Below are 47,170 nucleotides of genomic sequence, written 5' to 3'. Positions count from 1 at the left end.
ATTTTTCGTTATATTAAGTATTTGCAGATAAATCTATAACACGTTGAAATTGACCAAGTGAAACAAGGTGTGAATATATCGCCTCTAGCATCCCTTGTTTTTGCAAAGATAATAAAGACTCATCATCTAGAGATTTTAATAAATCCCTATCAACAGAATAAAGGCCTGAAATTTGCTTTTTTTGACCATCACCTAAATCAAATTTAAAAGAACATTCAGTGAGTAGCCCAAGTTCTACCAGTCGACTAGTGAACTGTGTTGATAACTCCTCTTGTCGAGCAAGTTCTTTTAGTTCAACTTGCTTATAAATCAAATAGTCAGAAGGTTCTCCTACATTGTCAAATAGTGCTTCACCATTCTTTTCTGTATTTAATGCAGCGGTTTCAACAGCAAGAAAAACTTGACCTTCAGGCGTTTTAGCTAGCGTGAATGGGTGTTTTTTAACATGTTGAGGCACGTACATTGCATTGAAATGACCATCGTTGTAAAAAACATTTCGACCCGATTCAAGCCCTAAAATAGCAACCATTTTAAATGGGTTCTCATCGCTTGATTTCATAAAGCATACAGGAAAATTGAGTGCTACTTTTGCAATTTCAATAGGGGTGATAGGAACAACATGCTGATCCTTTATATGTGAAAAATTAGCATCAACTTTTACATACTGCCCTTTGTGTTTTTCCACGTTAAAAACTTCAAATTTATCTGACATTAAACACCTATTAATATATTATTATTTACTTAAAAATAGCACGTATAAGAGGTAATTTAAAGTATGCAAATAGATAGATTAAGTATTAATAACATAAAAAATATACAAGAATTTTTGTGCAATTTAAATGAGCCAATTATAATAACAGATTTATTTTCTAATTGGCCAAGTGTTACACTTGCAAAACAATCACCTTTAGCACTTCTTAGAAGCCTTGTTACTCAAGCATCTACTGAATTAGTGGATACTTTAATTATTGACAAGAAGTATAAAGGCCTAATTGGTTATACTGATAATAAATTTAAAAATTACACTTTCGAAAAACACAATGCACCACTTATTTCTGTACTTAAAAAATTAATAATTAATTTTAATAATCAAGATTCAGATACTATTGCAGTGCAAAGTGCACTAATAAATGAATGTTTACCTGATTTTTGTATTAAGAACTCTGCACCTAAATTTTTAGCTAACGTTCCTCCTCGTATCTGGCTAGGCAATGCTGCTACGGTTCCTGGACATTATGACACTGAACATAATATAGCCCTAAACCTCTGTGGTAAAAGAACTTTTTATTTGTTACCCGCAAATGAAATAAAAAATCTTTACGTAGCACCCATTGATAGAACTGTGGCTGGCCCTGCAATCAGCTTAGTGGATTTTGAAAACCCTGATTTTGAAAAGTATCCAAAGTTTAAAGCCACAAAGGAGAAAGTGTTAACTGCAAGTTTAGAGATCGGTGAAGCTCTCTATATACCTCCACTTTGGTGGCATAATGTAAAAGCCATTGATCCTGTTAATATACTAGTAAATTATTGGTGGGATCCGACATCTACAAAATCGGATTTAGGATTAGAGGCAACAGATAGTTTATTACATAGTATATTAACACTTCGTAATTTGCCTGAATCACAGAGACTTGCTTGGCAAGCTATTTTTTCTCATTATGTATTTGAGAAAACAGATGAATTTAAAAATAAAAGTAATGAATATCACGGTATTCTTTCAAACTCTCATGAAAGTCTAAAGTCAGTTGCAAGTGCATTAAAAGAAAGAATGAAATAGTAAAAATAAAAATGCCGCTATACAGCGGCATTTTTTTACACTCTGTTCAATTAGAATCGGAAGTTTGCACCTAGTACGAATCTACGACCATTTTGGTAGATAGATAGTACACGATCTTCACTAGTGTTGAACTCAACAACTTTTTCATCAGTTAAGTTTATAGCTTCTAATACAACCGAAATATTTTCAGTTACATTATAAGTAGTACTAAAATCTAACTGACCGTAGTCATCATTCCACAATTCTGTACCTGATGAATGAAGTCCTTTGTACCATTTAGTACGATAGTTATACATTGCACGAACAGAAAACATATCATTTTCATAAAATGCAGAAGCGTTTAACATATTTTCTGATGCGCCCATAACTAAACCTGAACCAGGATTTGCTACATCACGTTCGCCATCATTATTTGCATCTGTGTATGTATAGTTAGCAGACACACCAAAACCATTACCTAAATCATACTGAAGTGATGCTTCTAAACCTGTTGTAGTACCACCTTCACCATTTGCAGGACGAGAAACTGTTGCTGTAACCCAGCTAGAAGTTTGCTGATCATAAAAATCTTGTGAAGATGTAGCTGTAGTTTGATAACTTTCAATATCTTTATAGAATAACGTTACAGCGAATAATGACGCATCATCAAAATAGAACTCCCAAGCGGCATCAAACTGATTTGCTATTTGTGGAGCTAGATTAGGATTACCGGCTTGTGCTGTAGGGTTGGTTTCACCTAAATCACCAGGCGCTGTAATTGGTGATATATCAAAGAAGTTAGGACGAGCCATTGTTCTAGCAGCAGAAAGGCGGACAATTTGGTCTTCGGCTAAGTCATATGACAAGTTAAAGTTAGGTAAAATCTCTGTATAGCTGCGAGATTCAGTAACCCATTCTAGTGTCGCAGGTGCTAAATCTGCATTTTCACCTGGATTTTTAACTGTTAATAGACTAAAAGAGTCTGAAGAGTATAAGTAACCTGAAGAGTCTTGATCTGTTCTCGCTACACGAATACCGATATTACCGCGGTAATCATCGCCAGAAAAATCACCTTGTACATAATAAGATGTTTTCTTTTCAACTACCTCAAAGATCTCGCCTAAATTTTTATGTACAGCATAAGATGCATTTGGACCTAAGCCAAGTTCTATCATTTGAGCGCTGTTATGGGTTAATTGTTGAGTGATATCACCGTTAACAACATCGGCACCAACGCTATCAGTACCTACCGCAAGATCACATTTAGCTAAGGTATCACATTGCGAAGACAAAATCTGGGCCATGTAATTAGGGCTTGTACCATCAGTTGCAACACCCCAATGCCAGCTATATGCATTTCTGTCTTGTGTACGTTTTTGATCGCGATATTTCACACCAAATTTAACAGCTGTGAATGCACCTAACTCTACAGGAACATCAAAGTCTACTTGTCCATATGACTCATCATCAGTTGTTGGTTTATTTCCACCCCAAATCCAACCACCATTAAATTTAGAAGGATCAGTACCATCAACCCCAGCATTTACTGTAGGTGTAGAGCCTGTTAGATCGAAGTTATAGTCACCTTGTCCACCATATTCCCATGATGTTTCATTTAAAGTACCACCTTCAGCTGCAGTAGTACCTAACTCAACATTCATAGAGAAAGAATCAGTTGCAAAGTCAACATCTAGGTGAATTGAGTTTGTATCTGTTTTTGAAATACGGTTGATGTGGTTCCAGCGAACATCGGTACCACCAGTGCCTTTTACTGCATTACTGCCTACGTATGTTAAGTCAGCCCCTGCGCCAGGATTCATAAGTAAGAAATTAGAGTTAGTGTTATTAACATCCATTTTCGAATCTAAGATGTTTAATGTTGCGCTAAAATCATCAGAAGGTGCAAACTGAATTGAACTGAAGAAAGTTGTTCTTTCACGATCTTGACGGAAAACAGGAACGCCCATAGTACGTGGAGTATAAGTACCGTCTGCTGAATTTGCATCCCAACCTAGTACTTCAAAACCTTCACGACGAACTGTACGGTCAGATTTTGAACCTGAGATCAAAATACCAAACTTTTCGTCTTCGTTTTTCCAAGAATAAAAGCCTTCAACTAATGGATCATGTTCTTCTGATGATTCTGAGTACTGGCTCTGTAACGTGATATGAGTAGTGCCAGAATCTAAATCGAGTGGTTTACGAGTTCTTAAAATAACAGTACCACCAATTGAACCTTCATCTAAGCGGGCTTCTGGTGATTTGTATACTTCAAGGCTACTTACAAGTGAAGAAGGTAGCATAGTGAAGTTGAAACTACGAGATGGGTTATCAAGTATAAACCAATCTGCTGTACCTACGTTTTGACCATTTAATAAAGTACGGTTTTTAGTCGGATCTGAACCACGAACAGTAATTTTTTCACCTTCACCAAACTCACGGCTAACACCAACACCTGTAATACGTGAAAGTGATTCAGCAACGTTTTTATCTGGGAATTTACCAATATCTTCTGCAGTAATGGAGTCGACAACAGCATTTGCAAAACGCTTATTGTTAATATCAGCTTTAGCTGAAGCGCGAATACCACGTACCTCAATGACTTCTACGTCTTCTTGAACTTTTACTTCATCAGCTGCGAATGCAGCACCAGTGAATCCGGCACTCATTACAAGACCGATATTTACTGCTAATAAGCTTTTTTTAAAATTTTTAGCTAACACAGGATTCCCCTTGAATCATTTTGTTGGTTTTATTTATCACTTCTGCCCAGTGATGATGACAGCGTTGTCATCTAGTAACAAACCATACACTCTAAATTACATTTGTGCTACATCTTTTTAGCCGTTTTGTGCAAAAAAATAGCTATAAAAATACTAACCAATTGAATATTAATAGATTAAAAAAATAGAGTTTATAAATTGTTACAGTTTTACGGCGGGAATATAGCATGGTTAAGTTCAAAAAGAGAAAACCAAATGCACTGTTTTAGGTAATTTTATGATTTTAGATAAGTCTTAGTGTAAAAAAAACGTTCCACTTCAACTATACAGAAATGACATTTCGCTTATTTGCTGATAAAGATATAACTTTAGCTGGATGAACAAAAACACATCTTTTCACATTAATATTGCAGAAAAATTAGGGCAAATAATTTATCAAGGGGAATTTATTAATAGTTATCAATATCAATGACAGCGTTGTCATTTTGTATTTTAAAGAGTTACGCTATTAATGTCTACCTTTATTTTCCCCCATAGCCTACCCTTTTCATTGAAAATTTTAGAGAGCTATAGGAACCGTGAAAATTACTCATATAATTGTTCTATATGGATAATTTTTAATGTAGTTAGTGAAGTTTTTTAAACCACTAAGATGCTCATGTTTTTAATAAAGTAGGCATAAGTAGCCACATTTCAACAAACAACTAGTTAACTCACACTATTTGTGAGGCTTGTTATTTAGTGAAGATAAGTCACTTACAGATAGATCACATTACGCTCCAAACTTAATAATTTCCGGGCGTTATATAATAACAATCGACTTAAATATTTAACCATTCTAGCGAAGCTATAAATGGTCAGTAACTTAACACGATTGTATAACTGTTGTTTTCGATAAAAATAAATAAGCGAAAATAATAAAGATCTTGCAAGTGCGATACAGATAAATTTAGAAGAGAAAAAAAAATGCAGGCTTTATAGCCTGCATTTTAAAGTTTGGGTCGATTGGGGTCGTTACGGAGCCCAATAAACTTCAATATTTATTGTTGGGTGATTTAAAACTGCACGTAGTGGCATGTCGTTTTCATCTCCACCGGCTTTTGCTGCTTTATATACAGCAAGCTTTTCTTCTCCACTGATCAGTAACTTAACCACTTTAGACTGCGCAATCGCTGCTAAAGTTAACGTCATACGTTCGGTAATATTCCCTGTTACTTCACTTTCAATAGCATTAATTGCACATACCAATTGTGATGTTTCAAGCCCTTGCTGTAAACCGCCCGCATGTGGAAATAATGAAGCGGTATGACCATCCGGTCCCATGCCTAATATAGTAACATCAAATGGACGTTTCAGTTGTTGGTACGCAGCTTCACATTCTGCACTACCCTGTTGCGCAGTCTCGGCATTATTTTTCATAGTAATGAAGTTAGCTGCCGCGCCATGATTTTGTAATAACGTGCTCTTAATAAACGCTTCATTACTTTTTTCATGTGCTACATCAACCCAACGTTCATCAACCATAGCAACATCTATCTTTGCCCAATCTAATGCTAGATTAGATAAGTGCTTATAAGCGGGTGCAGGTGATGAACCACCTGATACCATCAGTACGGCACGGCCATCAGCTTCAATACCGCTGACTAAACTTTGTTCAAGTGTTGTAGATAACTCAGCGGTTAATGCATCTTTTGAATCAAAAAATTTCTCTACGATGGTTGCCATTGTTATGCCTTATCGCCAGTGTTAAACCAAACATGGTTATTTTCAGCTAATAGTTCATCAGCATCATCAGGCCCCCAGCTACCAGCACGGTATAAAGCAGGCTTACCTTTTTCTTGCCAGCGCTCGATAATTGGGTCAATCCATTTCCAAGCTTGACGTACTTCATCACGGTGAATAAACAGGGATGGATTATTTGCAGCCGCATCTAACATCAAGCGCTTGTAAGCATCTGAATGGAAACCATTGCTATAAGCTTGCGATAGTTCAATGTTCATGGTTACCGGCTCTAATTGCATCTCTAAATTATCAAGACGCTTTGACATCAAGGTTAATTGAATTGTCTCTTCAGGCTGAAGGCGGATAACCAAACGGTTTGGTTCAATATTGCCAACATTATCACCGTAAACATTGTGTGATACTTTTTTGTATTCAACGACAATTTCGGCACAACGTTTTGCCATACGTTTACCTGTACGAAGGTAAAATGGCACGCCCGCCCAACGCCAGTTATCAATATGAGCACGAATAGCAACAAATGTTTCTGTTTTACTTGAACCTTCATTTAACTCTTCTAAGTAACCTGGGACAATTTTGCCATCCAAATCACCGGGTACATATTGACCACGAATGATGTTGTCATCTACATCCGTTGCAACAAGTGGGCGCAATGATTCTAATACTTTCAGCTTTTCGGTGCGAATGCTGTTTGCATTAAGTTTATTTGGTGATTCCATCGCGACTAAACATAACAATTGTAATAAATGGTTTTGCACCATGTCACGTAAAGCGCCGGCTTTATCATAAAAACCAGCACGGCTTTCAAGGCCAACAGTTTCAGATAAACTGATTTGAATATTATCGATTGATTTAGCATCCCACATATTTTCAAATAATGAATTTGAAAAACGCAGTGCCATTAAGTTTTGTACCGTTTCTTTACCTAAGTAATGATCAATACGGAAGATTTGCTCTTCGCTAAAATATTCAGCAATTTTTGCATTGATCTCTTCTGCTGAATTACCGCAATAACCAATTGGTTTTTCAACAACGACACGTGATGTAGCAGTGATCAGACCTTTGCTAGACAGTATTTCACAGCAGCTACCATATACCGCAGGTGGAAGTGATAAATAGAACACCCGAGATTTGTCTGCATCATGCTCATCTAGTATTGTTTTTAATTTATCCCAATCATCGTCTGCTTCGGTTACATTCGTGACTACTGGCACCAAGCACGCTGAAAAAGCTTTCCAATCTTTGGCATTAAACTCACCTTTACCTAAAAATTCTTTTAGTGCTTGATGAGCTGTTTCTATGTATTCCGCACGTTTACTTTCTTCACGAACCGTCGGTAAAATACGCGAACCTTGTGGAAGGTTGCCTTCTTGATATGCGCGATACATTGCAGGTAATAATTTGCGTAATGCAAGATCACCACCGCCCCCAAAAATTACAATATCAAAAGGATTTAGCATAATTTACTCTCTACGTTTGCTATGCCCCGTTGTCGACTATCCACTATTGATAGTGCGGGCATACATTCTTGTTGTTTAGTTGATGTCAGCTTTTTGGCATCGTACTCGAGAAAAAGCCTGTTGAATTCGCTTGTTTTATCGCTGAATATTGATTCAGCTGTATTCATTTCAAACTGGTAATTAAATGAGTCTTAGGGGCTCTGTATATCCTCTCACAAATATACAGGCCCTAAGAACTCCAGCGCTACCCGTTCAAAGGTATTTGGTTGCACAGCAGATGTGTATCTGCTGTACGAATTTTTTATTGCGCTCGACTTTGTTTATAATAGCTCATTAAGCCATTTGTCGAACTATCATGTGGATGGTTTATATTATCATCCAGTAACTCAGCTTCAATTTTTGAGGCTAAGCCTTTACCGAGCTCAACACCCCATTGATCGAAAGAACAGATCTCTAAAATGATGCCTTGGCAGAAAATTTTATGCTCATATAAGGCAATTAAGCGACCAACCGTTTTTGCATCAACCGTATCTAACAGCATTGATGTTGTAGGACGGTTACCACGGTGGATTTTATGATCAATTAGCGCGGCTATTTCAGCCTCTGATTTACCTTTTGCGGTTAAATCAGCGCGAACTTGCTCTGCATCAACCCCCATCATCATCGCTTCTGTTTGTGCAAAAAAGTTCGATAATAAAATATCGTGATGCTGACCAATATTAACCTGAGGTTTAATAGAGGCAATAAAATCAGCCGGTACAATCACATTGCCTTGGTGCAAACACTGATAAAAAGCATGTTGACCATTAATTCCGGTCATACCCCAAATAATTGGCACTGTAGTATACGGTACGGTATTACCCGCAAAATTAACGTGCTTACCATTACTTTCCATTTCACCTTGCTGCAAATAAGCTGGCAACATGTGTAATGCTTGATCGTAAGGTAAAATAACCTGTGAGTCGAAACCTAAAAAGCTGGTATTCCATACGCTCAACAAAGCCATTAACAATGGTACATTTTCTGCAAATTCGGCCGTTTTAAAGTGTTCATCAACTTCAAAAGCGCCTTCAAGAATCGCTTCAAATGCATCAAAACCTAAATACAATGCAATTGGTAAGCCTATCGCACTCCATAATGAAAAGCGACCACCTACCCAATCCCACATTGTGAATACGTTTTCATCAGCAATACCAAACGCTGCCGTTTTTTCTAAATTAGTGCTCACTGCTACAAAGTGCTTAGCAATGGCTTGCTTGTCATCGGCTGACTCTAAAAACCATGCAACGGCGGTTTTTGCATTGGTCATGGTTTCAGATGTAGTAAAGGTTTTTGACGAAATCACAAACAAAGTTGTTTCAGGATCGATGTCTTTCAATACTGACGCAATTTGTACGCCATCAACATTTGAAACGTAATGTACTTTTAATGAGTCATTTGCACAGCTTTTCAGTGCTTCCGTGGCCATTTGTGGGCCTAAGTTTGAACCACCAACACCAATGCTCACAACATCTTTCACGGCTTTACCGGTATAACCTAACCATTGCCCGCTACGTACTTTTTCAACGAACAACTTAATTTTTTGTAATTCAGCGTTAACCACCGAACTTACATTCTCGCCATCTACAACTAATGATGATGCACTACGGTTACGAAGTGCAGTATGAAGCACGGCTCTATCTTCGGTGATATTAATTTTTTCACCGCTGAACATTTTATCTCGCCAATTAGCGATATCGCATTCTTGTGCTAAAGACAGTAACTGTGTCATCACACTGTTATCAATCAATTGTTTTGAATAATCAAATAAAACACCTGGGATCTGAGTCGAAAATTGCTCGAATCGCGTGCTGTTATTGGCAAATAAATCTTTAAGATGAACTTCCTTCATCTTATTTGCACTTACTTGTAATGCTTGCCAACTAGCTAACTGTGAACGACAACTCATTTTTAACATCCCCTTAAACTTGCAACAAACTGATTAATAACTATCTTTAGATTAAAAAAGTGTACTAATAGCGTATTAACTTACAAATAAATTTAACGATAAGTTAGAATGACAACGCTATCAACAAGCTAATTTTATATTTTACAATCGAGATAATAACGTACTTTTACTCATTTGACACCGGTATCATAAAAATTATCTCAATTATTTTACTGCTAATTTTACTGAACATTAGATACACTACCTGGTCTTGATGAAGAAATAATGAATAACACGTTTGTTAAGTCTACTTAGGTGTATTCTTATCAGGACCATGACAACACTAAAACAATAACCTAAAAGTAACTCTATGAAAGTAACTATAAATGATGTAGCGAGGCTCGCCGGGGTTTCGATGAAAACGGTTTCACGGGTAATAAATAAAGAACCATCTGTTCGTAAAAAAACTTACGATACAGTCATGGATGCTGTAAAAGAGCTGAACTATCAGCCAAATCTTGCAGCACGAAACCTAGCTGGCACGTCATCATTTACGGTAGGCTTAGTTTATGACAATCCTAATGCGTATTATGTGATTGATATGCAAAATGGTGTGCTTTCTCGTTGTAAAGACGAAGGCTATGAATTGGTGATCCATCCATGCACTTATACAGATGCAAACATGAAAGATGAATTTATTACCATGATAAAGCGCTCTCGCTTAGCTGGGCTTGTGCTTACACCGCCATTGTCAGAGCAAAGTAGTATCACCAATTTACTCGATGAGTTAAATATTCATTACGTTAGGGTGTTATCTGGGCGACCATCTGATGATGATCAAGACACCTGTATTTATGTTAACGATTATAAAGCCGCGTATGAGATCACCACTCATCTCTTAACTCATGGCCATGAAAATATTGGCTTTATTTGTGGTGATAAAGAACATAAATCAACGTCTGAACGCCTTGAAGGTTATAAAGCAGCGCTGGCAGATCATCATAAAGAATTTGATAAACGCTTTGTTTACGATGGTAAATATTCGTTTGAATCGGGTGTTGAAGGTGCAAAGCACTTGTTAGCCGAGAATAACACCTTGGCTATAACCGCTATATTAGGTGGCAACGATGAAATGGCCGCTGGCGCCCTATTTGCATCACGCTTAATGGGTATTGCTATTCCTGAACAGTTATCTATTACTGGCTTTGAGGATTCTCCTTTCTCTCGCCAGACATGGCCAAAGTTAACTACCGCTCATCAAGCAAACGATGTTATCTCTCAACATGCAGCACGGTTATTATTTACCAAAACTCGCGGTGCTCGTAACCAAGATAAAGACATCATCACATCATTTACACCGTCAATTGTGATCCGTGAAAGTTCAGGTCCTAAACAGTAGCTACAGCCTTCACAGATAATAAATAAGGCGCTATAAGCGCCTTATTTATTATCTGTCAATTGCCAGTCTTCTGCCCTGTTATTATAACAGCGCCATTCCACCGCTGAGATTATACACGTCAGTAAAGCCAAGCTGAGATAAGTTAGTTGCCGCTTGTTTTGAACGATTACCACTGCGACAAAGTAAAATATATTTACCCTGTGGGTTCAATTGCCTGTCCACTAATGCATTTGCCATTCTACTTAGCGGAATATTCATCACTCGCGCAGGGCTAACTGCAAATAACTGAGGAATATTGTTTGCCCCATGTTCATATGGTTCACGGGTATCAATTAAATATACATCGCTTGCAGTTAACATATCTTTTGCTTGCACGGCGTTCAGTTCGTAAGCTCTACTGTATTTTAAACTGTCAGCATAACCACACAAAGTTGCAAATTTACATAAATTGTCTTCATCGCTGCGCTGCTTGTTGTTAGCAAATTCAGTATCACTTAGTTCATTGTTCAATAATGAATGCAATAACGGCGTTTGCTGCTGTTGAACTTGCCAATTAATAGCAAAACATTGCTGGTAGTCATGACCAGAACAAATAACTGTCGACTCTGCTAAGCATGTTGATAGTTGACGTAATGAGTGTGCCATAGCTAACGCATCCCCACCGTCAATTGCAGTATTACCAAGCCCAGCAGGCAGCAGCAAATCACCGCAAAAGCAAAATAGCACTTGTTGAGAGTTGTTACACCGCAATAAATAACTAACACTATCTTGGCTGTGCCCGGGTGTTGCTAAGCGCTCAATGGTGCATTCAGGTAATGCAATACTCGTTTGCTGCACTGGCCACCCCAATTCATGCTCGTCTTGCAAACTGAATTTTAAGGCCTGAGCCAACAATGTAGTCGCACAGCATCGCTCTTGATGGGCATGTGTGTCTAAAATGGCTGCTACCGTTAAATTTTGTGTGTGTACTATTTTTTCAAGCCGCGGGATAAGCTCAATAATTGGGTCAATGATCACTGCTTGTTTATCTTGACTGACATACAACCAACAACACGCACCTTGATGTCTAAATTGTGTTAACCCTAATGCACACGCTTCTTGCTGTGGTGATGACGAATCTGAAACCACCAAACAATTAGCTTGTAATATTGGTTTAAGTGAACGAATACGCGCACAGGCAGTGGTTATTTCAGCCTGTGTTGTCGCCGGTCCAAATGATAAACGTATTGCATTTTCACTACGCCAATCACTCACGCCCATGGCATCTAACACAAAACTACGATTTGCGCCTGAGCTACAGGCTGAGCCACCACTGATACGAATACCTGCCGCATCGAACAAATCCATCACTTCTTTACTACTGAGTTCATCAACAGCAAAATTTAACGTTGTTGGTACTGACAATGCAAAAGTATGATTAAAGGTTATATTACCAAAGGTATCTACTAAAGCCTGATGTAATTGTTCACGATAGCCGTTTAACACATCGATTGATTTAAACGTATCGTTTGTTTTATCCAGCAATAAACAAAACAGTTTGTTAAGACCTGCTATACCTGGCAGGTTTTCAGTACCGGAGCGCATGCCACTTTCTTGACCACCACCGGCAATAAATGGCGTATAAGCACTGCCTTGACGAATATACAACACGCCTATACCTTTCGGCGCGTAAAGTTTATGGCCTGAAAATGGCGCGTAGTCAATCGTTGTATCACTAAGGGCCAATGCGGTTTTCCCTAGCGCTTGTACGCAATCCACCATCCACGCAACTTCCGTGTTATGTGCTCGTATTACCTTTTCAATCGCTTTTAAATCTTGATAAACACCGGTTTCATTGTTAACCGACATGGTACAAATCATCAGTGCATCACCAGCGTGTTGAGCAATAAAATCTAAATCTAAAAGGCCATCACTCGATACCGGGATCGCAAGCACGGTTGCGTTTATACCCAATACGGCATTCCAATGTATTAATGTATTAGGTACTGCTTTATGTTCAGTCGCGCCATACAGTAATACTGGATTTGGTTTAGCATGATCTTTAGCTGCTATGAGCGTAGACACGACAGCTGTTTGAATTCCTTCGGTAGCCCCAGAAGTGAATAAAATATCCCCCTGCTGTGCACCTATCACATCACGTGCTTTTTGACGTGTTTGCTCTAATAAGTGTTTAGCTTGAATACCGGTAATGTGTGAAGAAGAAGGGTTACCAAAGCAGATTTGCATAGTATGCGAAACAACCTCTGCAATACAAGGTAGCACCGGTGTTGTTGCGTTTGCATCAAGGTAAATTTGTGACGATGAGTCAGTAGGTAATATTAAATCAGACATTAAAAAACGCACCATATTACTAAAAGATATATCTTATAACCCATTCTACATAAAATTAATGGGCCGCGTAAGAATCAATTAGTCTCTCAGGTGCGTTTTCTATACCATTTGATACTATACCCAAAATACCTAAATCTTCAGGTGATTTAGGTATAAAGCTAATTAACCAAAGTTCGTGTTAGCTATGCTCAATCAGTTGTTCTTCTTGTTTCGTTGACCAAGCATTGAGTAAGGCTTTTACCAATGACGCTAGTGGAATTGCAAAAAACACGCCCCAAAAACCCCATAAGCCACCAAAAAACAGTACCGCAACAATAATAAATACCGGGTTCAGATCAACCGCTTCAGAAAATAGTAACGGCACCAGCACATTACCATCTAATGCTTGAATAATGCCGTAGATGATCAGTATGGTCCAAAACTGGGTTTCTAAACCAAATTGAAATAATGCCACGGCCGCAACAGGTATGGTAACAAGTGCCGCACCCACAAAAGGGATCAATACTGATAAACCCACTAATACGCCCAATAGCGCTGCATAGCGTAAATCAAAAATAGTGAACGCGATAAACGATACTGAGCCTACAATCAAAATTTCAAACACCTTACCACGAATATAATTCATGATTTGTTGGTTCATTTCGTGCCATACCTGCAGGATTAAGCGTCTTTGTTTTGGAACGAGTTTTTCTGCACTTCTGATCAACTCCAGCTTATCTTTGAGCATAAAGAACACCAGTAATGGTACTAAAATAAGATAGATCAACCACGCCACTACATCTTTTAATGATGTCAACGAGACCGACAATAGTACTTGGCCAAACTCAATTGCTTTGGCTTCAACGCTGCTGACCACTGATTGTACTTGCTCTGCATTAATCAAACTGGGGTATTGCTCAGGCAAGTGCAGTAGAAAAGATTTTCCCTGTTCTATCATGTGCGGGCTTTCTTGCACTAAATTACTTGCTTGCTGCCACAGTATTGGACCCATGCCGATCACTAAGGTCAGCATCAACCCTGAAAAAATTAACATCACAATAATAGTGGCAGTAAAGCGGTGTAAGCCAAAACGCTCTAAATGCGCAACTGGCCAATCAAGCAGATAAGCAATCACTAAAGCAATCAAAACAGGTACAATAAGTGCACCAAAGAAATAAAACATCGCCATTAAAGCGAGTAATAAAAACAATAGAGTTACTGAATGTGGATCTGAAAACTTCCTTTCGTACCAAATTTTTACATATTCAAACACGATTTAGCTCCACGATTAACAACCCACGTTGTTGATCTAATTTGTACGGATAATGATTTTTTAGCAAAAAGCGCTCCATATCTTGAGTTGGTTGATCCACTAATAATGTAAACTTTATCGGTTGCGCAGTTGCTAACGCTTGGCGTAAAGTCAACTTAAACTGGATAAATTGCTGCGGACATTTGAATCCGCGCAAGTCTTGCTCTAGCATAACCAATTATCTGCCCTATAAAAATGAATAATAATACGGTCTTTGTCAGCGTTGTTAATAACAAATGTAACTTTTTCTTAAAACACGCATCGCAATAGTTTATCCTTATAGCATAGTTAGTAGTAAGGATAAGTTAATGTCTGGCACGCATAATAAAGCGCAACTACCGAGTAATCCAACTCTTAAAGAAATTAACTGGTATAAAAAACAAATAAACTGGGGCGAACTTCCGCCCTTCTATCACCTTGTCGCCTCATCAGTGAGCGAGTCAGAGGGGATATTAGAACATGGTTTTGATAATGCCGTAAAAAAAATAATTGATAGGCGCAATTGGAACCTCGATTTACTCGGAGGTCATGAAGACGCTCTTGGAGAGATATATTGTGAAAACAAGCCAAGAATTGCGCTGCACCAAGTATTTACCGACCGGGGCTTTGAATTATGGGCACTGCCTTATGCAAAAGACGTTACAATAGATAAATACGTAAAAGATAACCGCTTTATAGAGTTTAACGAGTGGGATCCAGTGTCAATGAAAAGTTTGATTCGGATTAATCAATTACATAAGTTTATTGGCTTTTACTTTGAGCGTGGTGACAAAGCAGATAAAGCACTTATTCTTCATGCGCACAAAGTAGTACATAAAATCATTAGTTTTTTACAACGAGAATTGAACGTTGTAAAGCTAGATGGGGTCACAATCAAAGAATTGTATCAATTGTGCGAACGAGATAGCAGAGCATGCAGTGATGAAATTGACATTGCTAAACTCATGCTAGGTGAAGATCATAACAAGGAATAAAATGCAGCTTAAATCAGCCTTTATTACATTACTCACTACACTTTTAACTTTTAGTGTGCTGGTAAGTGAGCCATTAAAGGCACAAACTAATTTTACATTACCCGATCTTGGTACTTCAGCATTGCAAGCTTTGCCTCTAGAAAAAGAGCAAGCAATCGGGAAAGTAATGATGATGCAAATTCGTGGCTCATCACCGGTTGTTAATGATCCTGTGCTTGATGAGTATTTAACAACGATCGGCCACAAGCTGGTTGCTAATGCAAATGATGTTCGCTTTCCGTTTTCATTTTTTTGGATCAACAATCCGGAAATAAACGCATTTGCTTTTTATGGTGGCCATGTTGGGGTACACACCGGTTTAATTGCACAGTCCGATAACGAAAGTCAGTTTGCCTCAGTACTTGGTCACGAAATTGCCCACGTTACCCAGCGCCATCTTGCACGTCGCATGCAACAACAACAAGATAACAGCGCCCTCACTATTGCCGGTATGATTGCCGGTATTTTAGCATCAGTTGTGTCACCAGATGCCGGTATCGCGATTATCTCAGCTAGTCAAACACAAAGCGCATTTAGTCAACTCACTCACAGCCGTTCAGCTGAGCAAGAAGCCGACCGAATTGGTATGCAAACACTCAATAATGCAGGATTTGACCCATACGCATCCAGTGAATTCTTAACCAAACTTGCTGCGCAAATTCGTTATAAATACAAGCCACCGGCCTTTTTACTTACTCACCCATTACCTGAGAGCCGCGTGTCTGATGTGCGCTTGCGTGCACAGCAATTTGAAAAACGCCAACTTCCGGATAGCTTAGAATTTAATCTTGCCAAAAGCCGCGTGATTGCTCGCTACCACCAAACACCAGAAGCAGCTGAAAATTTCTTTAGAAAGCTCATACGTGAAAACAGTTTTTATAACAAAACAGCGCTTAATTATGGCTTGGGTATTAGTTTATTGGATCAAAAAAAGCTCGATGAAGCGGCGCCTATTTTAGACGAACTTTTAAAGTCTGATCCTAAAAATTTATTCTACATTGATACGCATACTGATCTACTGATAGCACAAAAAAAAGCCGCCGAGGCAGTAAAATTTTTAGCCGCATTGCATGAAAATCGTCCTAACAATCAAGTTATTACCTTAAACCTTGCCAATGCAGCACTTGAAGCTGAGCAATACGATGTTGCAGTGCAAATATTAAAATCATTTTTACTCGAAAAACCTGAACATAATTTAGGCATGCAACTTCTTGCAGATGCCTATAAAAAGCAAGATAACTTAGCCGCTTATCATGAAGCAAATGCCGACGTTCTTGCACAATACGGCGCCTACTTAAAAGCCGCTGACGAAGTACAAAAAGCACTCAACTTTGTAGAACCGCAAGAGCTAATTAAACAACAACGTCTCAAAGCATTGTTAACGCAATACCGACAAATGCAAAAAGAGCTCGCAAGGCTTTAAGTCTGGTGCTGCTTGCCCTAAAATAGCCTTACTTTATCTAATTGGATTGTTACTATGTCTGTTACTATTTTTCATAATCCACGTTGTTCAAAATCGCGTGAAACATTAGCTCTACTTGAACAAAAATCGATTCAGCCAGAGATAATCGAATACTTAAAAACTCCACTGAATCATGAGCAAATCAGCATTTTAGTTAAACAGTTAGGGTTTTCTTCAGTTCGTGAACTAATGCGCACTAAAGAAGATATTTACAAAGACCTAGACCTTAAAAATGAGCATGATGAAAACGTACTCATTGCAGCCATGGTTAGCAATCCAAAATTAATTGAGCGCCCTATTGTGGTAAATGACAATAAAGCCGCTCTGGGTCGCCCACCAGAAAACGTACTAAGCGTACTTTAATGAGCGTCACTATTGTTGTGTTGTATCATTCAAGTCACGGCTCTGTTGCAGCCATGGCACATGAGATTGCAGAGTCGATTGAATGCCAAGGCGGTACTGCACTGCTAAGAACCTTTGTAGCAAGAGAACCTCACGATATTGTGATCAGCAAAGATGACTTAATCCAGTGTGATGGGTTAGCATTTGGCACACCTACTCGCTTTGGTATGATGGCCTCACAAGCCAAAGCTTTTTGGGAAACCACCAGCGACTTATGGTTAAAAGGGCAATTAATAGATAAACCAGCCTGTGTATTCTCATCATCAAGTAGCATGCATGGTGGCAATGAAGCAACGTTGCTTAATTTGTCACTGCCGTTATTACACCACGGTATGCTGTTAATGGGTGTGCCGTATGAAGTACCTGAGTTACTTGCCACACAAACCGGTGGCACTCCCTATGGTGCAAGCCATGTTGCTGGTGCACAAAATAGCGCGCAATTAAGTAAAGACGAAATTAAAATTTGCCAAAGCGTTGGCCAACGCTTAGTTAAAATTACGAGAAAATTACAATGACATCGCACAGCGATTTAAACCCACAACTGACGCCGAAAAAGGCTATCACTATCCGTTTTCAACGTATTGCAATAATTGGTTATATTGGCTTGTTACTGCTGATGCCACTTTGGTTGTTTTTATTAGAGCCTAGAGAAGGTCATAGCAATGGATTTATTTTTGTTGTGTATATTCTGCCGCTTTTACTGCCGCTAAAAGGCATCATTCAAGATAAACCTTATACGTATGCGTGGGCAAACTTTATCGTTATGTTTTATTTTATTCACGGTTTTACCCTACTGTGGGTCGCACAAGAACAACTAATATGGGTCGTTTTAGAGCTGCTGTTCGCCAGTATGATGTTTATTGGTTGTACTTATTATGCACGTCACCGCGGTCAAGAGCTGGGACTAAAAATTCAAAAACTAAAAGATGAGTTAGCAACAGAAAAAGCGGCTCATGAATTTAATAAAAAAGACTAAAGTTAATACCAAACGACTTAAATATTTAACCATTCTAGCGAGCTAAATGGTCAGTAACTTAACACGATTGGTATAACAACTAAAAAACGCGCTTAATTAGCGCGTTTTTGTCTACGGTGCATGCAAGAAGCTTAAACAACTTCACTTAACGTTGCCAATGCCACAATACTTGCTAAGCCTAGCTGCCCAACTAAACTGATCAATGAGCAACAACGCAGTACAAATAACCCCCATGGGTGTTTAATATGCGGGTATAAAGCGCAGCGCTTCAAACTCATTGCAAAAAAGAAGCAAACTATAGCTAATATAGTCAAGCAAAGCGTCAACTCACTTTTAATCGCAAGTGTATCATCAAAAAAGAAAAACAACTGTAGCGGCAACAATAAAGTCACGATGGCATGTAAGGCGTGAACTTTTTTGATCCGCGAAAATTGTCCATCCGGCGATAATTCTTTAATACCAAAATCACGCTCTAAGCATTTCACTAACTGACTGGCTTTAACACTCACTGCTAAACGATAACAACTTAAGCCATCACAGTTACGAACACGAAAGTCATAGCCAGACTTCAATAATAGCACCATCAAAGGTTCATTTTTTGCTAGTACCGCATAATGTAAAGCACTGTTACCAAGGGCATCACGTTGTTTTTTATCTTGTTTATCTAATAAGGTTTGTACTAAATTAACAAACCCTTTTTCAACTGCCCACATAAAGGCCGTTTTACCATTTTCATCCGCCAACGTGCCTGTTGCACCTTGCTCTATAAAACGCATCGCCATCGTTTGTTTAGCTGTGTCAAAACGCAAATGCGCCAACAGTGCTTGTTCTAATAGCACCACTGAGTCAACATCTGGTGATACTTGGGTCAATAAGGTGAAATAATCCTTTCCACCAGCAACTTTTTTCGCCGCTAATTCACTTAACGCATTAACGTCATCGATTGAGTCAGGTATAAAGGTGCTAAAACGTTCACGAAAATCAACTTCTTTCCACAGTGCCAAAGCATCTTCAGCACTCATTTTACTGCCCGCATTGAGCGCATACTCGATGATTGTAAAATAGCGTTTTGAGAATAACTGAGATAATAACGTAACGGGTGTTTCTATCGTTGTTTGTGACGCTACAGCTGCATATTTTTCAAGGCGTTGGCAAAGTAATAGCACTAAACTCTCTGGGCTATACTCGTTATCAAAATAGTAATCTTTAGCTGCCGAAATATACTGTTGAGCGGCTTCATCATATTCACAGATATGTTGGAAAAAACACTCTTCAAATGGCTCAAGGGGAGTTAACCAGGTTAAATAATAGATAGGCGGTAGCACAGTGGTACACACGCCATTGTCTTCTTCAGTCGAGCGACAAGCCGGCCATGCTTCTAAAGCGTCTAAAATAAATGCACCGTTTTGCTCAATAAGTCCTTTGACTAATAACGGGTATTCTTTAGGCCAAATAAGTACATTTTCCATTAAAAAAACACAACTCCAGTGTCTATCTTGCTCGGTACAAAGGTCAGTAAAAGAGTTTAACAACTACAAACTGACACTGCGCTTAATATAATTTTAAGTACCCCAGTAAATTAGTGATACCAGTGGGTATGTAAGCGCTTATTCTAGCATACCCAAAACCACACGCTATAGCCAAACCGTGTGATTTTAAAAGAAAATAACAAAGCACCATGCAGTTAACACTGCATGGTGCTTTAGGTTGGAGACTTACTTGGAAATGATTACTTACTGTTAAGCTCAGCTGTCACTTGGTCAAGGCCAACTTCTGAAATTCGTTGAATAACTTCTTTTTGCTTTGCACTGAGTAACGAAATACCTTCAGCGACAATATCATATACTTTCCAGCTACCATCTTTACCTTGGCGAAGCTTAAAGTGTAAGTCAATCGTTGGCGCATTATCTGCAATAATTTGCGTCTTAACCGTGGCAAACTCACCCTCTGCAGCATCGTTACTCTCTTCGAATTTTATTTCTTGCCCGGTATATTTCATTAATGCACTAGCATAGGTAGTGGTTAAGTAATGCTCCACTGCACTTATAAATGCAGTCGCTTGTTGGCGATCGATACCTTTAATGTGCTTACCTAATAATTTATAGGAAACAAATTTAACATCTATATTAGGCATTAAATACTGATCAACAATGTGTGCCATGTCACTTTTACTCGCTGTGCCTTGGCTGTTTATTTTGCCAATTTCACTAAACAGCTGATCGCCTACCTGAGTTAATAACTGATTAGGTGACTGTTGTGTTTGCGCAAACAAGGAAGCACTAAAAACTAGCGCGATTAATAATAAATAACGATCAAGTGAAATCATTGTTGATAAGTCCTAAGTAAATCTTGTAGCGTAATTTACGCTGTTCATAAGAGATTAAAAAGCCTCAAAATAGCACCTTATTAGTGCCAGCACGGCATCAATTGATTTAATCTTTTTATTTCATATTGTTAGCTAAGCTCATGCAATAACACACAGAGTCTGTGAATTTATGCCACTTGAATTAGCCTCCCCCACGCCCTTATTTTGTAAATAACGTTTTCATCTAAAGAGCTTTACCATGTTATTTAAAACATTAACTGTATTGATTTTATTATCTATTTCCATGTTCAGCAGACTATCTTATGGTGCGCCCTATACACTTTCCCCTCATGGCTATGCCATTGATTACATTCAGGGGGAAGGTGATGTTAAAGGCTTAAAATTGGCATACCAATACCATGCTCCGGCACTACAATCATTAATTGAAAATACCCATATTTACTTAGAATCAAGTATTAATATTTGGGAATACGGCGCAGATAATAGCCATCAGACAAATGTTGTCCTTGCAATGTCCCCGGTATTTCAACATCTGATCAGCTCAGTGCGCGGTATTCCTCTGTATTTCGAAGCCGGCATAGGAATTTCATTAGTCAATGACACTCACTTCGCCGGCAAAAATGTGAGTACCCACTACCAGTTTGAAGACCGACTAGGCTTTATTGCTGATTTTGGAAAAACCAAAGCTGCGGTGCGTTATTTACACTATTCAAATGCAGGGTTTAAAAGACCAAACCCAGGTCTTGATTTTATTTCGCTGTCGTTTTCTAGACGTTTTTAACCCTAGAAATCTTTGCTACACTGAGTACTTATAAATGACTCATTAGAGATCACCATGCAAATTTGGCATATACTCATCATCATCTTAGTGTTGGCAATCATTATCGGTAATATTTTGCTGATCAAACACTCAGCAAAAATGGATTTTAAAAAACCAACCGATGAAGATGAACTAAAATCAGAGCAACAAAAAAAGCCCTAACTAAGTTTTGTTAGGGCTTTACATCGTAGGAGATGTTCTTTACTGCAGCTCCTCACGCAGCTCTTTGGTTGCTTTAACCATATTATCAAGAGCTTGTCGCGTTTCTTCCCAACCACGGGTTTTCAAACCACAGTCCGGGTTTACCCATAAACGCGCAACCGGTATTTTTCGTGCGGCTTTATGGATCAACGTTTTCATCCATGCAATATCCGGTACATTCGGAGTGTGAATATCATATACACCTGGACCAATATCATTTGGATAATCAAAATTCTCAAATGCTTCAAGTAGTTCCATGTTAGAACGTGAGGTTTCAATGGTGATCACATCGGCATCCATATCTGCAATCGCGGCAATAATACCGTTAAATTCGGCGTAACACATGTGAGTATGAATTTGTGTTTCATCTTTCACACCGCTTGCTGAGACCCTAAATGCATACGCTGCCCATTCTAAATATGCTTGCCATTGGCTACATTTAAGCGGCATACCTTCACGAAATGCAGGTTCATCAATTTGAATAATATCAATACCGGCATTTTGTAAATCGACCACTTCATCACGTAACGCAAGTGCAATTTGATTAGCGATGGTGGGTTTGTCTAAATCATCACGAATGAATGACCAAAACAGAATAGTTACAGGACCTGTTAGCATGCCTTTCATTTTCTTACTCGTCAGCGACTGTGCGTATTTTGTCCACTGAACCGTCATCGCTTGTTCACGTGATACATCCCCCCAAATTACAGGTGGTTTCACACATCGCGAGCCGTAGCTTTGCACCCAACCAAACTGGGTAAATGCAAAGCCTTCTAGTAGTTCAGCAAAGTATTCAACCATGTCATTGCGCTCCGCTTCGCCGTGCACTAACACATCTAAATCAAGCGCCTCTTGCTCTTCAACAGCGTAGCGAATTTCTGCTTTCATTTGCCTTTGATAATCATCCGCAGATAATTCACCGGCTTTATAATCACGGCGTGCTTGACGGATTACTTGAGTTTGTGGAAATGATCCTATCGTGGTGGTCGGCAGTAGCGGTAAATTAAGTGCTGCATGTTGTTTTTCAATACGTTGAGAAAATGCATGATTACGCTTACCGTCTTTTGCGGTGAGTGCAGTTACACGCTGTTGTACAGCTGTATTATTTACACGAGTAGAGGTTAAGCGTGCTTTAATAGGTGCTGAATAAGCAACGAGCTCACTGCTATCATTGCTTTCAAGCGCGGCTTTTAATAATGACAACTCTTGGCCTTTTTGTTTTGCAAATGCAAGCCATGAACAAAGCTCATCATCGAGCTTTTCTTCTTGCTCTAAATCAACCGGTGTATGCAGTAAAGAACAAGATGGAGCAAGCCATAGATTATCACCGCGCTTTAGCGCAATGTCTTTTATGCTATTAAATACAACCTCTAAATCAGTACGCCAAATATTACGGCCATTTACTACGCCTAATGATAAAACTTGATCTGTACTTAATAATATATCTAGTTTTGCAACATCAACATTTGTTGCAACACAATCAAAATGTACGCCATCAACGGGGTAACCTGCAATATCATCAAAGTAGGCAGTGACTGAGTCAAAATAACTAGCAAGTAACAACTTCACGCCTTGACCTGCAAGTGCACGAAAGCTTGTTTTTAATGCCTCTTGATAATCTTCTGTCAGCTCTAAACCTAATATAGGCTCATCAACCTGTACCCATTCAATCCCTTGCTGCGCTAATTTAGCGAACACGTGTTGATAAACAGCTAATAGTTTTTCAAGTAAGCTAAGTTTATCAAACTCCTCACCTGCACATTTTGCTAAGTAAAGATAAGTGACTGGGCCGACCAATACTACTTTTGCATTGTGCCCCAATGCTTGTGCTTGAGTAACTTGCTCGAATAACTCAGTCCAGGTTAGTTGAAACTGCTGATCATGAGTTAGCTCTGGAACTATGTAATGATAATTAGTATTAAACCACTTTGTCATTTCGCTTGCTGCACATGAACAACCGCTTGGTGCGCGACCACGCCCAATACGAAATAATGTATCAAGATCAATGCTACCATCCGCTTTTTGATGACGCTTGGGCACTGCGCCAATCAATAAAGAGGTAGATAACACATGGTCATACCAAGCAAAGTCACCTACCGGTAATAAATCAATCCCAGCATCTGCTTGAAGAGCCCAATTTTCTGCGCGGATCGTCTTACCTTGTTCAAGCAACTGCGCTTGGCTGATTTTACCAGCCCAGTATGATTCTACTGCAAATTTTAGTTCACGCTTTCTACCTATGCGAGGAAAACCTAAGTTATGTAATTGTGCCATGTTGAAATTCCCTTCCAGCTGTTTAGATAGCTAAAACCATAAACCTATACCTGACATCAAACAATTGATGCTTCCTCAGTTTCAACTTGAGGTAAATTCATGGAAATATTTTTTTGCAAACTCAAAAAACGCAATGATAACGCTGTCAAATATGATGCTATAGTATGTTTGTAAATTTCACGTAAAAAAATGGGGTTTATAGCCATCTAGACGTTGATGCATCTTAATTTAAGGCGTATTATGGCTGTAATCTGAGTTAAACTCACCTTTACCATGAGAATTATTAAAGATGATTGATGTAAAACACTTAAAGACCATCGCAACCTTGAAAGAAACCGGTTCCTTGGTAAATACTGCACGCGAATTATTTTTGACTCAATCCGCTTTGTCTCATCAAATCAAAGATTTAGAAAACAAACTTGATTGCCAACTATTTGAACGTAAAACTCAACCGGTGCGCTTTACCCCACAAGGTATGCTATTACTTGAACTTGCCAGCGAAGTACTCCCGCGTGTTGAAGCAACCAAATGCCGTTTAAAAGAAAGTCTTAATCAACCAATTTCACAATTACGACTTAGTGTTGAATGCCATGCTTGTTTTCATTGGTTATTACCAACAATTAAAGAATTCAATAACTTTTGGCCTGATATCAAAGTTGATTATGAGCGCGGCTTTAGTTATGACGCTATTCCTGATCTGCTCAGTGATGAATTAGATTTAGTACTCACTTCAGACATTCGTGAACCAGATAAACTTGAATACGCACATTTATTTGATTTTAAACTTAAATTAATTGTTGCTCCTGATCATGAACTAGCGAAAAAAGCCTATGTAACGGCACTTGATTTGAAAAACGAGACGATTATTTCGTACCCTATTCCACGAGAGCGTCAGGATATCTTCAAACATTTTATTCAAAATGCACGTTTTGATGGCACCTTGAAAACCGTAGATCAGGGCTTGCTCATTTTTCAGCTTGTCAGTGCCGGAATGGGGGTTGCAGCATTACCGGATTGGTTAGTAACACCATATGAAAGCCAAGGACTCATTAAGTCGATTCCATTAGGCGCGCTGGGATTAACCCGTCCAATGTATTTAGCCATGAAAAAGAATATGAAAGATAACCCAGTGTATCGCCACTTTTTAAATACCTGTAAGTTAAATAACGGTCGATAAAATAGGTTTAACCCAGTAGCATACAGAAAACCCCTTTATGTGTGCTACTGTGATGTTTGAACTGAAAAAAATCCTCGGTGCAATGCTGATGCCATTGCCTCTGTTTGCTCTACTGTGCTTTGTTTGCTTATTAATCGCACTGCGTACCAAGAAAGTCAGCGTATTTATTGGTTTAATCGCAATCACCAGTTTATTGCTGATTAGTACCCCTTTTATTGGTCAAAAAATAATTGCTCCAAATTCACAGTTAAAGTATATTTTTGATACAAGTAAACAGCCGATACTCGATAAAATAGTGGTACTTGGTTGTGATATAAATCCTAACCCAAAACTTAACGCCAATAGCCAACTTGGTAATTGTGCTAAAAGCCGCCTAATCGAAGGTATGCGCTTAGCATATGTGTACCCACAAGCTCAACTTATTGTTTCAGGTGGCGGTTACAATAAAGTGACCAACAGTAGTTTGATGCAACAAACCGCGATAAGTTTAGGTATTGATGCGCAGCGTATTAAACAAAATCCTACGGCTATGGATACCGCCGATGAAGCACGGCTTTTAGCACCTGCTCTAGTTGATTTTAAAGTTGCACTGGTAACTTCGGCAAGTCACATGGCACGAGCAAAAGATCTATTTAATAGCCAAGGCGTTGATGTTATTCCCGCCGCCACTGATTTTTACGATTTCTCAGCGTGGCCTCATCACAAACAATATATTCCGAGTGTTGAAGTATTAAAGGCAGTCACAAGTTATTGGCATGAAGTAATCGGTAGTACGTGGATAAGTGTGCGCCGCTGGATTGATCCAGAAGCGCTTTAACATCTCACTCACTTAAAGTGAAGTAGCTGGCAACTCAAACTGGGTTGTCTATATCAATAAAGGTTACATCAAAGCCATGTTGCTCAGCCAATAACTCACCGAGCGCTTTTATGCCATAGCGTTCGGTGGCGTGATGGCCTGCGGCAAAAAAATCGATCTTTTGCTCACGAGAACTGTGAATGGTCTGCTCTGAAGCCTCGCCTGTTAAATAGGCATCAATCCCCTGGCTAGCAGCCAAATCAATATAACCTTGACCACCTCCAGTACACCAAGCGATGGTCTCAATTAGCTCATCACGTACTAGGCTAACCAAAGGTTCACGAGCGAGCACTGTTGATATTTTTTGTGCAAATTGCTCACCACTCATTGGGATTTTTAAACGCCCTTTGACTGCGACACTATTTGCTACAGGCTCCAAACCATCGAGTATTTCTAAATCAAGTAGCTGTGCTAATTGCGCGTTATTACCGATTGCTGGATGCACATCAAGAGGTAAATGATAGGCAAATAAATTGATATCATGATTAAGTAACGCAGCTATGCGACGCTTTTTCATACCGGTAATAGGTTGCGCTTCACCTTTCCAGAAGTAACCATGATGAACCAATATTGTATCTGCGCCATGTGCAATTGCAGCATCGATTAATGCTTGACTAGCAGTGACACCTGTAACAATTTTTTTAATCTGTTCACGTCCTTCGACTTGTAGCCCATTTGGGCAAAAGTCTTGAATAGAATCAGGTCTTAAAATGGTATTTAGTAATTGGTTAAATTCTCTGCGCTGCATTTTTTTATTCCAGATTAGCGTTAAATTTTGTGCAAATTTTGGCGTTTATAGGGCTAAAATGGAAGGAAAATCGCAAAAAATTGAAAAGTAAGTCAAAAATAGGTATAAATAAATATTCTCAATCTGTGTTTACAACGTATAGGGCCTCTGATGAGCAAACTAGACAAAACAGAAGTATTAAATGCCTTTGAAGCAGCATACCAAGCAGCCAATGGTAAGAAACCTGAAATCACCAGCAAACCTGGTTGGTACAGCATCGACGGCGGCAAAAACTTGCGCCTTGCAGAAGTTGCTGAATTAACAGAGCAGCTAACTTCAGGCGATACGTCTGCACAACCTGCAGCAACAGCACCTGCTAAGAAAACTAAAACTAAATCAGCAGTGCCAGCTAAAGCAGCTGTTAAAAAACCACCATTTACTATAACAACAGCTAATGAAGAAGGTTACACTGCCGAAGAGTTTTGGATTGTGTACCTAGCTAAAAAAGATCACGATTGCCGCTTACCTCGCGGTGTTGTGTAATAACTTTAGACTCATAGCATAAAAAAACCGCTTTTAAGCGGTTTTTTTATGGCCAACAACGTTGAGTTTTGTATTCAACCACCCTGATATATACCCACAGATAACAATAAACACGGTACCAACAAGAACTGGCATAATCAAAAAGTCCCAACTTTGACCACTGACCATAATCAAAATAGGGTTGGCCCCTGCTGCAGGATGTATGGTGTTAGTCAACATCATTACGGTCACAGCTAATCCAGTCGCAATAGCAATACTGATCGGATCCACGCCTATAAAACTAATAAAAGCCAAACCTATCACGGCAGTGATGAAATGCCCTACAATAACATTTTTTGCTTTTGCTAAAGGGCTGTTTGGTACACCAAACACCAGTACCGCAGTTGCGCCAAATGGTGCCATAAGCCATACACCATAATTCCCTAAACTTTCTAAATATGCTAATACCGAAAGTGTCAGTGCTGAAAAGATACCCGCGATAACGGCTTTGTAAAATACATCATTCATTAATATTACTTCCTCCAAAGGTAGACCGACTTGTCTACATTTAGATGATAGACAAGTCGGTCTACTTATGTCAAGCTTACTTTTTGACTAGGAGCAACCATGGATAAACGTACCCAGATAATTAATACCGCACTCAGTGCGTTCTATCAAAGAGGGATCCATGCGGTAGGCATTAATGAAATACTTAAAGAAGCAGGTGTTGCAAAAAAAACGCTTTATAATCATTTTGTCAGTAAAGATGAGTTGATCTGTGCGTGTTTAGAGCTCAGAGATCAGCGCTTTAATCAGTGGTTGTATGAACAATTAGAAAACTGCAATACCCCCTTCGAAGTGGCTGATGCACTTTTTAGCGCACTCTCCGCTTGGATAGACAATAAAGTCTCTGAGCTTGGACCTTTTAATGGCTGTTTTTTTATTAATACCGCAGCGGAGTTTCCACACAGCGAGCACCCTATCGCGATGCTTTGCAAAGCACACAAAGAATCAGTTTTACAGTTATTGTTCGATAAACTCTCACACACAGAACAACTTAAAGGTCAGTTAGAAAAAACCATACAGTTAGCACAATTATTAATGACCTTAAAAGAAGGTATGATCTGTCAGGCTAGAGTGACGCACTCCAGTAATACACTAATGCAAGACCCAGTATTATTACGCCAACTTATACCAATCGTGTTAAGTTACTGACCATTTATAGCGACAGATAAATACAGTGATAACAAGGCGTAAATTTTGACATGTAGTTGCTCTACTTGAAAAAATTATAACGCAGTTAGCGCTTTATTTAGCTCGCTAGAATGGTTAAATATTTAAGTCGATTGGTATTATAGCAAGTAGCATATAAAAAAAGCGGCTGTTCAGCCGCTTTTGATTGGTTATAACACTAATAATTACTTATCTTCAAAGTACAATTTGTCGCGTGCTTTTTTGCCAACTTCATTCATAGTCGCGGCATCAAATAACCGACCGTTGATCATCGTATAATCAACTTTATCTGTATCACGAATATTAGTCAGTGGATTACCATCGATCACCATTAAGTCAGCCAGTTTACCGACTTCCAATGAGCCGATATTCTGATCAAGGCCGATGTACTTGGCCGGATCAAGCGTCGCCGCACGAATAGCTTCCAGTGGACTCATACCACCTTGAGCAAACATCCAAATCTCCCAGTGCGCTGCAAGGCCTTCGCGCTGACCATGTGCACCTAGATTCACTAAAACACCTAAATCTTGTAGCTCTTTTGCTACCCGTGCATTGTTAAAGTGATTATAGTGGTGATCGGGTGCTTTAACACGGCGCATTGAACGTGGTAGTAATTGGTTTTTTGGCACAAATTTACTTAAGCGCGGGTGATTCCACACATCAGTCTTATCATACCAATAGTTTTCTCCCCAGATGCCGCCATATGCCACACCAAGTGTTGGCGTGTAGCCTACATCACTTTGTGACCAAAGCTGCTTGATATCATCATAAATATTCGCCACGGGAATTGAGTGCTCAATGCCCGTATGACCATCAACCACCATCGTTAAATTATGCTGTAATAATGAACCACCTTCTGGCACCACCATCATTTCAAGCTCTCGGCCAGCTTCAATTACTTGTTGGCGTTGTTCACGTCGTGGTTGGTTGTATGATTTAACACTAAACGCGCCAACTTTCTTTAATCGCTCTAAGTGAAATTTAGCATCATCTAACGAATCAATGTGTGATGTATAACCTGGCATATTGGCACCATATAAAATAGTACCGGTTGAGAAAATACGTGGGCCTACAATAGTCCCCGCTTTTTGCATTTCGCTGGCTGTAAAAATCTCTGTTGTATCGTTTGATGGATCGTGAATTGTCGTGACGCCTAACGATAGGCCCGCTAAGTTTTTCCAATTTTGCTCAGGAATGATCTCATCGCTGCCTTGTGAACCATGCGCATGCGCATCAACAATTCCTGGCATAATTGTTTTGCCAGATACATCAATTACCTGTGCGCCTTTTGGAATGTTAATATCAGCAGCTGTGCCAACGGCTTTAATATGTTTACCATCGGTTAATAGTATACCATTTTCAATGACTTGCTCACCTTTCATGGTAATAATACGTGCGCCCGTTAAAGCTATCATGCCTTTTGGTTCAGCCATTTTGCTACTAAAGCCAATGTTATCGCCACTTTTTACTTTAAAGTCAGCGTCATTCGCTTTATTGATATCAAATAAACCTGCCAAACTTGCATGATAAAGCTCTGGGCCTAGCGTCCAATACAGTTTATCGCTGCTGGCGCTCCAGCTGATATTCTCACCGGCACGAACAGATAACTGCTCAATCGGAAATTGGCTGTCTTTAGGACCAATATTAATGGTTTTACCACTTTGCACTAATGGCGTAACAAACACTTTAAAACGTTCAGCAAAAGCGAGGTACTTGCCATCAGGCGATACTCTAAACTCAGTAGCATGCTCTGACTCATAAAGCTTAGTGATTTTTTTCGAATCAAGTTCAACCACACTTAGCGTTGGCTTAGGCCATGGGCTCATCACAAAAACTCGATCATTAGCTGATGCAAACTGCGGCTGATAACCACTTTTAGAAATTAACTCAGCTTTCCCGCCTTTGCTACTCACAGCATAAATACCCGGATGCAGTGACCAATCAGGGTTTAAGATGCTGCCTCCTGAGGCTTTACGGTACACCACTGTTTTGCCATCAGGGCTGAATGTTGGCTCAACATATTTACCTGGCTCTGTGGTAATATCATCACCGCGACCACTGCGCGCAGAGACAACTCGAACAGCACCCTGTTCGTTATCATCCCAGGTTACATAAACTATTTTTTTACCATCACGGGAAAACTGCGGGAACAACTCAAAGTGGTCATCTTGTTTAGTTAAACGCTTTATTTTTCCTGACTCTAAATCGCGTTTATAAATATGTCCTAGCGCTTCAAAAATTGCTGTTTCACCATCCGGCGAAATCTGTACATTACGCAACATTTTTACAGCAAATTCATCGCTATCAATGTTTTGTGTAAAACGCACTGCTTGTTGAATTTTTTTACTGGTTTTTACTTCAAATGGTACGGTTTCTACATCGCCATCTTGCACATCAAGTTTATGAATAGTACCGCCAGCCCAAAATACCAGTTGGTTATTATCTGGTGTCCATGCAATGGTTGGATACACGCCATGAATAGCCCAAGTCTCTTGCATATCACGTTCAAGCTTGTCATATAGCTTAGTATGCTTACCGCTGGTTAAGTCATATAGGTAGAGGCTAGTTTGAAAATCATCTCGTTTAATATACGCAAGCTTCTTACCGTCTGGCGACGGGGTTGGTCTAATCGCGCCGCCCATACCATCAATAATCGTTTCTATCTCACCCGTTTCGCGATCGTAACGCTTGATTTTATAAATGCCAGCAACCGAATCTTTTGAATAATGAAAGGTTTTACCCGGCGTCGCATCATGTGAAAAATAAACATATCGGCCATCAGGTGAAAACATCGGCTCACCTAAATCTTTTTGATCATTCTCACGTTTAGTGAGTTGTACACCTTTGCCACCCGCTTTATGATAAAGCCATACTTCACCTGCGCCTAATGAACGGCTCGCTGTAAAATGCTTACGAGCAACAATATAGTCGCCGTCGGGACTCCATGCGGGGCTGTTCAATAAGCGAAACGTTTCATCGGTTACCGCGGTTTGATTCTCACCGTTTAAATCCATCAACCAGATATTATCGCCGCCACCTTGATCAGAGGTAAACGCAATATGTTTACCATCAGGACTAAAACGCGGTTGCATTTGCCATGCGATATCAGAGGTCAGTTGAGTGGCAGTGCCACCAGCCATCGGCATAGTGTAAATATCGCCCAGCAAATCAAACACAATGGTTTTGCCATCAGGACTGACATCGATATTCATCCAAGTGCCTTGAGAGACACTAATATTAGCATCAACAAATTGCCCTTGTGGCGCATCCACTTGCCATTTTTTGTCATCATTATCTTGTGCCTGAGCCTGACCATATAGCGCCAGTGACACAGCTACAGCCATTGCTGTATGAAGCATTTTTTTCATCGCCTTCTCGCTTATTTTTATTGCGGTTTTTCATCTTATAAACATGATTGCAACAAAAACGGCAGCAACTTACCAGCGATATCTGATAAAGCGTCGTTATTTGGCGGTTAATGCCATTTTATTGGATCAAACTGATAATAGCCGACCAATAAACTGTATATTTCAGGATCATAATGGCGCAGCTCACTGGGCTTTTCGAGAAAAGTTTCGGTGATCACGGCAAAAAATTCGGCTTCATTTGTTGCACCATAACTATGAATAACATGCGGCATATTATACGCAACATGCGTTTTTAACTGATTATAAGCGCGGCTAAAAACACGCCCCCACTGTTTATAATCTACTTCTTTAGCTAATATAGGCGTGCCTGTGGTTTTACCTGTTTCTTGATCGAGTTGGTGAGCAAATTCATGAAACACTAAATTATGTCCGTCACTGGGTAAGCGGTTCCCTTCAAGCACATCGTGCCAGCTCAGCACTAAAGTCCCTCCAGGCCATGACTCGCCTTGACGAACAGTATTATGATAGCTTACTAATCCGGCACTATCACGAGATGTCTGCGGCGCGTAATAAGCACTTGGGTACAGCAAAATTTCTTTCACATTTTGATAAAGTGGCCATGGTTTATTAAGCACCAACACACACGCATCCGCAGCAATTATTAACTTCATACTCTCGTTAAGAATTAAACCATCACAACCAATAAAGCGTTTTTCATTTAGAAACCAGACAATATGACGCTCTAATTTTTCCCGATCAGCATCCGTCATTTTTTGATAGATAGGCATATACCGTAACAATAATGTTTTTTGCTTTTCATCTAAACGATAATCTTGATACTTTTTTTGCCACAAGCGGTTTTGAATAACCGGCCAACGCCAATAAACAACTACAAACGCAATCAGCGCAAATATTAATAATCCATTTACCATTAAAAGGTCCTATCAACAGGTGTAGCTTATTAATATGTCCTGTGAGGATAAAATTCAATCATCTAGCCTAGCAACAGCTAAAAAAACCGCCCATAACTATGTTATAGGCGGTCAGCTATATTATTTCGTAAAATCAATTATATTAACGATATAAACGGTCCCAAGCACAAGTACGGTAACCATTACGTTCAAAGTAAAAGTTATTACAATTGTCATCGTAGTTGCTATTGCCGACATCAATACGATGACCACTAATATATTGATTATGTAATGACACCTGCTGGCCGTTATACAACAAAGTAAAATGCACGTGAGGACCTGATGATTGTCCCCCTTCACATAGTGCTTGGTAATAATTGTTCGCATAACGACCGAGCCATGCACCTGGCTGCACAAAATCACCGCTACTATACTGCAGATTAGACATATGATAATAGTTGGTTGTATAACCACTCGAATGTGTTACGCGGATATTACATGACGAAAAACGTGTGATAGTACCACCATGCGCCGCTTGAACATATGGTGTATTTGCGCCCCAACCACCAGAGCCATTATTAAAATCAAGCGATGAATATGGATAACCAGAGCCAGTATTAGAGTGAGCCCCACCGCTGTACCAATAATAACCTGATGACCATGGTAAGTTCATTGAAAAACTAGCCGCAGCAAACTGCTGATTGCTACTTTGTAGTGCACTTTTAGAGGATCTTTGTAACTGAGCGCGACTATCAGGGAATAGACGCTCAAACGTCGCTAAAAAGCCGGTCAGATCGCTCTTAGCGTAATTAACATTATCTTTGCTTAATGCTTGTTTTTTAAGAACACTGACCAATGCTACTGTCGCTGCAGTACTGCTGTTGGTATTGACTCTATTCGTGATTTCCTCGCCCGCATACTTCGATGTATTCGAGGAGGCTTGGCTATCTTGCCACTGTTTATATGCATAAAAACGTTGACTTAACATCATTACCACATCTTCAAGCTGGGCATCAAAACCGTGTTCGTCCGATAAACCTGCAAAAGCATTATTAAGATCTGCGTCAGGATCAGAAAGTAAGCCACTTTGCAGCTCAATCAAGGCTAAGATAACTTTAGGGTTGATACTTGTATAACCTGCCCAGTGCAAAACACGCTCTTTTTTATCTTCCAGTACTGGCGCATGCAGAGCAAAGAAATTATCCCAATCTTCACGCAACAAGTCATTATTGAACACAAACTGAGTATCGTCCACAGCCACCAAGGAGGTTAACTTAAGTGACTCAATGGACTGTGCAGTAAAGTTAAAATCATTCTGCTTATGGCCTTGTGCAAACACCGCTGGCGACACACCTAAAACACCTGCTAATGCTACATATATCATCTTACTTTTCATCTTTTGTTCCTTCTGTTCACATCAAAAGACCCCAAAGCGGGAACAAAAGGTATAGCATCAAACCCAATTAAATGTTAATAAAATGTTTTAATATATGTATTAGTATATATTATGTACCCGAAAAGCAATGGCCTGTAGCGTGTTTGCCCAAATACTCTACTATAACTTTTAGAGTGTTATAACTTCGACTCGATTTCGCCCATTACTTTTTGCTTGATAAAGCGCCTGGTCAGCTTGCGCCAGTAACCTGTCATAGTCATTAACTGCCAATGAATCAGCGACTCCAAAACTAACCGTTACCGATAACCCGCTAGCGATGTTTGAAAAATCGTAGTTTGCAATTTGCACACGTAATTCTTCACATAATTGAGCGGCTTGTTGCGCGGTTTTATGAGGGAATAGTAATGTAAATTCTTCACCTCCCCAGCGAGCAACTTGACTATCATCACTCTCATTGAGCTCTCCTAGCATATGAGCAACCACACAAATTACACGGTCGCCAACAATATGTGACCACCCATCATTAATTCGCTTAAAATGATCAATATCCATAATCGCAATAGCGAGAGGTGAACCATGCTGTTTAAAATCAGCAAAATTGTCCGCAAGCCAACAGTCAAAGGCACGACGGTTTGGTAAATCAGTTAGTTGATCATGGGTTGCTTGATGAGCAAAGGCATCTGTTTGTTGTTGCAGATCATTAGTTTGTTGCTCAACCCGCTTAATCAGCTCTATCTCTATTTTTTTATAATGATAAAGCCGGTATCTATAAAGCCCGTAGACTAATGCTAATAAACCGATAAAAACCATTATTTTAAAAGTAGTTTTTTGCCAAAAATATGACTGAATCACAAACGTTAAGGTTTTATCATTATTTTGCCATTGCCCATTAGGGTAGCCCGAACGTACCTTAAAAGTATACTTTCCCGGTGGTAAATTAGTGTATTCCGTAATGGTTAATTGATTACGATTAACCCACACATTATTATAACCAGTCAATTGGGTCTGGTAATTCAACCGATGAGGCATAATAAAACTTAGGCCAGCATAATGAAAAGAGAGCCGCGAAACACCAAGCGGTAAAATAATTTCTTCATCTTGCTGCACCAAGGGGGTCATTTTGCCATCTACATACATTGCCTCAATAATTGTCGGTAATGTTTTCTTTGTAGCTTGCTTTAATCGTTCAGGGACGATAGTACTTGCCCCTTGCGCTGTAGCAATCCAAATACTGCCATCTTTGTGCAGCACTGCAGAAGGATTAGACCCGCCATTAGCCTGAGCGCTTAGCATGCCATCTCCTTCATCATATAGCTGATACTGGATTGGCAACGCATTATTTTGTGCTAACTGCGCTAGCCGCTGTTTGACCTGTTTTTGATTTACTTGGATCACACCGCGATTACTAGATAACCAAAACGAATCTCCCTGTGCCACAACTTGAAACAACTTATCAACTGGCAAGCCTTGTTCACGCCCAAGAATACTCATTTCTCCAGTTGGGATATGACACCGGACAAGACCACGGTCTGTCGCCATCCAAATATATTCAGATTCAGCATAAAAACCAAAAGCATATTCAGCATCAAAATGGGCAGGAAACACTTTAGCCGTAAATTTTTCTAAATTTGGGCTAAAAGATGCTACTCCAACGCCGGTTCCAATCCATACATTGCCATAATTGTCTTCACTAAGGGCTATAATAAAATCACCAGGTAAACCATCTGTACTTGAAAACTGCTTCAGAGAGCCATCCACGTCTATTCGTGTCAAACCTGCTGCAGTTCCCACCCATAAGCGCCCTGCACTATCAAATAACAACGCCCTAACTTCATTACTGGCTAAGCCATTTTGACGATCCAGAACAGGATAAACTTTACCATTGATAATCCGCATCAAACCTGAAGTATAGGTCCCGAGCCAAATTTGACCTTGCGCATCTTCGGCTAAACTTAAAACCGATAACGGATCATTCCCATAAGCAGGAGGGAATGTGTTTACTTTATTATCTTCAATGCGATTTAAACCAAGGCTGCTGCCTACCCATAAGCTACCATCAGAATGCGACAACACGGTACGGACATAATCGCCTGTCAACCCTCGTTTTGTGGTCCAAGTCGAAAAAGCGGCTTCACGCAATCGGTATAAACCGCCATTTGTGCCAACCCAAATACTATTTTCACGATCTTGTAATAACGATAAAATCCGATTTGCAGGTAAACCAGCGTCAGCATCAAGTTGTTCAAGTCCTAACGGGCTTAATCGAAACACCCCTTTATTGATCGTACCAAACCAAAGATCATCATGGTCATCTTGTAAAATACTTGAGATAGCCTCATTTTTAAGTTGAGCATGAATACTGATAAAACGGTTGTTTACCTGTTTCCATGCACCTTGTTCACTGCCGACTATGAGCTCACCTTGGCGGGTCAAATACAAGGTGTATATTGGGCTTTGTGGTAAACCGGAATCGGGAGTGATTAAACGCGCTGTTTTATTATTAATTTGATACAAGCCATTGCTGGTTGCAACCCAGATAATACCTGCATTGTCTTCTATTAGACGATAAGCACTGAGGTTTTCTAAAATCGCCGTGTCCGGCGCACTATCAAACTCTCGATATACAACACCTTGGCCCTCAAGGGCTAACCAAGTTTCATCTGAAGGCGTTTTTAATACGTGATTTACCATCGCAGTCGCATTTGGCTTGGCATGCCATTGCCCTTGATATAAATGACTGATCCCCCCTCGAGCGCCCACTATGTATAGACCGCCATCAGCTTGTGGGGCTAAACTACGTAAACCAGAATCTGGTAAACCAGTTATTTCCGTACGTGTAAACAGTTTAAACTCTCGGCCATTAAATCGGGCTAATCCTTCCCAAGTGGCAATCCACACGTAACCATCATTTGTTTGTACCACGCTATTGATACTATTATGAGGCAAACCAGAACGGGTATTCCAGGTTTCAGCAAAGTAGTCATTAAGAGGTAAGCGGGTTTGCTCAGCAGCAAAGCAACTAAAAACAACAAAAAAGAAAAAGCAAAGACCTAAACGAATCATTATACTAAACGCCTTCGTAATTATGGCGAGCTAACAACTTAGCATGAACGCAAATTAAATAGATAATGATTTTCCAGTAGTTAACTATCATTATGTTTTCTTGTATATGAATTATACTAACATAGTCTGAGTTTTATTTTCATTAACTAAATAACACAATTCGTTTACGGCCACGCTAAGCACACAGAGCGTCTATACTCTGCTGCAGCTGTTCAATAAACTTCGCTACATGTAAACCATCCATCAATGCATGGTGCACATCTATTGAGATAGGCATTGTCCCCTTTTGTGCATCAAACTGTCCAAACACTAATTTAGGAATGCCGAAATGATTACCTTGTGTATGTGCATGAGAGAAGCTTGTAAAGTTCAACCACGGTAAAACCGAAATATGGATCAAATCAGTCTGACCTTCGGTTTGCGCAAAAGCAGTTGAGAATAATGGCTGTTGCTTTGCCGCTAAGCTAACTCTGTTTGCATGTATTTGAAAGTCGTTCAACGTAGCTTGTTGTGAAAAGTAGCTAAACCTAAAGGTATCATCATCAGCAAGCTCTACAACACTGGCACGTTGAGCAGCTAGTTGCCAAGGTACACCGTCAATGATCCTCAGTAACATTGGTTGATAAGCATTACTTGCCTGCAATGTCGCATAGATATAGGCATGAAAAAAAGAGCATTGCTGTGATTTACAATGCTGATACAGCGCCCCCATATCTAATTGTACACATACATTAAAGTAGGGTTGCGTAAACTCTTTAAACAGTGAGAAATGTTGTTCGCGTGGCCATGTGGCTAAATCGATGGGCGTCATATCTTTAAAAACTATACAGGTCAGGTTGACCGTATCGTGAGGGATTTACTGAATAATGTAAAGGCGTGCAATTGCACGCCTATAACGCGTTTATTATAAACCGTTTTTGATGATCTCTTGTGCGAGTTCGTCTGCGATCAAATGCGTTGATTTTTGCTCTTTCTCACTTCGCGAAAAAATTTCAGTTAAGGTTTTGAAGATCCCCTCAACATGTTTATTTGATGACTCAGCACTGTAACCTTCTGGCGCTGTTTCATAATAAACATTAATAATACCACCTGCGTTAATCACATAATCTGGTGCGTATAAAATACCTTTTTCACGAATGATCTCACCGTGACGAGACTCGGCTAATTGGTTATTTGCACAACCAGCAATAATTGTCGCTTTAATGCGTGGAATAGTCGCATCATTTACTGTTGCACCAAGTGCACACGGTGCATATACATCGACATCAAGGTCGTATATTTCATCAATGCCTACAGCAGTCGCTGCAAAATCATTCACAACTCGATCAATTGCCACTTGGTTGATATCAGTTACAAACAAGGTCGCACCCGCGTCATGCAAATGTTTACACAAGCCATAAGCAACAGCGCCTAAGCCTTGTACTGCCACTTTAATGCCACTCAAGTCTTGGTGACCACGTTGATGTTGTAACGCCGCTTTAATTCCTAAAAATGTGCCATACGCTGTAAATGGTGATGGGTTACCACTTTTACCTTCAAGGCCTAATACATAGTTAGTTTCTTTATTCATGATAGCCACATCATCACAGGTGATGTTTACATCTTCAGCGGAATAGTAACTACCATTTAAGCGCTCTAATTGGCGACCAAATGCACGGAATAATTGTTCAGACTTAATTTCTTTGGCATTTCCAATGATCACAGATTTACCACCACCAAATGGTAAACGTGCTACCGCATTTTTGTAGGTCATACCCTTTGATAAACGAAGCGCATCGACAACAGCGTCGTCATCACTTGCGTAATCCCACATTCTGCAACCACCAACAGCAGGACCTAAATTAGTATTATGAACGGCAATAATTGCACGAAGGCCTGATTCTTTATCTGAACAAAAAACCACTTGTTCGTGGTTATCAAAATCAACTCGATTGAACACAGCCACTTTATCTTACTCCGAAATTTGTAACCCGTGAGAGGGTATGCACGCTGAAATTGCCGAGACTCTACCACTTCATATTACAGCTTGCCACTATATGAGATGATAAAACCTATCAATATCAGGCGCCGTAATGAACAAGCTAAATTATCGCAATTTTAAACATTTTAAATTCAAAAATAGTCACTTTTTAGAATAGTTAATTAACTTAACTAAAAATATAGCATGATAACGTTTACGTGAACGTCAATTTAAATATTATTGTAAAGTTTAAATTACAAGGCAATAAACAGCAACAAGAGAGTAATGATGGGTCTTTGCGAGAGGTTAGGTGGTTTACATCCAACTGGTCAGAGCTGATAAGCGGTATCTGAGAAAACTCAAATACCGCATAATAAAGCGAATACTTATTTTAATTTAGCGTCTAACTCTGCAATTTTAGCTTTCCAAATTGCTGGGCCTTGGGTATGCGCATTTGCGCCTTCACTATCCACTGCGACAGTGACTGGCATATCTTCTACTTCAAATTCATAGATAGCTTCCATACCTAAATCTTCAAATGCCACTACACGGGCTTTTTTGATTGCTTTAGATACTAAGTAAGCTGCTCCACCTACGGCCATCAAATACACAGATTTATTGTTTTTGATAGACTCAACTGTTGCAGGGCCACGTTCCGCTTTACCAATCATGCCAATAATGCCAGTTTTTTCTAGCATCATGTCAGTGAATTTATCCATCCGCGTTGCTGTTGTAGGACCCGCTGGGCCCACTGCTTCATCACGTACCGCGTCAACTGGGCCAACGTAGTAAATAAACTTATTATCAAAATCAACACCTGCAGGTAACCCTTCACCAGAATTGATCATATCTTGCAGACGTTTATGCGCTGCATCACGACCAGTTAATATAGTCCCTGACAGTAATACTGTTTCGCCCATTTTCCATTCATGCGTGTCTTCTTTAGTTAGCGTATTTAAGTCAACACGACGCGTGCCCTCACCCACTTCAAATGTGACTTCTGGCCAATCTTCAAGTTTTGGCGCTTTTAAGTTTGCAGGACCTGAACCATCTAATGTGAAATGTACATGGCGAGTCGCCGCACAATTAGGGATCATAACCACAGGTTTTGAGGCCGCATGAGTCGGTGCGGTTTTTATTTTCACATCAACCACTGTTGTTAAACCGCCAAGGCCTTGTGCGCCAATACCGAGCTTATTTGCGCGCTCAAATATTTCTAAACGAAGTTTCTCTTCGGTGGTTTCTGCGCCACGTTCCATAAGCTCATGGATATCAACTGGATCCATAAGTGATTCTTTTGCCATTACTGCGGCTTTTTCTGCCGTTCCGCCAATACCTATACCTAGCATGCCTGGTGGACACCAACCAGCGCCCATGGTAGGCAAGGTCTTTTCGACCCATTCAGCCACATCATCAGATGGATTAAGCATCACCATTTTACTTTTATTTTCAGAGCCGCCGCCTTTTGCTGCCACCATTACTTCAACATTGCCGCCTGCCACTAAATCAATGTGCACGACCGAAGGCGTATTATCTTTGGTGTTTTTACGGCTACCTGCAGGATCTGCAACAATAGATGCACGTAATGGATTATCTGGATTCAAATAAGCACGACGCGTCCCTTCGTCAACCATTTGCTGTACGGTTAAATCTGTTTTGTCCCACTTAACATCCATACCTACTTTCACAAAACAAGTAATAATACCTGTGTCTTGGCACAAAGGACGTTTGCCTTCTGCCGACATCCGCGAGTTAATTAAAATCTGCGCAATGGCATCTTTTGCCGCTTTACTTTGTTCTTTGTTATAGGCTTTTTCGAGCGCTTGAACAAAATCAAGTGGATGATAAAACGAAATATACTGCAATGCATCTTCAATGCTATCAATAAAGTCTTGCTGACGAATTGTACTCATAGGGGTTCCTTAAATTACCTTTACGTGAGAACACGTAAACTAGGCCAAACCAGTGACGGTGGTTTGTACAGCGCTTAGGCAACGTCACTAAACGCTGCCAAAAAATTATAACTTATGATACCCTCCTAGCCCGTTTCGAGCCAGTTCTTCAGGGTAAAAAAATAGATGATAAAGCAACAAAAAACCTGTATTCAATTAGACATTTCGCTCAACTGCCTAGAGGTTTTCGCCTATTTTGCCCATTTACCTTATGCCGTTCTGCTGGATTCAGCCAACAGCGACCATATAAATAGTCGTTACGATCTGATTGCTATTGCGCCAAAAATGCGCCTAGAAGTTAAAAATAACCACACGTTTATTGATGACAAGGCAACTGAACAAGATTGTTTTAGCATCATTAAAGCACAGCTAAATACTCTAGATAGCAGTAAAACTCAGCCTAACCTACCTTTTAGTGGCGGCTGGCTCGGGTATTTTGGTTACGACCTTGGCCGAGTCATTGAAAAACTTCCCAGCCAAGCTATCGATGATATCGATATGCCACAACTAGCTATTGGTCTCTATATGGATGCACTTATCTATGATAAAAAGCTGCACAGTTGGTTTTATGTCGCACAGCCTGATGTTGATAGATCAGCAATGTATCTACAGGAGTTAGCTCACGCCTCTCCAATTACCTCGCCATTTGAAATCACCCGAGGCTGGTCATCAAATATGAGCCGCGCACAATACAGCGCTAAGTTTGCAAGAATTCAGGGATATTTAAAAAGTGGCGATTGTTATCAAATTAACTTAGCACAGCGTTTTACAGCGCAGTATCAAGGCTCACCGTGGCATGCTTATTGTACTTTGCGCGAAGCTAACAAAGCACCATTTTCAAGTTTTATTAATCATCCTGATGGCGCTATTTTATCTATTTCCCCTGAGCGCTTTATTGCCATTAATGATAATCAGGTTGAAACCAAGCCAATCAAAGGAACGCTGCCACGGTGTCTTGATAAAAAAGAAGATGCGTTACAAGCAACTCGATTACAAAATTCAGCGAAAGATCGCGCTGAGAATGTGATGATTGTTGATTTACTGCGCAACGACTTAGGTAAAGTTGCCAAACCTGGTACCGTGCAAGTCCCGTCGCTCTTTGCGATTGAGAGTTTTCCTGCAGTACACCACTTAGTCAGTACCGTGACAGCGCAGTTAGCTGACGATAAAACTGCGGTTGATCAGTTGTATGCTGCTTTTCCGGGAGGGTCAATCACCGGTGCACCCAAAATTCGTGCGATGGAAATCATTGAAGAATTAGAACCGCATCGGCGCAGTATTTACTGTGGTTCAATCGGTTATTTAAGCGCTTGTGGCAATATGGATACCAGTATTACCATCCGAACTTTAGTGTGTCACAAACAGCATATTTATTGTTGGGCTGGCGGCGGCATTGTTGCTGATTCACAAGTGGATTTGGAATACCAAGAAACTTACGATAAAGTAAATAAAATCTTACCTTTATTGAAGTAACCTGTGTGAATAGCAAACAGCTTATGGCTCGTTTTCAGCTAACTGCGCCTGCCAATGAGTATATACAGCCAGCTGATAAGAGACATTTTAAACAACGTCCTCAACGAGCCAGTGCCGTTATGTTACCGCTGATTGATGTAGATAACAGCGCGCACATATTACTATGCAAACGCCCAATGTTCTTAAATCACCATCCTGGGGAAATTTGCTTACCAGGCGGTAAGCATGAGTTGAGCGATGCAAACTTACGCCATACTGCACTGCGTGAACTAAGTGAAGAGCTAAATATCGCCCCATCAAATGTCACTGTCATCGGTCAATTAGGCGATTACTCTACTCTTACCGGCTTTACGATTACACCGTTTGTTGGTGTATTAGCCCCAGATACACATTGGCATGCAGACCAAAATGAAGTGGCCGCCAGTTTTTTGCTGCCCATCAGCGCACTCGCTGATGTAAACAATTGGCAACCCTTACCTTTTCATCGCTTTGGCAAAACTATTACTTTACAAGGTTTTTCAACTCCTTACGGACTACTTTGGGGAGCCACTGCTAGCATTATAAAAAACTTTACAAAACAGCTTGCCATACCAGTTTAAATCTCTATTGCAAAGGGTTACAAGGGTACAATTACGCGTTATTATGTGCGACCGTTCAAAGGCAGCAATCGTGCTGAGTAAAAGTAGAGTAAAGTTATTATGATCAGTGCATTCGATATGTTTAGTATTGGCATTGGCCCGTCATCATCACACACCGTCGGCCCAATGCGCGCATCGCGTTTATTTGTTAACGAACTACAACAACAAAACTTGTTAACCGATGTCACCAGCATTAAAGTTGAGCTATATGGCTCATTGGGACAAACAGGTATCGGCCATGGCTCAGGCAAAGCAGTTATCCTCGGACTTGCGGGTTATGATCCGGAAACCATTGATGCCGATTTAGTAGACGATATTCTCGCTAAAATTGAAAATGAACAAGTGATCCACTTAAATCAAGTGCATCAAGCAAAGTTTCCAAAACAAGGAGCGATTGTATTCCACCGTCGTAAAACTTTGCCAAAACACTCAAATGCAATGGAGATCATTGCTTTTAAAGGCGACGAAAAACTCCATAGTAAAGTTTACTATTCAATTGGCGGCGGTTTTATTGTTACCGATGAAGAATTTGAAAACGAAAAACAAGCTGCGCTCACTGTCCGTGAAGAAAACCCAGCCCCCTTTCCATTTGGCAGTGCCAAAGAATTATTAGAAATGTGTAAGGAGTCAGGTTATAGCGTATCAAGCTTGATGATGAAAAATGAAAAAACCTTACGCACAGAAGATGAAATAAAAGATGAACTATTCAATATTTGGCAAGTAATGAAAGCTTGTATTGAACGCGGTATGCGCACCGAAGGAATTTTACCTGGTGGTTTGAAAGTAAAACGTCGCGCCCCTAGCCTGTACTTAAAGCTCAATATTGAAGTCAGCAATGACCCCCTTCGCGCAATGGACTGGGTGGATTTATTTGCCCTTGCTGTTAATGAAGAAAACGCTGCAGGTGGCCGTGTAGTTACAGCACCAACTAATGGCGCAGCAGGTATTTTACCTGCGGTATTAATGTACTACCACACATTCATTAAAGAAATAGACCGCGATATTGCAACTCGTTATTTATTAACTGCCGCCGCAATTGGCATCTTATATAAAAAGAATGCCTCAATTTCAGGTGCTGAAGTTGGTTGCCAAGGCGAAGTTGGCGTCGCATGTTCAATGGCTGCTGGTGCACTGACTGAAATTGTCGGTGGCAGTGTATTACAAGTAGAAAATGCCGCGGAAATTGGCATGGAGCATAACTTAGGGTTAACCTGCGACCCTGTCGGTGGATTAGTACAAGTGCCGTGCATTGAACGTAATGCTATGGGAGCTATTAAAGCAATAAATGCATCGCGTTTGGCTATTCGTGGCAGTGGCGAGCAAAAAGTATCATTGGATAAAGTTATTAAAACCATGCTTGATACTGGTAACGATATGAAAACTAAATATAAAGAAACCGCTCGCGGTGGCTTAGCGGTAAATATAATTGAGTGTTAGGTTTATAGTCATTAAAAAAGCCGCAATATGCGGCTTTTTTGTTTTCAACAGATTAAAGTCACTTAACCGGTAATTCTATATCTTCAAACAGCTTATCTACGTCATCTTGATTACGTAGTAAACTCGCTCGCTCAACCCGCTCTTTGGTCAGATGTGGTGCAAAACGCTCTATAAAGTCATACATATACGTACGTAAAAAGCTGCCTTTTCTAAAGCCAATTTTAGTGGTGCTGGCTTCAAATAAATGGCTGGCATCAATACACACTAAATCGGTATCTGCAATTTGATCAATCGCCATTGATGCTACAACACCCACACCTAAACCTAAGCGTACATAGGTTTTAATCACATCGGCGTCAGTTGCAGTAAATACAATATGTGGTTCAAGTCCCTGCGCATTAAATGCTTTATCAAGTTCTGAACGGCCAGTAAAACCAAATACATAAGTAATAAGTGGATACTGGGCAATATCGGCAACGGTTAGCGACTCTGCTTTTTTAGCTAGTGGATGGTCTTTTGCCACCACAATACTGCGATTCCAGTGATAGCAAGGTAACATCACTAGATCAGAATATAAATGTAGTGCTTCAGTGGCAATTGCAAAATCAGCATCGCCACGAGCAGCAGCATCAGAAATTTGCTGCGGCGTACCTTGGTGCATGTGCAATGATACCGCAGGGTACTTTTTCATAAATCCTTGGATCACACTTGGCAGTGCATACCGTGCTTGGGTATGTGTGGTGGCAATATTCAACTTACCTTGATCAGGTAGTGTATGCTCATTTGCAACCGCTTTAATACCCTCTACTTTAGAAAGGATCTCACGGGAAATATTAATTATTTCAGTGCCCGCGCTGGTAACATGGGTTAAGTGTTTTCCACTTCGCCCAAAAATCTGCACGCCCAACTCATCTTCCAACATACGTACTTGCTTAGAAATACCTGGCTGTGAGGTAAACAAACTTTCAGCGGTTGCTGAAACATTAAGTTTATGATTTTGGACTTCGACGATGTATCTGAGTTGTTGTAATTTCATGGCTGCATTTTTTAGTGTAGTTATACTGCTTATTTATAAATGCTACATCGCGTCAAGCCAAGTTTTTTCTGATTAACAATAGAAAAAGGCTGTCTGGAATCGTATTTATAAGGTTATCTGCTTAGGCTAGCATAATCCCTCGCCTTGAGGTAGCCATCTTTTAAGCTGATGCTCAAAATGAAAAAATATCATACGCAGATAGTAATAAATGATGAGAAAGTGAATTCTTTTTTACATAAGCCGCGCAAAACTATCCTGTTAGCATATATTTAATGTAAGATTAAAATTATTAGTTTGTGAAATTTGAGACCTAAACCATGATCGTTTCTATTATTATTATGTTGATTGTTGCACTGATTGTCATTGCCCTCTGGGTCAGTGCGGTACAACAGCATAAAGAGAAACAAGAAACAGAACGCCGCAAAGACTTAACCAAACAAAAAAAAATCATTGAAGAATCAGAAGACGTTCTATTAAATAGCGCAAACATCCCTATGTCAGAACATATTTTACGTATTCTACAACGGCGTATTCATGATGCTTTAGTCGCTATGGTGCAGCTATCACCCAATTCGAAAGAGTTAAAGAATCGCTTAAAGGAAGCAAAAGAACGTTTAGGAGACTCAATCGACACCACTAACTTAGAAAATTTAGTGTTGCCCGATAACGACAAGCAATTAATAGCACTAATCCAAGGTATTAAGAAAGTACGCGCAGTACTTCGTTCAGAGCATGGCAAAGGGAAAGTAGACAGCCAAATTTTTATTGCTGAAGACAAGCGCTTAGAAAAACTCCAATTACGAATTAATATTGAAAGCCAGATTAAACGAGGTATCTCCGCACGCTCTGCGAATATGGTCGGTTCTGCACGTCAATACTTTGAAAAAGCCTACGCTACTGTATCTGCAGTCGCTTATAGCGATGACTATATAACCACTAAACGCCAAGAGCTCGAAGGTTATTTAGAAGCAATAAGCACAGAGCTTAAAGCATCTAATGCAACAGCACTGAAGAAAAAAGCAGAGCAAGAACAAGACGATTTAGACGTACTTTTTGCACCAAAGAAAAAGTGGTAAACCACTTTTTCTTTGTATTAACTTAGGGTCTGTTGACCTTTGCGGATTAATATTTGTTCTGCCTAGGGGCAATTTAATCGCGGCGCGAGGTTTGTAACCTAGTGGGCTAAGTAAAAACCGAGCAAAGCTTCCGCGTCCTGCTCACGCCCCTTACTTACATCCATGTCATAGGTAGGTACTTAAGAAAAATATTAAGTACAGCCTTAAAAATTTGGCTCTACCCCATACTGAAATACTCCTGTTT

General features: G+C 39.9%; 38 protein-coding genes. 17 read left to right on the top strand and 21 right to left on the bottom strand.

From position 1 onward, the window contains the following. Positions 1 to 13: 13 nt before the first annotated feature. The gene (locus tag H5183_RS17630; protein ID WP_182732320.1) at positions 14 to 712 is read right to left on the bottom strand and encodes a SapC family protein; all 699 of its coding nucleotides are present in this window, start codon (positions 710 to 712) and stop codon (positions 14 to 16) included. A 63-nt stretch (positions 713 to 775) separates the two neighbouring features. On the opposite strand from H5183_RS17630, the gene H5183_RS17625 reads away from it, so the two are divergent. Continuing rightward, positions 776 to 1,777, top strand: coding sequence for a cupin-like domain-containing protein (locus H5183_RS17625; RefSeq protein WP_182732319.1), 1,002 nt, complete (start codon positions 776 to 778; stop codon positions 1,775 to 1,777). Between the two features lie 50 nt (positions 1,778 to 1,827). Here the strand turns inward: H5183_RS17625 and H5183_RS17620 are convergent, their stop codons facing one another. The 4 genes from H5183_RS17620 to pgi form a co-directional block, all read right to left on the bottom strand. Further along, positions 1,828 to 4,479, bottom strand: coding sequence for a TonB-dependent receptor (locus tag H5183_RS17620; protein ID WP_182732318.1), 2,652 nt, complete (start codon positions 4,477 to 4,479; stop codon positions 1,828 to 1,830). Positions 4,480 to 5,493: 1,014 nt separating this feature from the next. Continuing rightward, a complete protein-coding gene (pgl, locus tag H5183_RS17615; RefSeq protein ID WP_145240981.1) occupies positions 5,494 to 6,204 on the bottom strand; it encodes a 6-phosphogluconolactonase in 711 nt (236 codons plus the stop codon). Between the two features lie 2 nt (positions 6,205 to 6,206). After that, positions 6,207 to 7,679 carry a glucose-6-phosphate dehydrogenase gene (gene zwf, locus H5183_RS17610; protein ID WP_145240983.1) on the bottom strand — a complete coding sequence of 491 codons (1,473 nt, stop codon included), beginning with the start codon at positions 7,677 to 7,679 and terminating at the stop codon, positions 6,207 to 6,209. Between the two features lie 301 nt (positions 7,680 to 7,980). Then, positions 7,981 to 9,627, bottom strand: a complete 1,647-nt coding sequence (gene pgi / locus H5183_RS17605) for a glucose-6-phosphate isomerase (protein WP_182732317.1) — start codon at positions 9,625 to 9,627, stop codon at positions 7,981 to 7,983. A gap of 349 nt (positions 9,628 to 9,976) precedes the next feature. On the opposite strand from pgi, the gene H5183_RS17600 reads away from it, so the two are divergent. Continuing rightward, positions 9,977 to 11,005, top strand: a complete 1,029-nt coding sequence (locus H5183_RS17600; protein ID WP_149982818.1) for a LacI family DNA-binding transcriptional regulator — start codon at positions 9,977 to 9,979, stop codon at positions 11,003 to 11,005. Between the two features lie 81 nt (positions 11,006 to 11,086). Here the strand turns inward: H5183_RS17600 and H5183_RS17595 are convergent, their stop codons facing one another. The 3 genes from H5183_RS17595 to H5183_RS17585 form a co-directional block, all read right to left on the bottom strand. Beyond that, a complete protein-coding gene (locus H5183_RS17595) occupies positions 11,087 to 13,336 on the bottom strand; it encodes an aminotransferase class V-fold PLP-dependent enzyme (RefSeq protein ID WP_182732316.1) in 2,250 nt (749 codons plus the stop codon). A gap of 178 nt (positions 13,337 to 13,514) precedes the next feature. Continuing rightward, positions 13,515 to 14,588, bottom strand: coding sequence for an AI-2E family transporter (locus tag H5183_RS17590; protein ID WP_145240991.1), 1,074 nt, complete (start codon positions 14,586 to 14,588; stop codon positions 13,515 to 13,517). Beyond that, complete coding sequence (locus H5183_RS17585) at positions 14,581 to 14,799, bottom strand: hypothetical protein (RefSeq protein ID WP_145240993.1); 219 nt, start codon at positions 14,797 to 14,799, stop codon at positions 14,581 to 14,583. The genes H5183_RS17590 and H5183_RS17585 overlap by 8 nt, the downstream gene beginning before the upstream one ends. A 136-nt stretch (positions 14,800 to 14,935) precedes the next feature. Here H5183_RS17585 and H5183_RS17580 point away from each other — a divergent pair, with 136 nt between their 5' ends. From H5183_RS17580 to H5183_RS17560, 5 genes are read left to right on the top strand one after another with little or no spacing between them, the layout of a single operon-like run. Continuing rightward, a complete protein-coding gene (locus tag H5183_RS17580) occupies positions 14,936 to 15,601 on the top strand; it encodes a hypothetical protein (RefSeq protein ID WP_145240995.1) in 666 nt (221 codons plus the stop codon). Between the two features lies 1 nt (position 15,602). Next, a complete protein-coding gene (locus tag H5183_RS17575; protein WP_145240997.1) occupies positions 15,603 to 17,063 on the top strand; it encodes a M48 family metalloprotease in 1,461 nt (486 codons plus the stop codon). Positions 17,064 to 17,117: 54 nt separating this feature from the next. Next, the gene (gene arsC / locus H5183_RS17570) at positions 17,118 to 17,465 is read left to right on the top strand and encodes an arsenate reductase (glutaredoxin) (RefSeq protein WP_145240999.1); all 348 of its coding nucleotides are present in this window, start codon (positions 17,118 to 17,120) and stop codon (positions 17,463 to 17,465) included. After that, positions 17,465 to 18,019, top strand: a complete 555-nt coding sequence (gene wrbA / locus H5183_RS17565; RefSeq protein WP_145241001.1) for an NAD(P)H:quinone oxidoreductase — start codon at positions 17,465 to 17,467, stop codon at positions 18,017 to 18,019. Before arsC ends, wrbA begins: the two co-directional genes overlap by 1 nt. After that, entirely contained in the window at positions 18,016 to 18,480 is a 465-nt protein-coding gene (locus H5183_RS17560) for a DUF2069 domain-containing protein (protein ID WP_145241003.1), read from the top strand. The genes wrbA and H5183_RS17560 overlap by 4 nt, the downstream gene beginning before the upstream one ends. A gap of 131 nt (positions 18,481 to 18,611) precedes the next feature. Here the strand turns inward: H5183_RS17560 and H5183_RS17555 are convergent, their stop codons facing one another. Then, positions 18,612 to 19,949, bottom strand: coding sequence for an ankyrin repeat domain-containing protein (locus H5183_RS17555; RefSeq protein WP_145241005.1), 1,338 nt, complete (start codon positions 19,947 to 19,949; stop codon positions 18,612 to 18,614). Positions 19,950 to 20,209: 260 nt separating this feature from the next. After that, on the bottom strand, positions 20,210 to 20,806 hold the full coding sequence (locus H5183_RS17550) for a phospholipid-binding protein MlaC (RefSeq protein ID WP_182732315.1): 597 nt from the start codon (positions 20,804 to 20,806) through the stop codon (positions 20,210 to 20,212). Positions 20,807 to 21,044: 238 nt separating this feature from the next. Between H5183_RS17550 and H5183_RS17545 the strand changes: the two genes are divergently transcribed. Then, positions 21,045 to 21,587 (top strand): acyloxyacyl hydrolase, encoded by a 543-nt coding sequence (locus H5183_RS17545; protein WP_145241009.1) that lies wholly within the window; start codon positions 21,045 to 21,047, stop codon positions 21,585 to 21,587. 54 nt (positions 21,588 to 21,641) lie between these two features. Continuing rightward, a complete protein-coding gene (locus H5183_RS17540; RefSeq protein WP_145241011.1) occupies positions 21,642 to 21,788 on the top strand; it encodes a DUF2897 family protein in 147 nt (48 codons plus the stop codon). 39 nt (positions 21,789 to 21,827) lie between these two features. Here H5183_RS17540 and metE read toward each other — a convergent pair whose 3' ends face one another. Then, positions 21,828 to 24,101 carry a 5-methyltetrahydropteroyltriglutamate--homocysteine S-methyltransferase gene (gene metE / locus H5183_RS17535; RefSeq protein WP_182732314.1) on the bottom strand — a complete coding sequence of 758 codons (2,274 nt, stop codon included), beginning with the start codon at positions 24,099 to 24,101 and terminating at the stop codon, positions 21,828 to 21,830. A gap of 289 nt (positions 24,102 to 24,390) precedes the next feature. Between metE and H5183_RS17530 the strand changes: the two genes are divergently transcribed. Continuing rightward, positions 24,391 to 25,278: a LysR family transcriptional regulator gene (locus H5183_RS17530; protein ID WP_145241014.1), complete on the top strand. Its 888-nt coding sequence runs from the start codon at positions 24,391 to 24,393 to the stop codon at positions 25,276 to 25,278. A 52-nt stretch (positions 25,279 to 25,330) separates the two neighbouring features. Then, entirely contained in the window at positions 25,331 to 26,095 is a 765-nt protein-coding gene (locus H5183_RS17525) for an ElyC/SanA/YdcF family protein (RefSeq protein WP_149982829.1), read from the top strand. A gap of 34 nt (positions 26,096 to 26,129) precedes the next feature. On the opposite strand, the gene H5183_RS17520 is transcribed toward H5183_RS17525, so the two are convergent. After that, positions 26,130 to 26,882 (bottom strand): Nif3-like dinuclear metal center hexameric protein, encoded by a 753-nt coding sequence (locus tag H5183_RS17520; protein ID WP_149982830.1) that lies wholly within the window; start codon positions 26,880 to 26,882, stop codon positions 26,130 to 26,132. A gap of 150 nt (positions 26,883 to 27,032) precedes the next feature. On the opposite strand from H5183_RS17520, the gene H5183_RS17515 reads away from it, so the two are divergent. Next, entirely contained in the window at positions 27,033 to 27,404 is a 372-nt protein-coding gene (locus H5183_RS17515) for a hypothetical protein (RefSeq protein ID WP_145241020.1), read from the top strand. A 33-nt stretch (positions 27,405 to 27,437) separates the two neighbouring features. Here the strand turns inward: H5183_RS17515 and H5183_RS17510 are convergent, their stop codons facing one another. Then, positions 27,438 to 27,911, bottom strand: coding sequence for an HPP family protein (locus tag H5183_RS17510; protein ID WP_182718429.1), 474 nt, complete (start codon positions 27,909 to 27,911; stop codon positions 27,438 to 27,440). Between the two features lie 99 nt (positions 27,912 to 28,010). Between H5183_RS17510 and H5183_RS17505 the strand changes: the two genes are divergently transcribed. Then, on the top strand, positions 28,011 to 28,598 hold the full coding sequence (locus H5183_RS17505) for a TetR/AcrR family transcriptional regulator (protein ID WP_145241024.1): 588 nt from the start codon (positions 28,011 to 28,013) through the stop codon (positions 28,596 to 28,598). Between the two features lie 203 nt (positions 28,599 to 28,801). Here H5183_RS17505 and H5183_RS17500 read toward each other — a convergent pair whose 3' ends face one another. From H5183_RS17500 to H5183_RS17470, 7 genes are all read right to left on the bottom strand, one after another. Beyond that, the gene (locus H5183_RS17500; protein WP_182732313.1) at positions 28,802 to 31,984 is read right to left on the bottom strand and encodes an amidohydrolase family protein; all 3,183 of its coding nucleotides are present in this window, start codon (positions 31,982 to 31,984) and stop codon (positions 28,802 to 28,804) included. A gap of 107 nt (positions 31,985 to 32,091) precedes the next feature. After that, positions 32,092 to 32,916 (bottom strand): M90 family metallopeptidase, encoded by an 825-nt coding sequence (locus H5183_RS17495; RefSeq protein WP_145241028.1) that lies wholly within the window; start codon positions 32,914 to 32,916, stop codon positions 32,092 to 32,094. 142 nt (positions 32,917 to 33,058) lie between these two features. Next, positions 33,059 to 34,291 (bottom strand): M23 family metallopeptidase, encoded by a 1,233-nt coding sequence (locus H5183_RS17490; protein WP_182732312.1) that lies wholly within the window; start codon positions 34,289 to 34,291, stop codon positions 33,059 to 33,061. A 168-nt stretch (positions 34,292 to 34,459) separates the two neighbouring features. Further along, positions 34,460 to 37,354, bottom strand: coding sequence for a ligand-binding sensor domain-containing diguanylate cyclase (locus H5183_RS17485; protein WP_182732311.1), 2,895 nt, complete (start codon positions 37,352 to 37,354; stop codon positions 34,460 to 34,462). A gap of 175 nt (positions 37,355 to 37,529) precedes the next feature. Then, positions 37,530 to 38,165 (bottom strand): CatA-like O-acetyltransferase, encoded by a 636-nt coding sequence (locus H5183_RS17480; protein ID WP_182732310.1) that lies wholly within the window; start codon positions 38,163 to 38,165, stop codon positions 37,530 to 37,532. A gap of 93 nt (positions 38,166 to 38,258) precedes the next feature. Beyond that, positions 38,259 to 39,299 carry a Glu/Leu/Phe/Val dehydrogenase gene (locus tag H5183_RS17475; protein WP_182732309.1) on the bottom strand — a complete coding sequence of 347 codons (1,041 nt, stop codon included), beginning with the start codon at positions 39,297 to 39,299 and terminating at the stop codon, positions 38,259 to 38,261. Between the two features lie 401 nt (positions 39,300 to 39,700). After that, entirely contained in the window at positions 39,701 to 41,227 is a 1,527-nt protein-coding gene (locus H5183_RS17470) for a fumarate hydratase (RefSeq protein WP_145241038.1), read from the bottom strand. A gap of 165 nt (positions 41,228 to 41,392) precedes the next feature. Between H5183_RS17470 and pabB the strand changes: the two genes are divergently transcribed. The 3 genes from pabB (at position 41,393) to H5183_RS17455 (ending at position 44,814) form a co-directional block, all read left to right on the top strand. Continuing rightward, on the top strand, positions 41,393 to 42,739 hold the full coding sequence (gene pabB / locus H5183_RS17465; protein WP_182732308.1) for an aminodeoxychorismate synthase component I: 1,347 nt from the start codon (positions 41,393 to 41,395) through the stop codon (positions 42,737 to 42,739). 5 nt (positions 42,740 to 42,744) lie between these two features. Then, entirely contained in the window at positions 42,745 to 43,338 is a 594-nt protein-coding gene (locus H5183_RS17460; RefSeq protein ID WP_310736589.1) for a CoA pyrophosphatase, read from the top strand. Positions 43,339 to 43,437: 99 nt separating this feature from the next. Continuing rightward, positions 43,438 to 44,814: an L-serine ammonia-lyase gene (locus H5183_RS17455; RefSeq protein ID WP_145241045.1), complete on the top strand. Its 1,377-nt coding sequence runs from the start codon at positions 43,438 to 43,440 to the stop codon at positions 44,812 to 44,814. Positions 44,815 to 44,872: 58 nt separating this feature from the next. Here H5183_RS17455 and cysB read toward each other — a convergent pair whose 3' ends face one another. Next, complete coding sequence (gene cysB, locus H5183_RS17450; RefSeq protein WP_145241047.1) at positions 44,873 to 45,850, bottom strand: HTH-type transcriptional regulator CysB; 978 nt, start codon at positions 45,848 to 45,850, stop codon at positions 44,873 to 44,875. 317 nt (positions 45,851 to 46,167) lie between these two features. Here cysB and H5183_RS17445 point away from each other — a divergent pair, with 317 nt between their 5' ends. Next, positions 46,168 to 46,926 carry a hypothetical protein gene (locus tag H5183_RS17445; protein ID WP_145241049.1) on the top strand — a complete coding sequence of 253 codons (759 nt, stop codon included), beginning with the start codon at positions 46,168 to 46,170 and terminating at the stop codon, positions 46,924 to 46,926. Positions 46,927 to 47,170: the final 244 nt, after the last annotated feature.

Origin of the sequence: Pseudoalteromonas sp. SR44-8 (genome assembly GCF_014163635.1) — a bacterium.
GTDB classification, from domain to species: domain Bacteria; phylum Pseudomonadota; class Gammaproteobacteria; order Enterobacterales; family Alteromonadaceae; genus Pseudoalteromonas; species Pseudoalteromonas rhizosphaerae.
The sequence above is the reverse complement of the archived record's forward strand: the minus strand, read 5'-3'. Positions and strand labels throughout refer to the sequence as shown.

Bases quoted from the DNA above. Each gene is read 5' to 3' on its own strand.
- H5183_RS17630 (WP_182732320.1), bottom strand. From the start codon at position 712: ATGTCAGATAAATTTGAAGTTTTTAACGTGGAAAAACACAAAGGGCAG.
- H5183_RS17625 (WP_182732319.1), top strand. From the start codon at position 776: ATGCAAATAGATAGATTAAGTATTAATAACATAAAAAATATACAAGAA.
- pgl (WP_145240981.1), bottom strand. From the start codon at position 6,204: ATGGCAACCATCGTAGAGAAATTTTTTGATTCAAAAGATGCATTAACC.
- zwf (WP_145240983.1), bottom strand. From the start codon at position 7,679: ATGCTAAATCCTTTTGATATTGTAATTTTTGGGGGCGGTGGTGATCTT.
- pgi (WP_182732317.1), bottom strand. From the start codon at position 9,627: ATGAGTTGTCGTTCACAGTTAGCTAGTTGGCAAGCATTACAAGTAAGT.
- H5183_RS17600 (WP_149982818.1), top strand. From the start codon at position 9,977: ATGAAAGTAACTATAAATGATGTAGCGAGGCTCGCCGGGGTTTCGATG.
- H5183_RS17595 (WP_182732316.1), bottom strand. From the start codon at position 13,336: ATGTCTGATTTAATATTACCTACTGACTCATCGTCACAAATTTACCTT.
- H5183_RS17585 (WP_145240993.1), bottom strand. From the start codon at position 14,799: ATGCTAGAGCAAGACTTGCGCGGATTCAAATGTCCGCAGCAATTTATC.
- H5183_RS17580 (WP_145240995.1), top strand. From the start codon at position 14,936: ATGTCTGGCACGCATAATAAAGCGCAACTACCGAGTAATCCAACTCTT.
- H5183_RS17575 (WP_145240997.1), top strand. From the start codon at position 15,603: ATGCAGCTTAAATCAGCCTTTATTACATTACTCACTACACTTTTAACT.
- arsC (WP_145240999.1), top strand. From the start codon at position 17,118: ATGTCTGTTACTATTTTTCATAATCCACGTTGTTCAAAATCGCGTGAA.
- wrbA (WP_145241001.1), top strand. From the start codon at position 17,465: ATGAGCGTCACTATTGTTGTGTTGTATCATTCAAGTCACGGCTCTGTT.
- H5183_RS17560 (WP_145241003.1), top strand. From the start codon at position 18,016: ATGACATCGCACAGCGATTTAAACCCACAACTGACGCCGAAAAAGGCT.
- H5183_RS17555 (WP_145241005.1), bottom strand. From the start codon at position 19,949: ATGGAAAATGTACTTATTTGGCCTAAAGAATACCCGTTATTAGTCAAA.
- H5183_RS17550 (WP_182732315.1), bottom strand. From the start codon at position 20,806: ATGATTTCACTTGATCGTTATTTATTATTAATCGCGCTAGTTTTTAGT.
- H5183_RS17545 (WP_145241009.1), top strand. From the start codon at position 21,045: ATGTTATTTAAAACATTAACTGTATTGATTTTATTATCTATTTCCATG.
- H5183_RS17540 (WP_145241011.1), top strand. From the start codon at position 21,642: ATGCAAATTTGGCATATACTCATCATCATCTTAGTGTTGGCAATCATT.
- metE (WP_182732314.1), bottom strand. From the start codon at position 24,101: ATGGCACAATTACATAACTTAGGTTTTCCTCGCATAGGTAGAAAGCGT.
- H5183_RS17530 (WP_145241014.1), top strand. From the start codon at position 24,391: ATGATTGATGTAAAACACTTAAAGACCATCGCAACCTTGAAAGAAACC.
- H5183_RS17525 (WP_149982829.1), top strand. From the start codon at position 25,331: ATGTTTGAACTGAAAAAAATCCTCGGTGCAATGCTGATGCCATTGCCT.
- H5183_RS17520 (WP_149982830.1), bottom strand. From the start codon at position 26,882: ATGCAGCGCAGAGAATTTAACCAATTACTAAATACCATTTTAAGACCT.
- H5183_RS17515 (WP_145241020.1), top strand. From the start codon at position 27,033: ATGAGCAAACTAGACAAAACAGAAGTATTAAATGCCTTTGAAGCAGCA.
- H5183_RS17510 (WP_182718429.1), bottom strand. From the start codon at position 27,911: ATGAATGATGTATTTTACAAAGCCGTTATCGCGGGTATCTTTTCAGCA.
- H5183_RS17505 (WP_145241024.1), top strand. From the start codon at position 28,011: ATGGATAAACGTACCCAGATAATTAATACCGCACTCAGTGCGTTCTAT.
- H5183_RS17500 (WP_182732313.1), bottom strand. From the start codon at position 31,984: ATGAAAAAAATGCTTCATACAGCAATGGCTGTAGCTGTGTCACTGGCG.
- H5183_RS17495 (WP_145241028.1), bottom strand. From the start codon at position 32,916: ATGGTAAATGGATTATTAATATTTGCGCTGATTGCGTTTGTAGTTGTT.
- H5183_RS17490 (WP_182732312.1), bottom strand. From the start codon at position 34,291: ATGAAAAGTAAGATGATATATGTAGCATTAGCAGGTGTTTTAGGTGTG.
- H5183_RS17485 (WP_182732311.1), bottom strand. From the start codon at position 37,354: ATGATTCGTTTAGGTCTTTGCTTTTTCTTTTTTGTTGTTTTTAGTTGC.
- H5183_RS17480 (WP_182732310.1), bottom strand. From the start codon at position 38,165: ATGACGCCCATCGATTTAGCCACATGGCCACGCGAACAACATTTCTCA.
- H5183_RS17470 (WP_145241038.1), bottom strand. From the start codon at position 41,227: ATGAGTACAATTCGTCAGCAAGACTTTATTGATAGCATTGAAGATGCA.
- pabB (WP_182732308.1), top strand. From the start codon at position 41,393: ATGATAAAGCAACAAAAAACCTGTATTCAATTAGACATTTCGCTCAAC.
- H5183_RS17455 (WP_145241045.1), top strand. From the start codon at position 43,438: ATGATCAGTGCATTCGATATGTTTAGTATTGGCATTGGCCCGTCATCA.
- cysB (WP_145241047.1), bottom strand. From the start codon at position 45,850: ATGAAATTACAACAACTCAGATACATCGTCGAAGTCCAAAATCATAAA.
- H5183_RS17445 (WP_145241049.1), top strand. From the start codon at position 46,168: ATGATCGTTTCTATTATTATTATGTTGATTGTTGCACTGATTGTCATT.